Source organism: Lonepinella sp. BR2474, from assembly GCF_051851555.1.
In the GTDB taxonomy this organism is placed as follows: domain Bacteria; phylum Pseudomonadota; class Gammaproteobacteria; order Enterobacterales; family Pasteurellaceae; genus Lonepinella.
This window is the reverse complement of the sequence record NZ_JBPDVH010000001.1, coordinates 1-57,402: the sequence shown is the minus strand read 5'-3', so window position 1 is coordinate 57,402 and position 57,402 is coordinate 1. Positions and strand designations below refer to the sequence as shown.

58 protein-coding genes and 1 riboswitch (1 of these 59 only partly in view) are annotated in these 57,402 nt (G+C 41.7%); of the genes, 25 read left to right on the top strand and 33 right to left on the bottom strand.

The window, feature by feature from the left end; translation table 11 throughout:
- A protein-coding gene (gene bamE / locus ACTG7Q_RS00290) for an outer membrane protein assembly factor BamE (RefSeq protein WP_439239793.1) crosses the window boundary here: on the top strand, positions 1–374 show its 3' portion. The gene continues 40 nt to the left of window position 1, outside the view; the window shows 374 of its 414 coding nt (coding positions 41–414); the start codon falls outside the window, past its left edge; its stop codon occupies positions 372–374.
- A gap of 87 nt (positions 375–461) precedes the next feature.
- On the opposite strand, the gene ACTG7Q_RS00285 is transcribed toward bamE, so the two are convergent.
- The 3 genes from ACTG7Q_RS00285 to ACTG7Q_RS00275 all read right to left on the bottom strand — a co-directional run bounded on the left by ACTG7Q_RS00285 (position 462) and on the right by ACTG7Q_RS00275 (position 3,866).
- A complete protein-coding gene (locus tag ACTG7Q_RS00285; protein ID WP_439239792.1) occupies positions 462–1,823 on the bottom strand; it encodes a sodium-dependent transporter in 1,362 nt (453 codons plus the stop codon).
- 82 nt (positions 1,824–1,905) lie between these two features.
- Positions 1,906–3,018 carry an alanine dehydrogenase gene (ald, locus tag ACTG7Q_RS00280; protein WP_439239791.1) on the bottom strand — a complete coding sequence of 371 codons (1,113 nt, stop codon included), beginning with the start codon at positions 3,016–3,018 and terminating at the stop codon, positions 1,906–1,908.
- Positions 3,019–3,209: 191 nt separating this feature from the next.
- Complete coding sequence (locus tag ACTG7Q_RS00275) at positions 3,210–3,866, bottom strand: YtjB family periplasmic protein (RefSeq protein WP_439239789.1); 657 nt, start codon at positions 3,864–3,866, stop codon at positions 3,210–3,212.
- A gap of 71 nt (positions 3,867–3,937) precedes the next feature.
- On the opposite strand from ACTG7Q_RS00275, the gene serB reads away from it, so the two are divergent.
- Both serB and ACTG7Q_RS00265 read left to right on the top strand, forming a co-directional pair.
- Positions 3,938–4,882 (top strand): phosphoserine phosphatase, encoded by a 945-nt coding sequence (serB, locus tag ACTG7Q_RS00270; RefSeq protein WP_439239788.1) that lies wholly within the window; start codon positions 3,938–3,940, stop codon positions 4,880–4,882.
- Between the two features lie 11 nt (positions 4,883–4,893).
- On the top strand, positions 4,894–5,385 hold the full coding sequence (locus ACTG7Q_RS00265) for a YajQ family cyclic di-GMP-binding protein (protein WP_439239787.1): 492 nt from the start codon (positions 4,894–4,896) through the stop codon (positions 5,383–5,385).
- Positions 5,386–5,507: 122 nt separating this feature from the next.
- Here ACTG7Q_RS00265 and rnt read toward each other — a convergent pair whose 3' ends face one another.
- From rnt to fbp, 3 genes are all read right to left on the bottom strand, one after another.
- On the bottom strand, positions 5,508–6,185 hold the full coding sequence (gene rnt, locus ACTG7Q_RS00260; protein WP_439239786.1) for a ribonuclease T: 678 nt from the start codon (positions 6,183–6,185) through the stop codon (positions 5,508–5,510).
- Between the two features lie 55 nt (positions 6,186–6,240).
- Positions 6,241–6,648, bottom strand: a complete 408-nt coding sequence (gloA, locus tag ACTG7Q_RS00255) for a lactoylglutathione lyase (protein ID WP_439239785.1) — start codon at positions 6,646–6,648, stop codon at positions 6,241–6,243.
- A 77-nt stretch (positions 6,649–6,725) separates the two neighbouring features.
- Complete coding sequence (gene fbp, locus ACTG7Q_RS00250) at positions 6,726–7,736, bottom strand: class 1 fructose-bisphosphatase (RefSeq protein WP_439239784.1); 1,011 nt, start codon at positions 7,734–7,736, stop codon at positions 6,726–6,728.
- Between the two features lie 191 nt (positions 7,737–7,927).
- Here fbp and mpl point away from each other — a divergent pair, with 191 nt between their 5' ends.
- Positions 7,928–9,292 carry a UDP-N-acetylmuramate:L-alanyl-gamma-D-glutamyl-meso-diaminopimelate ligase gene (gene mpl, locus ACTG7Q_RS00245; protein WP_439239783.1) on the top strand — a complete coding sequence of 455 codons (1,365 nt, stop codon included), beginning with the start codon at positions 7,928–7,930 and terminating at the stop codon, positions 9,290–9,292.
- A gap of 79 nt (positions 9,293–9,371) precedes the next feature.
- Here mpl and ACTG7Q_RS00240 read toward each other — a convergent pair whose 3' ends face one another.
- A complete protein-coding gene (locus tag ACTG7Q_RS00240; RefSeq protein ID WP_439239781.1) occupies positions 9,372–10,097 on the bottom strand; it encodes an epoxyqueuosine reductase QueH in 726 nt (241 codons plus the stop codon).
- 1 nt (position 10,098) lies between these two features.
- Positions 10,099–11,070, bottom strand: a complete 972-nt coding sequence (gene ispB / locus ACTG7Q_RS00235) for an octaprenyl diphosphate synthase (RefSeq protein WP_439240612.1) — start codon at positions 11,068–11,070, stop codon at positions 10,099–10,101.
- A gap of 243 nt (positions 11,071–11,313) precedes the next feature.
- On the opposite strand from ispB, the gene rplU reads away from it, so the two are divergent.
- The 5 genes from rplU to nhaA all read left to right on the top strand — a co-directional run bounded on the left by rplU (position 11,314) and on the right by nhaA (position 15,473).
- Positions 11,314–11,625: a 50S ribosomal protein L21 gene (gene rplU / locus ACTG7Q_RS00230; RefSeq protein WP_439239780.1), complete on the top strand. Its 312-nt coding sequence runs from the start codon at positions 11,314–11,316 to the stop codon at positions 11,623–11,625.
- Between the two features lie 20 nt (positions 11,626–11,645).
- Positions 11,646–11,903, top strand: a complete 258-nt coding sequence (rpmA, locus tag ACTG7Q_RS00225; RefSeq protein WP_439239779.1) for a 50S ribosomal protein L27 — start codon at positions 11,646–11,648, stop codon at positions 11,901–11,903.
- Between the two features lie 119 nt (positions 11,904–12,022).
- Entirely contained in the window at positions 12,023–12,943 is a 921-nt protein-coding gene (locus tag ACTG7Q_RS00220) for a DMT family transporter (protein ID WP_439239778.1), read from the top strand.
- Positions 12,944–12,968: 25 nt separating this feature from the next.
- Positions 12,969–14,138, top strand: a complete 1,170-nt coding sequence (gene cgtA, locus ACTG7Q_RS00215) for an Obg family GTPase CgtA (RefSeq protein WP_439239777.1) — start codon at positions 12,969–12,971, stop codon at positions 14,136–14,138.
- Between the two features lie 168 nt (positions 14,139–14,306).
- The gene (gene nhaA / locus ACTG7Q_RS00210) at positions 14,307–15,473 is read left to right on the top strand and encodes a Na+/H+ antiporter NhaA (RefSeq protein WP_439239776.1); all 1,167 of its coding nucleotides are present in this window, start codon (positions 14,307–14,309) and stop codon (positions 15,471–15,473) included.
- A gap of 72 nt (positions 15,474–15,545) precedes the next feature.
- On the opposite strand, the gene manA is transcribed toward nhaA, so the two are convergent.
- The 9 genes from manA to frdA form a co-directional block, all read right to left on the bottom strand.
- Positions 15,546–16,739: a mannose-6-phosphate isomerase, class I gene (gene manA / locus ACTG7Q_RS00205; RefSeq protein WP_439239775.1), complete on the bottom strand. Its 1,194-nt coding sequence runs from the start codon at positions 16,737–16,739 to the stop codon at positions 15,546–15,548.
- Complete coding sequence (locus ACTG7Q_RS00200) at positions 16,736–17,233, bottom strand: DUF986 family protein (RefSeq protein ID WP_439239774.1); 498 nt, start codon at positions 17,231–17,233, stop codon at positions 16,736–16,738. The genes manA and ACTG7Q_RS00200 overlap by 4 nt, the downstream gene beginning before the upstream one ends.
- Before the next feature lie 85 nt (positions 17,234–17,318).
- Complete coding sequence (locus ACTG7Q_RS00195) at positions 17,319–18,155, bottom strand: PTS mannose transporter subunit IID (RefSeq protein ID WP_132302907.1); 837 nt, start codon at positions 18,153–18,155, stop codon at positions 17,319–17,321.
- 14 nt (positions 18,156–18,169) lie between these two features.
- Entirely contained in the window at positions 18,170–18,970 is an 801-nt protein-coding gene (locus ACTG7Q_RS00190; protein ID WP_439239773.1) for a PTS mannose/fructose/sorbose transporter subunit IIC, read from the bottom strand.
- A 10-nt stretch (positions 18,971–18,980) separates the two neighbouring features.
- Positions 18,981–19,964: a PTS mannose transporter subunit IIAB gene (gene manX, locus ACTG7Q_RS00185; RefSeq protein ID WP_439239772.1), complete on the bottom strand. Its 984-nt coding sequence runs from the start codon at positions 19,962–19,964 to the stop codon at positions 18,981–18,983.
- A gap of 187 nt (positions 19,965–20,151) precedes the next feature.
- On the bottom strand, positions 20,152–20,496 hold the full coding sequence (gene frdD / locus ACTG7Q_RS00180; protein WP_439239771.1) for a fumarate reductase subunit FrdD: 345 nt from the start codon (positions 20,494–20,496) through the stop codon (positions 20,152–20,154).
- 12 nt (positions 20,497–20,508) lie between these two features.
- On the bottom strand, positions 20,509–20,901 hold the full coding sequence (gene frdC / locus ACTG7Q_RS00175) for a fumarate reductase subunit FrdC (protein ID WP_439239770.1): 393 nt from the start codon (positions 20,899–20,901) through the stop codon (positions 20,509–20,511).
- Positions 20,902–20,909: 8 nt separating this feature from the next.
- Positions 20,910–21,680 (bottom strand): succinate dehydrogenase/fumarate reductase iron-sulfur subunit, encoded by a 771-nt coding sequence (locus tag ACTG7Q_RS00170; protein WP_439239769.1) that lies wholly within the window; start codon positions 21,678–21,680, stop codon positions 20,910–20,912.
- Positions 21,673–23,481: a fumarate reductase (quinol) flavoprotein subunit gene (gene frdA / locus ACTG7Q_RS00165; protein WP_439239768.1), complete on the bottom strand. Its 1,809-nt coding sequence runs from the start codon at positions 23,479–23,481 to the stop codon at positions 21,673–21,675. Before frdA ends, ACTG7Q_RS00170 begins: the two co-directional genes overlap by 8 nt.
- A gap of 308 nt (positions 23,482–23,789) precedes the next feature.
- On the opposite strand from frdA, the gene epmA reads away from it, so the two are divergent.
- The 5 genes from epmA (at position 23,790) to ACTG7Q_RS00140 (ending at position 28,886) form a co-directional block, all read left to right on the top strand.
- The gene (gene epmA / locus ACTG7Q_RS00160) at positions 23,790–24,761 is read left to right on the top strand and encodes an elongation factor P--(R)-beta-lysine ligase (RefSeq protein WP_439239766.1); all 972 of its coding nucleotides are present in this window, start codon (positions 23,790–23,792) and stop codon (positions 24,759–24,761) included.
- Between the two features lie 88 nt (positions 24,762–24,849).
- Positions 24,850–25,866 (top strand): RodZ domain-containing protein, encoded by a 1,017-nt coding sequence (locus ACTG7Q_RS00155; RefSeq protein WP_439239765.1) that lies wholly within the window; start codon positions 24,850–24,852, stop codon positions 25,864–25,866.
- 11 nt (positions 25,867–25,877) lie between these two features.
- A complete protein-coding gene (gene ispG, locus ACTG7Q_RS00150) occupies positions 25,878–26,984 on the top strand; it encodes a flavodoxin-dependent (E)-4-hydroxy-3-methylbut-2-enyl-diphosphate synthase (protein ID WP_439239764.1) in 1,107 nt (368 codons plus the stop codon).
- A gap of 9 nt (positions 26,985–26,993) precedes the next feature.
- Positions 26,994–28,271 carry a histidine--tRNA ligase gene (hisS, locus tag ACTG7Q_RS00145; RefSeq protein WP_439239763.1) on the top strand — a complete coding sequence of 426 codons (1,278 nt, stop codon included), beginning with the start codon at positions 26,994–26,996 and terminating at the stop codon, positions 28,269–28,271.
- A 3-nt stretch (positions 28,272–28,274) separates the two neighbouring features.
- The gene (locus tag ACTG7Q_RS00140; protein WP_439239762.1) at positions 28,275–28,886 is read left to right on the top strand and encodes a YfgM family protein; all 612 of its coding nucleotides are present in this window, start codon (positions 28,275–28,277) and stop codon (positions 28,884–28,886) included.
- Positions 28,887–28,934: 48 nt separating this feature from the next.
- Here ACTG7Q_RS00140 and ACTG7Q_RS00135 read toward each other — a convergent pair whose 3' ends face one another.
- From ACTG7Q_RS00135 to bcp, 5 genes are all read right to left on the bottom strand, one after another.
- Positions 28,935–29,297 (bottom strand): YgiW/YdeI family stress tolerance OB fold protein, encoded by a 363-nt coding sequence (locus ACTG7Q_RS00135; protein WP_439239761.1) that lies wholly within the window; start codon positions 29,295–29,297, stop codon positions 28,935–28,937.
- Between the two features lie 34 nt (positions 29,298–29,331).
- A complete protein-coding gene (locus tag ACTG7Q_RS00130; RefSeq protein WP_439239760.1) occupies positions 29,332–29,688 on the bottom strand; it encodes a YgiW/YdeI family stress tolerance OB fold protein in 357 nt (118 codons plus the stop codon).
- A gap of 173 nt (positions 29,689–29,861) precedes the next feature.
- Positions 29,862–30,503 carry a superoxide dismutase [Mn] gene (gene sodA, locus ACTG7Q_RS00125; RefSeq protein ID WP_439239759.1) on the bottom strand — a complete coding sequence of 214 codons (642 nt, stop codon included), beginning with the start codon at positions 30,501–30,503 and terminating at the stop codon, positions 29,862–29,864.
- Positions 30,504–30,664: 161 nt separating this feature from the next.
- Entirely contained in the window at positions 30,665–32,938 is a 2,274-nt protein-coding gene (locus ACTG7Q_RS00120) for an NADP-dependent malic enzyme (RefSeq protein WP_439240610.1), read from the bottom strand.
- A 108-nt stretch (positions 32,939–33,046) separates the two neighbouring features.
- Positions 33,047–33,523 carry a thioredoxin-dependent thiol peroxidase gene (gene bcp / locus ACTG7Q_RS00115; protein WP_439239758.1) on the bottom strand — a complete coding sequence of 159 codons (477 nt, stop codon included), beginning with the start codon at positions 33,521–33,523 and terminating at the stop codon, positions 33,047–33,049.
- A 139-nt stretch (positions 33,524–33,662) separates the two neighbouring features.
- Between bcp and dapA the strand changes: the two genes are divergently transcribed.
- A complete protein-coding gene (gene dapA / locus ACTG7Q_RS00110) occupies positions 33,663–34,556 on the top strand; it encodes a 4-hydroxy-tetrahydrodipicolinate synthase (RefSeq protein ID WP_439239757.1) in 894 nt (297 codons plus the stop codon).
- Between the two features lie 104 nt (positions 34,557–34,660).
- Positions 34,661–35,668 carry an outer membrane protein assembly factor BamC gene (bamC, locus tag ACTG7Q_RS00105; RefSeq protein ID WP_439239756.1) on the top strand — a complete coding sequence of 336 codons (1,008 nt, stop codon included), beginning with the start codon at positions 34,661–34,663 and terminating at the stop codon, positions 35,666–35,668.
- A gap of 64 nt (positions 35,669–35,732) precedes the next feature.
- Here the strand turns inward: bamC and ACTG7Q_RS00100 are convergent, their stop codons facing one another.
- Positions 35,733–35,999: a GrxA family glutaredoxin gene (locus ACTG7Q_RS00100; protein WP_439239755.1), complete on the bottom strand. Its 267-nt coding sequence runs from the start codon at positions 35,997–35,999 to the stop codon at positions 35,733–35,735.
- A gap of 96 nt (positions 36,000–36,095) precedes the next feature.
- Between ACTG7Q_RS00100 and ACTG7Q_RS00095 the strand changes: the two genes are divergently transcribed.
- Positions 36,096–37,013, top strand: a complete 918-nt coding sequence (locus ACTG7Q_RS00095) for a RimK family alpha-L-glutamate ligase (protein WP_439239754.1) — start codon at positions 36,096–36,098, stop codon at positions 37,011–37,013.
- Between the two features lie 18 nt (positions 37,014–37,031).
- On the opposite strand, the gene ACTG7Q_RS00090 is transcribed toward ACTG7Q_RS00095, so the two are convergent.
- From ACTG7Q_RS00090 to metE, 5 genes are all read right to left on the bottom strand, one after another.
- Positions 37,032–37,634 (bottom strand): hypothetical protein, encoded by a 603-nt coding sequence (locus ACTG7Q_RS00090; protein WP_439239753.1) that lies wholly within the window; start codon positions 37,632–37,634, stop codon positions 37,032–37,034.
- A gap of 173 nt (positions 37,635–37,807) precedes the next feature.
- Positions 37,808–38,626, bottom strand: a complete 819-nt coding sequence (locus ACTG7Q_RS00085; RefSeq protein WP_439239752.1) for a glycosyltransferase family A protein — start codon at positions 38,624–38,626, stop codon at positions 37,808–37,810.
- 43 nt (positions 38,627–38,669) lie between these two features.
- The gene (locus ACTG7Q_RS00080; RefSeq protein WP_439239751.1) at positions 38,670–39,593 is read right to left on the bottom strand and encodes a glycosyltransferase; all 924 of its coding nucleotides are present in this window, start codon (positions 39,591–39,593) and stop codon (positions 38,670–38,672) included.
- An 89-nt stretch (positions 39,594–39,682) separates the two neighbouring features.
- Positions 39,683–40,348: a thiaminase II gene (tenA, locus tag ACTG7Q_RS00075; RefSeq protein WP_439239750.1), complete on the bottom strand. Its 666-nt coding sequence runs from the start codon at positions 40,346–40,348 to the stop codon at positions 39,683–39,685.
- A riboswitch (TPP riboswitch) is annotated at positions 40,340–40,436 on the bottom strand. It overlaps the preceding gene by 9 nt.
- 69 nt (positions 40,437–40,505) lie before the next feature.
- Positions 40,506–42,776: a 5-methyltetrahydropteroyltriglutamate--homocysteine S-methyltransferase gene (metE, locus tag ACTG7Q_RS00070; RefSeq protein ID WP_439239749.1), complete on the bottom strand. Its 2,271-nt coding sequence runs from the start codon at positions 42,774–42,776 to the stop codon at positions 40,506–40,508.
- Positions 42,777–43,051: 275 nt separating this feature from the next.
- On the opposite strand from metE, the gene ACTG7Q_RS00065 reads away from it, so the two are divergent.
- Complete coding sequence (locus tag ACTG7Q_RS00065) at positions 43,052–43,318, top strand: type B 50S ribosomal protein L31 (protein WP_386687186.1); 267 nt, start codon at positions 43,052–43,054, stop codon at positions 43,316–43,318.
- A gap of 9 nt (positions 43,319–43,327) precedes the next feature.
- A complete protein-coding gene (gene ykgO / locus ACTG7Q_RS00060) occupies positions 43,328–43,471 on the top strand; it encodes a type B 50S ribosomal protein L36 (RefSeq protein ID WP_386690910.1) in 144 nt (47 codons plus the stop codon).
- Positions 43,472–43,515: 44 nt separating this feature from the next.
- Here the strand turns inward: ykgO and ACTG7Q_RS00055 are convergent, their stop codons facing one another.
- Both ACTG7Q_RS00055 and ACTG7Q_RS00050 read right to left on the bottom strand, forming a co-directional pair.
- Positions 43,516–45,765, bottom strand: a complete 2,250-nt coding sequence (locus ACTG7Q_RS00055) for a TonB-dependent receptor (protein ID WP_439239748.1) — start codon at positions 45,763–45,765, stop codon at positions 43,516–43,518.
- Between the two features lie 223 nt (positions 45,766–45,988).
- On the bottom strand, positions 45,989–50,215 hold the full coding sequence (locus ACTG7Q_RS00050; RefSeq protein ID WP_439239746.1) for an autotransporter outer membrane beta-barrel domain-containing protein: 4,227 nt from the start codon (positions 50,213–50,215) through the stop codon (positions 45,989–45,991).
- Positions 50,216–50,420: 205 nt separating this feature from the next.
- Here ACTG7Q_RS00050 and ACTG7Q_RS00045 point away from each other — a divergent pair, with 205 nt between their 5' ends.
- The 3 genes from ACTG7Q_RS00045 to ACTG7Q_RS00035 are packed head-to-tail and all read left to right on the top strand — an operon-like array spanning position 50,421 to position 52,421.
- A complete protein-coding gene (locus tag ACTG7Q_RS00045; protein WP_439239745.1) occupies positions 50,421–51,347 on the top strand; it encodes a LysR family transcriptional regulator in 927 nt (308 codons plus the stop codon).
- A gap of 10 nt (positions 51,348–51,357) precedes the next feature.
- Positions 51,358–52,095 carry an AzlC family ABC transporter permease gene (locus tag ACTG7Q_RS00040; RefSeq protein WP_439239744.1) on the top strand — a complete coding sequence of 246 codons (738 nt, stop codon included), beginning with the start codon at positions 51,358–51,360 and terminating at the stop codon, positions 52,093–52,095.
- Positions 52,092–52,421 carry a branched-chain amino acid transporter permease gene (locus tag ACTG7Q_RS00035; RefSeq protein ID WP_439239743.1) on the top strand — a complete coding sequence of 110 codons (330 nt, stop codon included), beginning with the start codon at positions 52,092–52,094 and terminating at the stop codon, positions 52,419–52,421. The genes ACTG7Q_RS00040 and ACTG7Q_RS00035 overlap by 4 nt, the downstream gene beginning before the upstream one ends.
- A 1-nt stretch (position 52,422) precedes the next feature.
- Here the strand turns inward: ACTG7Q_RS00035 and ACTG7Q_RS00030 are convergent, their stop codons facing one another.
- Genes ACTG7Q_RS00030 through ACTG7Q_RS00020 form a run of 3 tightly spaced genes read right to left on the bottom strand, consistent with a single transcriptional unit; the run spans position 52,423 to position 54,500 of the window.
- Complete coding sequence (locus ACTG7Q_RS00030) at positions 52,423–52,800, bottom strand: SufE family protein (RefSeq protein ID WP_439240608.1); 378 nt, start codon at positions 52,798–52,800, stop codon at positions 52,423–52,425.
- Between the two features lie 9 nt (positions 52,801–52,809).
- A complete protein-coding gene (locus tag ACTG7Q_RS00025; RefSeq protein ID WP_439239742.1) occupies positions 52,810–54,006 on the bottom strand; it encodes a cysteine desulfurase in 1,197 nt (398 codons plus the stop codon).
- Complete coding sequence (locus tag ACTG7Q_RS00020) at positions 54,006–54,500, bottom strand: thermonuclease family protein (RefSeq protein ID WP_439239740.1); 495 nt, start codon at positions 54,498–54,500, stop codon at positions 54,006–54,008. Before ACTG7Q_RS00020 ends, ACTG7Q_RS00025 begins: the two co-directional genes overlap by 1 nt.
- 123 nt (positions 54,501–54,623) lie before the next feature.
- Here ACTG7Q_RS00020 and ACTG7Q_RS00015 point away from each other — a divergent pair, with 123 nt between their 5' ends.
- Genes ACTG7Q_RS00015 through ACTG7Q_RS00005 form a run of 3 tightly spaced genes read left to right on the top strand, consistent with a single transcriptional unit; the run spans position 54,624 to position 57,064 of the window.
- Positions 54,624–55,037, top strand: coding sequence for a CidA/LrgA family protein (locus tag ACTG7Q_RS00015; protein WP_439239739.1), 414 nt, complete (start codon positions 54,624–54,626; stop codon positions 55,035–55,037).
- Positions 55,034–55,717: a CidB/LrgB family autolysis modulator gene (locus ACTG7Q_RS00010; RefSeq protein ID WP_439239738.1), complete on the top strand. Its 684-nt coding sequence runs from the start codon at positions 55,034–55,036 to the stop codon at positions 55,715–55,717. The genes ACTG7Q_RS00015 and ACTG7Q_RS00010 overlap by 4 nt, the downstream gene beginning before the upstream one ends.
- Entirely contained in the window at positions 55,718–57,064 is a 1,347-nt protein-coding gene (locus ACTG7Q_RS00005; protein ID WP_439239737.1) for an anti-phage deoxyguanosine triphosphatase, read from the top strand.
- Positions 57,065–57,402 lie beyond the last annotated feature (338 nt).

Sequence of the window (57,402 nt, the reverse complement as noted above, 5' to 3'; positions counted from 1 at the left end):
TAAGCGTTTCAGCTTGTTCAACTGTCAATAAAATTGTTTATCGCATTGACGTGCCACAAGGTAACTATTTGGAATCCTCCACGGTACAAAAAGTGCAAGCAGGCATGACCAAAGAACAGGTGCAATATTTACTGGGTACCCCTGTGTTAATCGATCCCTTTAGTAATAACACGTGGTACTACGTTTATTTACAACAACATTCTTATGAAGACCCTGTGCAACACAACTTTATTGTGAATTTCGATAGCAAAGGTATTGTCACCAGTACAGATTTAGATAAACCGTTGCCAGATGTGGAGAAACAAGAAGTGAATAACGCCATTATTGAGGCGCCAGAGGGCAGTGCCAAACGTTGGTGGCAGTTCTGGAAATAGGGAAAATCTTGTGTGATTTTCACCGCAGTTTATCAACAAAAAGGCTATTCTTATAAGGGAATAGCCTTTTTCACTCCTCTATAATATCTATAACGAATACACAAAAATCACCAAAATCAAAATTGGAATGACATATTTCACATAGTTAAACCAAATCGTGGTGAGTTTTTCACCGGCATTTAACTCTTGTTTGGCTTCGTCTTTTAACACAAAACCCACAAATAAGGCACAGCCAAGTGCGGTTAAAATAAACAGAATATTGCCACTGATATAATCGAAAGCGTCAAAAATACTGCGTCCGATAATGGTGACATTGCTCCATTCATTATCGCCTAATACAGAGGGAATATTGCCCAATAAGAATGTCCCGCCTAATACTAAGGCAATGGATGTTTTACGTCCTAAGCGGGTTTTTTCTTGTAATGCGGTAATTAACACTTCATAAATGGTTAATGAGGTGGTTAATGCTGCAATGATTAATAAGCCAAAGAAAATCACCGCAAAGATGGAACCGCTCCACATGTGGGAAAAGACGATTGGCAAACTTTGGAATACCAAGGTTGGGCCTGAGTTTGGCGCTACGTTAAAGGTGAATAAGGAGGGGAAAATCATAAAGCCCGCAGCTAACGCAATCAGCGTATTCATTACTGCCGTAATCGAGGCGGTTTTGACCAGATTTTCTTTTTTATCTAAGTAACTGGATAAGGTAATTAGCACACCAAAACCAAGGCTTAAGGCAAAGAAAACTTGCCCTAACACAAACACAAATAATTCTTTGGTGATTTTGGAAAAATCAGGTACCAAATAAAATTCAATCCCTTGTCCGGCGCCCGGTAATGTGATGTTGCGTACAATCATGACCAACAAGAAAATAAACAGAATGGGCATTAAATATTTCACCGAACGTTCAATCCCGTCCATAATCCCTTTGGCTAGAATGATATAGTTCGCCAGTACAAACAGGGCAGTATAACCTAAAATGGTCAACGGGCTGTTGTGAATGTAGGTGGTGAAAAATTGTGCTGTGGTGTCTGGGCTAACGGGGGAGGATAAATCCAAAGAACCGTTAATAATGCTCCCAATGTAAGTGAGCACCCAACCGCCTAATACCATGTAATAGGCCAAAATACCAAAGGAGCCTAATAATCCCATATAACCTAAGATTTTCCAACCCGCATGAATGGGTTTGCCATTCGCGGTGCCACTAAACGCATCCACCGCATTTTTGTGCATGCGGCGACCAATCACATTTTCCACTAAAATCATGGGAATACCAATGACAATCATGGCAATGCAAAACAACAAGACATAAGCACCACCGCCGTTTTCCCCGACTAAATACGGGAAACGCCAAGTCGCCCCAAAGCCCACAGTAGCGCCTGCCACCGTCAGCACATAGGTTAAGCGACTTGACCATGTTTGACGTTTTTCTGTTCCATTTACCGACATAAGATTCCTCTTTCCTAGATAAAGCACACTTTCCACGATGTGATAAACATAGCGGAAAGAGCGGTTAAAATTTAATTAAAAATTAATGGGTTAAAGCTGTTTTTGGATCCACATAGTCTAAATCTAACGCATCCGTCACCCCTTTGAAAGTACAGTGACCGCCGTAAGTATTAAGGCCTTGTAACAAGGCGGGATCGGCAAGACAGGCTTTCGCAACACCGAGTTTGGCAATTTCTAAACCGTATTGTAAGGTGGAATCCGTTAAACCGAGCGTAGAGGTGCGTGCGACGCAACCTGGCATATTGGCCACGCAATAATGGATCACGCCATCTACTTCATAAATCGGATCAACGTGGGTGGTGGCTTTGGATGTTTCAAAACAGCCGCCTTGGTCAATCGCAACGTCGACTAACACAGAACCTTTTTTCATTAATTTCAGATCGTCACGGGTTAATAAGTGCGGTGTTTTTGCTCCTGGAATTAACACCGCACCAATTACCACGTCTGCCTCTGGCAATAAACTAAGAATATTACCACGAGAACTGGTCAATGTTTTAATTTTCATTGAAAAAATTTGATCAATATAGGCTAAACGAGCAGCATTTATATCTAAAATGGTCACATCTGCACCAATGCCCACGGCAATTTGTGCGGCATTTAAGCCCACCACGCCACCACCGAGAATGACCACTTTGGCTTTTGGTGTACCCGCCGTACCGCTTAATAAAATCCCTTTTCCGCCAAAGGTTTTTTGGCTATATTTGGCGGATTCTAAGGTGGCTAAACGGCCTGCAATGGAACTCATTGGCGCCAAACAAGGCAAACCGGTTGGGGTTTTAATGGTTTCATAGGCAATGGCTTGAATTTTTTTCGCAAGCAACATTTCTGTTAGCGGACGATCAGCGGCAAGGTGAAGATAGGTATAAAGAATTTGATTTTCACGGAAATAGTGGAATTCACTTTCAATCGGCTCTTTCACCTTAATGATCATCTCACTTTTGGCAAAGAGCGTGGCTTTATCCGTTAATGTGGCACCGGCAGCTTGATAATCTGCGTCGCTAAAACCAATTTCAGCCCCCGCATTATGTTCAATGTAAACCGTATGACCCGCCTCTACATAGGCTTGTACGTTGGCGGGGGTTAAGCCCACACGGTATTCTTGTACTTTGACTTCTTTTGGACAACCAATAATCATAATTTCCTCCTGAACGGAATGTTACTGACAAATAGTTTAAATAAGGATGTCATATTTTCTTAACATCTGGGTAACATTATAAAACGTCAAAAGAGAAATTAATGTGAAGTAGAACACAAATTCTGAAATTAATTGCTAAATATTGATAAGCTAATAATATATTGTATTGATTATCACAATATAATTAAGAATTAAATTCTCCGGCGACGACGGTGGAAATTCTGGCTTGCCTTGCTTTTGGTCGCTTTTACGGGCAACGTCACCGCAGAATGCTCAAGCCGTTTGACTCGACGAAAATGACCTAAAAAATAATGTACGGAACTGGCGAGAATCACGCCGGCTAAGAAAATAATCAATAATTCGCCATATAATTGGTGAAAAATCTGGTTAATCTTGCTTTGCGTGGTTTGTCTGTATTTCGCATCAAAGGTTACCCGTAAAAAGCCCTCTAAGCCATTGGTGGAATAAATGGGTTCCACGATTTGTTGGGTGAGTTTGTCATCATTCGACTTGTCGGTGAAGGTTGGACCATGGTTACTTTGTGCCAATAATGCGCCATTGGTGGCGTATAATGAGGCATCAAGGACAAAATTTTCTTTGGTGAGATTATCCAAATTTTCACTTAATTTGTCTGTATTCGCATTATTGACTAACAGCATGGAAAAGAAGTTGGTTTGTTGGCGCACCAATAAATGGGACAAATTGGCCACTTGATTAACACTGGCTAATTGTGAGCCGATTTGAAATTGTTTCACGCCAAATAAAATCACCCCCACCACGCCGAGGCACAAGCCAACAATCAGCAAGAGTAAACTTGATTTGACCAGTTTCTGTTTAACGATTTGCAAGTTATTTACCCAAAATAATGTAGAATATTGTATGATTGTAACATTCCAATAAAAAATTAACAGGATTTCTTATGCAAACAGTTCTTGAAAAATTGTCGCCTTTTCCCACCGCACTTTTAAGCGATCAACCGGTGGCAGAAAAAAGCGGTTATTCTATTTTATTTAGCCCGCATTTCACTTTCGAAAAATTACTGGCATGGCAACAAAAGTGCGGTGAAAATTTTCAGATTTTTGACGGTTGGAAAATGGCCGGAAATGTCGTGCTGTTAATTCAAGGCGAATTTAAGCCTGAATTTATTGCTTATGCCCATGAATTACAACTAGATGCGGCGGTGATCAACTTTCATGCCAAATTAAGCCAAGCGGGCTTGTTGGTGATGGATATGGATAGTACGGCGATAAAAATTGAATGTATTGATGAAATTGCCAAACTGGCCGGCACGGGGGAAGAAGTCTCTGCCATTACGGCGGCCGCCATGCGAGGTGAATTAGATTTTGAACAAAGTTTACGCCGTCGAGTAGGCACCTTAAAAGGCGCCAAAGAAAGCATTTTAAGCGAAGTTCGCCGCCATTTACCCTTAATGGAGGGGTTACAAACCACCATCACTGAATTACAAAAACAGGGCTGGAAAACAGCGATTGCCTCTGGTGGCTTTACTTATTTTGCAGATTATTTAAAAGACATGCTCGGTTTAGATTATGCGGTGTCGAATCAATTTGATATTGTGGATGGCGTGCTGACCGGCAAGGTTAAAGGGGATATTGTGCATGCGCAATATAAAGCCAATGTGTTACAACAATTAACCCAACAATTTCAGATTGATCCGCAAAATACCGTGGCCATTGGTGATGGTGCCAACGATCTTGCCATGATGAGCGTTGCGGATCTTGGCGCCGCATTTCATGCCAAACCAAAAGTACAACAACAGGCGCAAGTTGTGGTAAACTTTGCGGATTTAACAGGGTTACTGTGTTTACTCAGTGCCAACGATCATATTGCTAATTTAAATCAATAGGAGAATAAAAAATGCCATCATTTGATATTGTATCTGAACTCACTATGCACGAAGTGCGTAATGCGGTAGAAAATGCCAACCGTGTATTAAGCTCACGCTATGATTTTCGTGGTGTAGAGGCCGTTATTGAACTCAATGAAAAAAACGAAAGTATCAAAATTACCTCAGAATCGGATTTCCAACTGGAACAGTTGTTAGAAATTCTTATCGGTTCTTGCGTGAAACGAGATATTGACAGTACGTCTTTGGACGTTCCGGCGGAAAGCGAACACCACGGCAAATTGTATTCCAAAGAGATTAAATTAAAACAAGGTATCGAAACCGACATGGCGAAGAAACTGGTGAAATTAATCAAAGACAGCAAAATCAAAGTACAAACCCAAATTCAGGGCGAACAAGTGCGTGTTACCGGAAAATCTCGTGATGATTTACAATCTGCCATTCAATTAGTCAAAGGGGCCGAGCTAGGACAACCGTTCCAGTTTAATAATTTCCGAGATTAAGCCGCTTGTTTTTTACTAAACGAGATGAGTAAAAGAAAGTGCGGTGAAAAAATTTGAATTTTTAGGCCACACTTTTTATGTGATATTGAATTTAATATAGGAATATTGGCTATTACTGCTTGTTATTTTGGGTTGTCGGCCATATTGGCGTTGACAATATGCGGAAATCCACCCAGTTGTTTAAGGTGGTTCACCATATAACAAAATAATTCTGCGGTACGTTCAGTATCGTATAAGGCAGAATGGGCTTGTTTGTTATCAAAGGGGATCTTGGCTACTTGACAGGCTTTCACTAACACGGTTTGACCGAACATTAATCCGCTTAAACTGGCCGTATCCATGGTACTAAAAGGATGAAACGGATTACGTTTGACCCCTGTTCTTTCCGCTGCCGCCATGATAAATCCCTGATCAAAGGCCGCATTATGTGCCACGATAATCGAACGCTGACAATCGGCATCTTTTTGTCCACGACGCACAAGTTGGAACAGGCCTGTAATAGCATCTAATTCTGAAACCGCCACCGCCTGACGGAGCGGATTATCTAAATCAATACCATTGATTTTCATGGATTCAGGATTAATATTCGCATTATGAAAAGGCTTAATATGGCAATGATAGGTTTGATCCATTTCGAGCAAACCTTGATCATTCATTTTTAAGGTAATCGCCGCCAATTCTAACAACGCATCCGTCTGACAATTCAGCCCAGCCGTTTCCACGTCAATAATCACTGGGTAATAACCACGAAAACGATTTTTCAGTAAGTGATAATCAGGGATTTTATTTTCTTCTGTCATAAATAATAAGTCACCAAAAGTCCCCTCTCCCTCTGGGAGAGGGCTAGGGTGAGGGTTAATTGCCTAAGGCCGATTTTGCTTGTTTATTTTCGATAAATTCGATTTTGTAACCGTCTGGATCTTCCACAAAAGCAATAACCGTGGTGCCACCTTTGACAGGACCTGGTTCACGAGTGACATTGCCTCCAACGGCTTTCACAGCCTCACAAGTGGCATAAATATCATCAACACCGATAGCAATATGCCCATAAGCGGTGCCGAGTTCGTATTGTTCCACGCCCCAGTTGTAGGTTAATTCAATCACGGCTGATTCGTCCTCGTCTGCATAACCTAAAAAGGCAAGGGAATATTTGTATTCGGGATTTTCGCTGGTGCGTAACAAACGCATGCCTAATACGTCTTGATAAAATTTAATGGAACGCTCTAAGTTACCGACACGTAACATGGTGTGTAAAATTCGCATGATTTTTTCCTTTCTACTAAAAAAAAATTTGTGGCAATTATGCCACAAATTTGCGTAAAAATCAGGTTTTAATCGGCTTATTCTGCGTCTTTATATTCCGCCATAAACTCTTGGGCTTTTTCCACCATGTTTTTTGAACCGATAAATAACGGTACACGTTGGTGCAGTTCATTTGGTTGAATATCTAGGATCCGACCATAACCGTCACTGGCTAATCCGCCGGCTTGTTCGGCTAAGAATGCCATTGGGTTACCCTCATAAAGTAGGCGAAGTTTGCCGTTTGGATAATTGGTTGCACTTGGATAAATATAAATGCCACCTTTTAACATATTACGGTGGAAATCCGATACCAATGAACCGATATAACGTGAGGCATAAGGGCGTTGTGTGGCAGGATCTTCTTCTTGGCAATATTTGATGTATTTTTTCACCCCTTGTGGGAATTTGAGATATTGGCCCTCGTTAATGGAGTAAATTTTGCCTGAATGTGGCATTTGGAAGTTTTCGTGGGATAGGCAGAATTCCCCTAAGGTTGGGTCATAAGTAAAGCCATTTACGCCGTTGCCCGTCGTATAGACTAACATCGTCGAGGAGCCATAGACCACATACCCCGAGGCCACTTGTTTATTCCCTGGTTGCATAAAGTCCTCCAAGGTAACAGGTGTCCCTAGTGGAGTCACACGGCGATAAATAGAGAAAATCGTCCCCACTGACACATTCACATCAATATTAGATGAACCGTCCAGCGGATCGGTTAAAATCACATAACGTGCATTACGCCCACGTTCGGTGTCAAAAGCCACGATTTCATCTTCTTCTTCGGAGGCAAAACCGGCCACATCTTCACGCGCCATTAAGGCATGTTTAAAGGTGTCATTGGCAATCACGTCCAGTTTCATTTGGCTTTCACCTTGCACATTTTGGTTGCCCGCATAACCTAAAATATCATTGGTTAAGCCAGCTCGATTAATGTCACGGTGAATCACTTTGGCCACTAAACGAATGGAAGAAAGAATACCCGATAACGCCCCTTTGGCATTCGGGTATTCGGCTTGTTTTTCAATAATAAACGCATCTAAGGTTTTCATAATTAGCATCTCATTTTAATAGTAGAAAGAAAAGTTAGTGATTTTTCACCGCAGTTTATAGACGAAACCACCCTGTTGGATTATGATAGCAACATTCCAGTTTTATCAACATGACAAATATTCAAATATGTGATCTAACGCACAAATTTTTGTCTTATTTGTCTATTTTCAATCAGATTAAAGAGCAAAAAATGACAAAACAACATATTCATATTTTAGGCGTGTGTGGTACTTTTATGGGCGGTGTCGCCATGATTGCCAAACAAATGGGCTATCATGTCACCGGTTCAGATACCAATGTGTATCCGCCTATGTCCACGTTTTTAGAGCAAAGTGGCATTGACATTATTCCCCATTTTGAGATTTCTCAACTGCAACCGGCTCCCGATATGGTGATTGTGGGCAATGCCATGAAACGTGGCAACCCTTGTGTCGAGTATGTGTTAGAAAATCAACTGCCATTTATGTCAGGACCGCAATGGTTGCATGATCATTTATTGCGTAACCGTTGGGTGTTTGCGGTTTCAGGTACGCACGGCAAAACCACCACCACAGGCATGTTAACTTGGATTTTAGAGCAAAATGGCTTAAATCCAGGTTTTTTAATTGGCGGCATTGCGGGTAATTTTGGTGTTTCTGCACGTTTTACTGATAGCCCTTATTTTGTGATTGAGGCAGATGAATATGATACGGCCTTTTTTGATAAACGTTCTAAATTTGTCCATTACAACCCAAAAACCTTAATTATCAACAATATCGGTTTCGATCATGCGGATATTTTTGATGATTTACAGGCGATTCAACGCCAATTTCACCATATGATTCGTACGATGCCACAATCTGGCTTAGTGCTTTCGGTGGCGGAAGAACAAAGTGTGAAAGAAACTTTAGACATGGGTTGTTGGTCCGCACAACAATTTTTAGGCAAAGATCAAGAATGGCACGCTGAACGCATTAGCCATGACAGTACCCATTTTGCCGTGTTTCATAAAGGCGAAAAAGCGGCCGAAGTGCAATGGAACATTGTGGGTCAACACAATATGCACAACGCCTTAATGGCCATTGCGGCAGCACATCATGCCGGCATTTCAGTGCAAAATGCAGCCCAAGCCTTGAGTTCCTTTGTGAATGCCAAACGCCGTTTAGAAGTGAAAGGCACCGTAAATGGCGTCACGGTTTATGATGATTTTGCCCATCACCCAACAGAAATTCAAGCCACGTTGACCGCACTTCGTGACAAAGTCGGCGGTGGCGTACGAATCTTAGCCGTGCTAGAACCTCGTTCCAACACCATGAAAATGGGACATCATAAAGATGAAATTGCCCCTGCTTTAGTGCGAGCAGATAATGTGTTTTTACTGCAACCGGATAATATTCCTTGGGAAGTGGCCGAAATTGCCGCCGATTGTGTTCAACCTGTTAAATGGGCTGCCAATGTGGATAAACTGGTGGAGTTTGTGGTGGCAGAAGCCCAACCGACTGATCATATTTTAGTGATGTCTAATGGTAGTTTTGGTGGGATTCATCAGAAATTGTTGGATGGGTTGGCGAAGTAAAATCGCTAAATAAAAATAGTACAAAAAGCACCGCAATTTAGGCCTAAACTGCGGTGCTTTTTTAAGACTTTTTGAATTTTTAATCCGCCGAATAATACAACTTCCCAATCTCAATTCGTTCACGGCCTGTTTCTAGTCGCCATTTGTTGCTGTCACGCAAGGAATACACGCAGCCGCAATATTCTTGTTGATAGAAACGTTCACGTTTGCTGATTTCAATCATACGGGCCGAGCCGCCGCCTTTTCGCCAGTTGTAATCCCAATAAACCACGTCATCATAATGACTGGCGGCACGGTGGCCACAGTCGTTGATTTGGTTCATGTCTTTCCAGCGAGAAATGCCTAAGCAACTGGTGAATACAGGAAACCCATTTTCGTGGGCATATTGTGCGGCTTTTTCAAAACGCATGTCAAAGCACATTGTGCAACGAATGCCACGTTCGGGTTCCCATTCCATGCCCTCGGCTTTTTTAAACCACGTTTTACGGTCGTTTTCGTAGTCGTCATCCACGTCAATAAAAGGAATGTTATGTTTTTCTGCAAAGCGAATATTTTCTTCTTTACGGATCATATATTCTTTCAATGGATGAATATTGGGGTTGTAAAAATAAATGGTAAATTCAATGCCCGAGGCTAAAATCGCCTCCATGACTTCGCCTGAACAAGGGGCACAGCAAGAATGTAATAACAATTTATTGTGGCCATTTGGCAAGTCTAATTTCGGGCGAACGAAAGGGGCGTTGGGATCCTTGCGTTCTTTACGTTTTCTTTGTTTCGGTTCAAAGTGAATTTGATTATTTTCCATATTAATAACTTCTGTCCACAGATAAATAAGCCAAGGAAATCAAGGCTTGTTTGTAAATACTATCAGGCAATACGGCAATGGCATCTACGGCATTTTGCGCCTCTTGTTTAGCTCGTGCCATGGCATGATCTAAGGATTTATGTTCCGCCATAATCGCCAATACGTCATCAATAATTTCACGCTGACCGCCTTGTAAAATGGCGTTGCGGATCAGTTCACGTTGGCTTGCTTTGCCTTGTTGCATGGCGTGTAACAATGGCAATGTTGGCTTGCCCTCGGCTAAATCATCACCGACATTTTTGCCCAACGCCACAGCATTCGCACTGTAATCCAACACATCATCTACCAACTGAAATGCGGTGCCAACATAGCGACCGTAAAGCTGTAAGCCTCGTTCAATTTCTTCGTTTGCATTCGCCAATACCGCTGCCGCCTGAGCTGATACTTCAAATAAGCGTGCGGTTTTGCGGTAGATCACTTTCATGTAATCTTCTTCTGAAGTATCCGGATTATGCACATTCATTAATTGTTGCACTTCGCCCTCGGCCAGTACATTGGTGGCATCGGACATGATTCGTAACATTTTTAATGAATTTAATTTTGCCATTAATTGAAAGGCACGAGTATAGATAAAATCGCCCACTAAGACGGCTGCTGCATTGCCAAACTCAGCGTTCGCTGTCGGCTTGCCACGGCGTAGCTCAGATTCATCTACTACATCATCGTGCAACAGACTGGCGGTGTGAATAAATTCAATAAAGGCTGCACTGGTGGGCATTTGATCGCCTTGATAATTCACGGCTTTCGCTGCCAACAGGGCAATGGTCGGACGAATGCGTTTGCCACCGCCTTGAATAATATAAAAGCCGAGCTGATTCACCAAGGGCACGTCAGAATTAAGCTGAGCCAAAATTTCTTCATTGACTTTCTGCATATCCGCTTCAATCAATGCTTGGATAGCTTGTTGATCCATTAAATTGTTTTGCATAATATTGTTTATTTTTAACCAAAAGTGCGGTTGATTTTACCTGATTTTTTGGGATTACTAAAATAAAACCGTCGCAAAATTCGCATAATTTCGACTTTTTTTATTTTATTGCAAATTAACGCTTGCCATTTTGATGAATTTTCCGTAGAATTTGCGACCTATTTATATGATTTTGATGTGCTAAAAATGAACTAAAACATTATTCAGCACAAATTTAGCGGAGTATTTATGTACGCAGTTTTCCAAAGTGGCGGCAAACAACACCGAGTAAGCGAAGGTCAAGTTGTTCGTTTAGAAAAACTTGAACTTGAAGTCGGCTCAAATGTTGAGTTTGATTCAGTGTTAATGGTCGTTAATGGCGAAGATATTAAAATTGGTGCCCCAGTTGTGACTGGAGCGAAAGTAGTGGCTGAAGTTGTAGCGCAAGGTCGTGGCGATAAAATTAAAATCGTTAAGTTCCGTCGTCGTAAACACAGCCGTAAACAACAAGGTCATCGTCAGTGGTTCACCGAAGTGAAAATCACTGGGATTTCAGCATAATTTCAGAGGAGTTATAGAAGATGGCAACTAAAAAAGCTGGTGGTTCAACTCGTAACGGTCGTGATTCTGAAGCTAAACGCCTTGGTGTAAAACGTTTTGGCGGTGAATCTGTATTAGCAGGTAGCATTATCGTTCGTCAACGTGGTACCAAATTCCACGCAGGTTCAAATGTCGGTATGGGTAAAGACCACACTTTATTTGCAACCGCTGATGGTAAAGTGAAATTTGAAGTGAAAGGCGATAAAAGCCGTAAATACGTAAGTATTGTCGCTGAATAATTTACACGATTAACCGAATTGAAACGCCTCACTAAGTTATCTAGTGGGGCGTTTTTGTATTTTTTACCTTATTTCATGTTATAGTAGATTTAACAGATCCTAATCTACAAGGAAAGATGATGCCACAAAATCCCCTTTTGGGCTTTTTTTTAGCACTCACGGCTGCCATTTCATGGGGGGCATTGCCCATTGCCTTGAAAAAAGTGGCGACCATTGTCAGTGTGGAAACCATTGTTTTTTATCGTTTCTTGGTGGCGGCTAGCGTGTTATTGGTGGTGTTGGGCTGGAAAAAGAAATTGCCTAAATTATCTCAATTTAATCCTCAAGTCATCACTTGGTTTGTACTCGGTGTGATCGGGTTGGCGGGGAATTTCTTTTTATATAATTCTTCACTAAAATACGTAGAACCCTTGATTTCACAAGTGTTTAGCCCTGTTTCGTCTTTCGGCATGATGTTAGTGGGTATTTTTCTGTTTAAAGAAAAACTGGGGATACATCAAAAAATTGGGTTGATTTTGTTGATCCTTGGATTAGGATTGTTTTTTAATGATCGCTTTGCCTTGTTTTTACATCTCAATATTTATTCTATCGGGGTGTTGATGAGTTTCGGTGCGGCGGTGATTTGGGTGCTATATGGGTTGGCTCAGAAAATATTGATCCGATTTTTTACCACCCAACAGATTTTATTGTTAATGTACGTGGGCTGTGTTGGCGTGTTTATGCCTATGTCCGTGCCACAGCAAGTGGCAGAATTAACCCCCTTTGCTTGGGGTTGCTTTATTTTTTGCTGTTTAAATACGCCCATTGCCTACGGCGCCTATGCCGAGGCGCTTAATCAATGGGAAGTGTCAAAAGTCAGCGTGGTGGTAACCGTGGGGCCACTTTTTACGTTATTATTTAGTCACGTAATTTATTGGATCGATCCGATAGATTTTGCCCACCCTGAATTTAATACATTGAGTTATATTGGTGCCTTCGTCTCTGTTTTCGGAGCCATGTTGGCCGCCATTGGACATAAGTTATTTCGAAAATCGGCTTAATAGCTGATCGTCATGGAGAAAAAGAATGAAATTTATAGATGAAGCCTTAATTCGAGTCGAGGCCGGTGATGGCGGGAGTGGTTGCGTCAGTTTCCGCCGTGAGAAGTTTATCCCAAAAGGGGGGCCAGACGGTGGTGACGGCGGTGACGGCGGGGATGTGTATTTAATTGCCGACGAAAACCTCAACACCTTGATTGATTACCGCTTTGAAAAACGTTTCGCCGCTGAACGGGGCGAAAATGGACGTAGTTCAGATTGTACGGGAAAACGAGGAAAAGACATTACATTGCGTGTGCCAGTCGGCACTCGAGCGATTGATAATGATACGAAAGAAGTCTTGGGTGACTTAACCAAAAATGGCGCTAAAATGTTGGTGGCAAAAGGCGGTTATCATGGTTTGGGCAATACCCGTTTTAAATCCTCGGTCAACCGTGCGCCTCGCCAAAAAACCTTAGGTACACCAGGGGAAAAAAGGGATTTGCAACTGGAATTAATGTTATTGGCGGATGTGGGTATGCTCGGTTTACCCAATGCGGGGAAATCTACCTTTATCCGTGCGATTTCGGCAGCAAAACCGAAAGTGGCCGACTATCCTTTTACAACGTTAGTGCCCAGTCTAGGGGTGGCTCGTATCGGTTCGGATCGTAGCTTTGTGGTGGCGGATATTCCGGGTTTAATTGAAAATGCCTCAGAGGGGGCGGGTTTAGGTATTCGTTTCTTAAAGCATTTAGAACGTTGCCGAGTGTTGGTGCATTTAGTGGATATTGCCCCGATTGATGAATCGGATCCCGCAGATAATATTGCGATTATTGAAAATGAATTATTTCAATACAGCGAAAAATTAGCTGAAAAACCTCGTTGGTTGGTGTTTAATAAAATTGATACCATGTCGGCAGAGGACGCTCAACAATTAGCCAAGGATATTGTCGAACGTCTGGGTTATGAGGAAGAATATTTCTTGATTTCTGCCGCAACGGGCAAAAATGTGGCCGATCTCACCCGTGAAATCATGGATTTTATTGAGGCGAACCCAAGAGAAGTGGAAGAAGAAAATCCACAAGCCGAGGAAGTGAAATTCAAATGGGATGATTATCATCAACAAGCCTTGGAGACTGCAGAAGAGAGTGATGATGACTTCTGGGACGATTGGTCAGAAGAAGATGATGAGGGCGTCGAAATTATTTACGAACGTTAATTTCTCACAAAAGACAGGCACCGCACTTCATCATAAAAAGTGCGGTGTTTTTTTGGCTAATTTTGACGGAATTTGCTAGACGAGAGGAATTTTCCTTCAGTTTGGGCTGACATAGCCCGAATAATTATGTTAGTATTTTCCCTTTATACTTTTTTGGAAACTTATTTTATGTTAAATCTATTACAACGTTTTTTCAAAATGGAATCCGCCAGTGGCATATTGCTATTAGTGTTTGCCGTGCTTGCCATGGTATTGGCCAATAGCCCTTGGCAAGCGGATTACTTTGATTTTTTAGATATTCCCGTTAGCGTACAATTTGGTTCTTTTGCCATTAATAAAACCTTTATTCATTGGATTAATGATGGCTTTATGGCGGTATTTTTTGTACTTGTTGGGTTGGAAGTCAAACGTGAGATCTTAGAGGGATCCTTATCCAGTTATCAGCAAGCGATTTTCCCCGCCTTTGCGGCAATTGGGGGAATGGTGATTCCCGCTGTGATTTATTGGTTACTCACCCAACACCAACCAGAATTGGGTAATGGTTGGGCGATTCCGATGGCGACGGATATTGCCTTTGCCTTGGGGATTGTGGCCTTATTGGGCAAGCGTGTGCCGTTGCCGTTAAAAGTATTTTTATTGGCTCTGGCGATTATTGACGATCTGGGCGCTATTGTGGTGATTGCGCTGTTCTTTTCCTCTGATTTAAGCGTCCTTGCCTTAACGATTTCGGCCGTGGCAATTCTGGCGTTGGTGGTGTTAAATCGCCTTAAAGTCGGTCATCTCTGTGCCTATATTATGGTGGGTTTAGTCTTGTGGGCAGCCGTGTTAAAGTCGGGTGTTCATGCGACATTGGCAGGGGTGATTATTGGTTTTTGTATTCCTTTAAAAGATAAAAACGGCCACAGTCCGTTGCATACATTGGAGCATATTTTAGCGCCTTGGTGTTCTTTCTTTGTGTTGCCATTGTTTGCTTTTGCCAATGCGGGCGTATTTTTAGGTGGCATTAGTCGTGATATGCTGTTTTCCGCTTTACCGCTCGGCATTACCTTAGGCTTGCTAATTGGCAAACCGCTCGGGGTGTTTGGATTTAGCTATTTCTCCATTAAATTGGGTGTCGCCAAATTGCCAGAGGGCGTTCAACTCAAACATATTTTTGCTATTGCGGTGTTATGTGGTATCGGGTTTACGATGTCAATGTTCTTAGCCAGTCTGGCCTTTGAGGGGGAAGTGGATAATGCAATTAACACCCTATCTCGATTGGGCGTGTTATTAGGATCTTGCTTATCGGCTATTTTAGGTTATGCGTTGTTAAGATTAAGTACCAAAAACACTTAAAAATGCACCGCACTTTCAAGCTAATTAGGTAGAAAGTGCGGTGATTTCATTTCATACATGTTATAAACGTGGTTAAGGCAATTTTGCCAACACACAATATCCTATTTCTAGTCCAACAATTTGGTATTCCGTATCGGCACAAATAAAGGCAGATTCCCCTTGTTTGAGTTCAAGTGCGGTATTTTTATCGCTGATTTTTAGACTGCCTTGCATGACCAATAAGATGGTCGCACTTTCTGCCTTCTCATTGATTTGGACTGCATTATCATAACGTACATTTGCCAAGGCAAAGTCTTTAGCAGGTGTGGTATAGGTAAATGATCCATTATGTTGTGGGGCAGTTGGAATTAATTCAGGAATCACTTCACGGCAATCAATCACTTTTAGTAATTCATCAATATCCACATGTTTAGGCGTTAAACCGCCACGGATCACGTTATCTGAACAGGCCATTAATTCAATATTTTGTCCACGTAAATAAGCGTGCGGAATGCCGGCATCTTGAAAAATCCCTTTGCCTTGTTTGACTTCAACAATATTGAACAGGTAAAAACACATTAAGCCTGCGTCTAGGTTATCCAGTGAAATATTCATGTCTTTTTGGCTATATAAGACCCAATAATCAGGATTTTCTGGACGTAAATCTTCAAGCCGATTATCTTCAAAGATAGGCAATAGCCAATTTGCTAATTGCGTTTGGTTTGCTTGCATAATCTCTGAATAGAAATGGTGTAAATCCTGCGTTTCTAACTGATCGGCTAAGGCTTTCAATGAGGCACGTTCACGTAATGTTTTTAAAATTTCTGTTTTGGGTTTGAAACCATGTAATAACCAGAAATCGGATAAGGCAATCATCATTTCGGGTTTATGGTTATTGTCTTTGTAAGTGCGTTTCGGATCTTTTAAATCAATACCACGTTCATTTTCTGTCGCAAAGCCAATTTCAGCTTGCTGTTTGGTTGGGTGTAGTTGAATAGAAAGCGGTTGTTTAACATCCAAAATTTTGAGTAAATAGGGCAGTTCATCACCGAAAATAGTACGACTTTGTTTACCAAGAACCGTTGGATTTTCACGGATAAAGTGATCTAAAGGTATTTTTTGACCAGCGACTTCAAGCATAGATGGCGAAGAAGTATGTGCACCAAGCCACCATTCGGCATAAGGTTGATTTTTTTGAGCGGTAAAGCCGATTAAATGGGGAATATAGTTTTCGCCACCCCACGCATATTGTTGGGCGGTGCCGGTTAATTTATAAAGTGCGGTCATTTTTGTTCCTGTTTTTCTTGTTTTGGGCGTTGTGATTTTTGCTGTTTGTAACCACCGAAAAATTGTACCACTTGATCGACGTCAGTTTGTTCGGTGAGTTGTGCCACAAGGCGTTTGCCGTTGGTGAGATCAAACACCAGTTTGAACTCATCGGCTAAATTAATTTGGCTTATTTTAGCAAATTCAATGAAAAAGTTCTCAAAGAAAAAGCCGTCTTTTTTTAAGATCAACATGGGTGAGCGGAAAAATGCCATATAAAGACTGAGTAAAATTAAAAAAGCCAGTAAATACAAGGTATTTGGGGCAATATTTCCCTCAGTTTGCCAAATAATAATGCCAATTAAGGCGACAAAGATTAAGCTGTCTAATTTCGTGCGTTTTTTTAACCGCACTTTGAGTTGGGTTGTGCCTTTTCTTTTGTCTAAGCCGAATTGTTCGTAGAATGCGTAGGCAAAAAAGGCAAGAATGCAGAGAATGAGAATAGAATTGGTCATAACGAAAAAATGTAGGGGCGTATTGCATACGCCCTAAATAATGTACAAAGGGCGTATGCAATACGCCCCTACAAAAATAGAAAGATTACGCTAAAATCCCTGTTGCTGCACCAAGGATACCGATAACGAAAATACCGATAATAATCCAAAGGGCATTTACACGGTTACGCAATAACCACATACAAGCAAAGGTAAACAGCAATGGCAATAACCCTGGCATTAAGCTGTCTAAAATGCTTTGTACGGTGGTGATTTCGGTAGTGCCGTCTTGTTTTTGAATGGTAGAAACCACAAGTGGGACGTTAATGCTAGTCCATTTTTGGACTAATGCCCCCATAATAAACAAGCCGAGAATAGAAGCCCCCTCCGTGAGTTTTTGCAATAAGCCACCACTCATATCTTGTACCACGTCCAAACCTTTTTTGTAGCCGTAAGTTACACCATAATAACGTGTACCTAAACGTACAAGGTTGAACAGAATAAAGAATAATAAAGGCCCTAAGATACTGCCGGTTAAGGCTACACCTGCACCTAATGCAGCGAATACTGGACGTGCCGTACCCCAATAAATTGGGTCGCCCACACCGGCTAATGGTCCCATCAGACCCACTTTGATACCATTGATTGCAGCGTCATCAATTTCTTTACCGTTCGCACGTTGTTCTTCCATCGCAATGGTCACACCTAAAACAGGGGCAGCCACGAATGGTTGGGTATTAAAGAATTCAAGGTGACGTTTAATTGCATCTTTACGTTCTTGTGAGTTCGGATCTGGGTATAAACGTTTGATTACAGGCACCATTGAATAGGCGAAACCTAAGGCTTGCATACGCTCAAAGTTCCAAGAACCTTGGAATAGGTTTGAACGTAATACCACGGAATTTAAATCACTTTGGGTGACTTTTTTGATTTCTGTTGTCATTTTTTCTTACCCCATTAATCTAATCTGTTGTCCAGATCGTTGTTGTTTGCGACCACTTGCACCACTTGTTGCGATTTGTTGTATTTCGGGTGAAGTTGAATGTAAAGTGCGGCCATAATGGCACCAAGAATACCAAGGGCAACAAGGTTGAAGTCAGTAAAGGCGGCAACCACGAAACCTGCGTAGAAGAATGGCATTAAGTGACCTGCACGCATCATATTAATCACCATGGCATAACCGACCACGGCAATGATACCACCGGCAATTTTTAAGCCCATGGTGACCACTTCAGGAATGGCACCTAACATGGCTTGAACAGTGTCTGTTCCTGCGGTTAAAGCAACGATTAAGGCTGGGATAGCAATACGCATAGCTTGTAATAACAAGGCAGAGCAGTGGATCCAGTCTAAACGGTTAAGATTACCGTCTTCAATGGATTTATCTGCCGCATGTTGGAATGCCACGGTAATCGCACGTACCACATAGGTTAATACTTGACCGGCTGCTGCTAATGGAATAGCTAAAGCAATCGCCGTTGGGATTTCTTGTCCACCTACGATAACCAAAATGGTTGACACCACAGAGGCAAGAGCGGCATCTGGTGCAAGAGCGGCACCAATGTTCATCCAGCCTAAGGCTAATAATTCTAATGAACCACCAATGATGATCCCGGTTTTCATATCGCCTAGCACTAAACCAATAAGTGTACAGGCAATTAACGGACGGTGAGTTTGGAATTCATCCAAAATCGATCCCATACCAGAGATACAGGAGACTAAAAATACAAGTACGATTTGTAACGTTGTAATTTCCATAATAATTTCCTTAGATTAAGTTATTTTTCTTTAAAAGATCCATCATATATTGACGGCTATCGTTAGAGACTTTACGTACATCCAACTCAATACCTTTGGCATCAAGGGCTTTGAATGCCGCAATATCTTCGTCGTTCACGGCTACCGCACTGGTCACCATTTTCTTACCTTCTTTGTAAGAAATACCGCCGATATTGATAGACTTAAATTCTACGCCTGCGTCAGATAAACGTTGTACATCCGTTGGGTTGGTGAATAACAACATCATACGCTCGCCAGCATATTCAGGGTTGTTATAGACACGGATCATTTTGTCCACCGGCACCACGTGAGCGGTGACACCTGGAGGGGCAACGCTTTTTAACATGGTGGAACGTACGCTGTCTTTGGCAACATCATCATTCACCACCACAATGCGAGTGACTTTGCTTTCTTTGGTCCAACGAGTGGCCACTTGACCGTGAATTAAACGGTCATCAATACGAGCTAAGCCGATAACTAAATGCCCTTCGGCGTTTGGTGTCACTACTGCTGGTTCAGCTGGTTTTGCTGGTGCAACAGGAGCGGCTACTTGAACCGGTTTTTCTTCTGGTTCATCAAAACGCAATGCACGCACGCCAGTACGACCTGTTTCAAGGGCGATGGCGGTGAGTTCTTCAAGGCTTGGATTATCATCACGAGCCATAAAGGTTTCCACTAACATTGGCACGTTCACGCCAGTGACCACATTCATATTGTCCTGATCGTTAGCTACACGGTTGGCCGCATTAAACGGACTACCGCCCCAAGTATCTACCAAGAATAACACTTGATCACAATGAGCAAGCTCATTGGCCAGTTTTTCTTGGTATTTGCCCATAATGGTTTCTGCATTTTCACCTGGCACAAAATCAATTGTGGCCACGTTTTCTTGCTCACCAATCAGCATTTCGGTGGTTTTTAGCAACTGATTCGCTGCCACACCGTGGGTTGCAATAATAATTGCAATAGTCATGGTTGACTCCTTTGGTCTGAAATTAAGGTGAGCTATTTTAATATGAATTAGATTGCTTTGCACGTTTCAGCACCATATTTTCATTAATATGTGATCAAGATCAGTTTTTTTAAACAAAGTGCGGTAAAAATAAACAAAAAAATAGGTATCACAAGGATACCTATTATGTATTTAAGAGAGTTTAGCGTTAGATAGCAATCACTAAAGCAACCACAGCAATAGAATAAATTGCAGCTAAACCATAGAAAATTAATCCACCGTTTGGTACGTGTAATTTCACGTCGTGCATACCATGATGTACACGGTGTAAGCCCATCCACATTGGGAAAATAGCTAACGCTAAGATGACTAATTTTCCTAACCAATGATGGCTAAAGGCAATAATGCCATTCGCTGAAATAATATCAAAAGGTAATAAAATACCTAAAATTAAGATTAATGCAGGGAAAGCTAATGCACTAATGGCACTGCCTGCACTAAACAATAACCAGACAGGTGGCTCTTGCGAACGTTTTGGATTTTGATCTACCATCGTTATTTCTCCTTACATGAACGCTAAAATCAACAGCACAACACTGACCACAGCGAAAACCACATAAAATCCTTTGCGGATTAATTCTGATTTCACGCCTAAGGTACCAGACATTACTTCACCCGACATATGGAAAAATGTCACCGAGTGTAGAATGGAGGCAGCGATTGACACGAGATTTAAAATAACCACGATAGGGTTTTGTAAAAATGGCACAAAGTTTGTGGTAAATCCATTTTCACTGCCTAAGGTGATGATACCGTAAAGCAATACTAAGCAGAACCACACGGCAGCGAAAGCTGTGGCTTCACGCAACATATAGAATTTATAAAAATCCCATTTTTTCCACCAAGTTGCGGTCATTTCACGGCGGTATTTATTACGTTTACTTACTAATTCAGTCATAATTCCCCCTACGCTTTTGGTTTAAGCATGGAAATTAGATAGTCTTTGGCACTTTCTAATTTGCTTTGGTTAATGGCGGCGGCTGGGTTGACGTGTTTTGGACACACTTCAGAACATGCCCCTACGAACGTACAAGACCAAACACCGTTGTCACCGTTGATAATTGGCATACGTTGTGCTTTAGCGTGATCACGGTTATCTAAATTATAACGGTGAGCCAAGGTTAACGCTGCTGGACCGACAAACTCAGGGTTTAAACCAAATTGTGGACAAGCCGCATAGCAAAGACCGCAGTTGATACACATGGAGAATTGACGGTATTTTTCCAATTGTTTTGGTGTTTGTTTGGTACGACTTTTTGCCAATTCTGCTGACGGATGTGGTTGACCATCTAACTCTGGCATTTTGTTGCCAATAATATAAGGTTTGATGGCTTCTAGGCTTTCAATAAAGTGGCTTAAATCTACCACTAAATCACGCTCAATCGGGAAATTCGCTAATGGTTCAATCCGCATGTGACCACTGTAATCACGTAGGAATGTTTTACAAGCGAGTTTAGGTTTATTATTCACCATCATACCGCAAGAACCACAGATCGCCATACGGCAAGACCAACGGTAAGAAAGCTCAGGTTCAAGTTTATCTTTAATATAACCTAACGCATCTAATAAAGAGGTTTGGTTATCGTAAGGCACTTGGTAAGTACATAAGTGCGGTGCTTTATCCACTTCAGGATTGTAGCGTAGCACTTCTACGGTCATCATAGATTCATTAGCCATTTGCATTCTCCCCTTTGTTAGCGGCAGCTTTGGCTGCTTCAGCGGCATCCGCTTCCGCACCGTAAACACGTTTCGCCGGTTGTGATTTCGTAATTTTCACTGGGCTGTATTCAATGCGAGGTGCATTGTCGCCATTGTAATAGGCTAACGTATGTTGCAAGTAATTCACATCATCACGTTCTACAAAGTCTAAACGTTGGTGAGCACCACGTGATTCTTTACGTTCAATCGCTGAGTTGGCAATAGATTGTGCCACGTCTAAAATGTAGCCTAATTCAACGGTATAAAGCACGTTGGTATTGAACACGCTTGAACGGTCTTGAATACGAATACGTTTATAACGTTCTTTCAATTCGGCAATTTTATCCACGGTGGCTTGCATGCTTTGTTGGTCACGATAAATACCACAACCTTCTTCCATGGACATGCCCATTTCTTCACGAATTTCTGCCCAGCTTTCGTTACCTTCTTGGTTGTATAAATCTTCCAAGCGTTTAACAATATCACGAGCTTGGGCATCCACTGCGGCTTGATTGATTTGGACATTTTCAGTGGCACGTTCAGCGGCATATTCACCGGCTACACGACCTAATACCACTAATTCTGCTAAGGAGTTAGAACCTAAACGGTTGGCACCATGTAAACCAGAAGACGCACATTCACCGACTGCAAACAAGCCTTTAATACGAGTTTCACTGTTGAAATCCACTTCAATACCACCCATGGTGTAATGCACCACTGGACGCACTGGAATTGGTTGCTCAACTGGGTTGACACCTTCATAGGCTTGGGCTAATTCACAAATAAACGGTAAACGTTCGTGTAAATATTTTTCACCCAAATGACGTAAGTCCAAACTCACCACATCCACACCTTTAGCGGTTTTGAGTGTGTTGCCTTTACGCCATTCTTGCCAGAACGCTTGGGATACTTTATCACGTGGGCCTAATTCCATATATTTGTTTTCAGGTTTACCCACTGGCGTTTCAGGGCCTAGACCATAGTCTTGTAAGTAACGGTAGCCATTTTTATTTAATAAGATACCACCTTCACCACGACAACCCTCGGTCATCAAGATACCGGTATTTGGTAAGCCAGTTGGGTGATATTGCACAAATTCCATATCACGTAATGGCACACCATGACGATAGGCCATAGAAAGACCATCACCGGTCACGATACCGCCGTTAGTATTAAATTTAAATGCACGGCAACCACCACCAGTGGCAATTACCACGGCTTTGGCGTTAATTTGGATGAGTTTTCCTTCCATCATGTTCATTGCCACTAAACCACAAGCATGACCATTATCGGTTAAAATATCTAACACGAAATGTTCATCAAAGCGTTGGATTTGTGGATATTGAATAGAGGTTTGGAAAAGTGTGTGTAACAAGTGGAAACCGGTTTTATCGGCCGCAAACCACGTCCGTTCGATTTTCATCCCACCGAAACGACGTACGTTTACATCACCATCTTGTTTACGAGACCAAGGACAGCCCCAACGTTCAAGTTGCGTCATTTCCACGGGTGAATGTTTCACAAAATATTCTACCACATCTTGTTCACATAACCAGTCACCGCCCGACACGGTATCGTTAAAGTGTTTATCGTAGCTATCTTCTTCTTTGATAACCGCCGCTGCACCACCTTCGGCGGCCACAGTATGGCTACGCATTGGATAAACTTTTGAAACTAAAGCGATTTTAAGATTCGGATTTTCTTCTGCTGCAGCGATTGCAGAACGCAAACCACCACCACCAGCACCGACTATCGCAATATCTACATTGACTATTTGCACGATAATGTTCCCCCACAGTTGGAATAAAATGATTAAGGATAATGTTACTTAAATTTTAATAAATTACTATCTCTTTTTTCATCTAATGATTAGAAATGTGATCTAGCTCAAATTTCTCATAAAAAACACCGCACTTTAATAAAAATGAGAATTATTATAGGGTTAGATTCAGGGCTTTTATGTTGATTATTTATGGCTAACTGGGCGGAAATGATCTTTTTATGGCAGGATTATTGTATTTCTGGGTTTGGTATTTTAGGTAATTCACGTTAAAATAGCGACACTTTTTATTTATTGATTATCTATTTATGTCAACAGAAACCCAATGGCAGCCCACTGCCCCGATTAAAAACCTCTTGGCGCGCGCCAAAATTATGGCGGAGATCCGCCGCTTTTTTTCTGAACGTGGCGTGTTAGAAGTGGAAACCCCGATTTTAAGCGAATTTGGGGTGACGGATGTGCATTTGTCTACCTTTAGCACGGAATTTACTGCCCCTTTTAATGCACAATCTAAAACCCTCTGGCTCAATACTAGCCCTGAATACCATATGAAACGCTTATTAGCGGCGGGTTCAGGTGCCATTTTTCAGCTTTGCCATGTTTTTCGTAATGAAGAGGCGGGGCAACGGCATAATCCAGAATTTACCATGTTAGAGTGGTATCGTCCGTTCTTCGATATGTATCGTTTAATTAATGAAGTGGATGATTTATTACAGAATATTTTAGATTGCGAACCTGCTGAGAGTTTAAGCTATCAATTTGTTTTTCAAGAATATGTGGGTTTAGATCCGCTGTCTGCCTCTAAAGCGGAATTGGTTAATAAGGCGAAACAACATCATTTTATCTGTGATGAAACGGAAGAACGAGATACATTATTACAATTTCTGTTTAGTGAAGTGGTGGAACCCAAAATTGGCCAAGATCGTCCCGTGGCGATTTACCATTTTCCCGCCAGTCAAGCCGCATTAGCTCAAATTAGCTCAGAAGATCACCGAGTAGCGGAACGTTTTGAGTTTTATTACAAAGGGTTAGAGTTAGCCAATGGTTTCCATGAATTGACGGATGCCCATGAGCAAGCTAATCGCTTTGAGCAAGATAATCAATTGCGCCAAAAATTAGGCTTACCGACTCGAGCGATTGATACACGTTTGTTGGCCGCCCTACAAGCTGGCATGCCGAATACATCAGGGGTTGCATTAGGCGTGGATCGTTTGATCATGATTGCATTGGGGGCAGAACGCATTGAACAAGTGCTGTCCTTTGGGATCACAAACGCCTAGCGCTAAATAACAGTTGCAAAAGCAAGGCGACAACTTTAAACTTAACAGCTTAATTTTATCTTTTATTTTTAGGGAACAAAGGCTATTTATGGATACGCAGAAGCACGTTATCGAAAATTCTACCGCAACCGTCGGTGAGGTTTTTCGTCAGGCGCGTCAGCAATTAAATTTAACGATTGAGCAAGCCGCTGAACAAGTGAATTTACGCCCGTCGGTGATAGAACATATTGAAAACAATGAATTTGTACAGAAAAATATTCCTGCCACCTTTATGAAAGGCTATGTGCGTAATTATGCTGAATTCTTGAAATTACCCGCCACATTATGGACTGATGGCAAGATTGATTTTGGTGGCACCGCAAGAAATGATTTAAATAAGCATGTTAAAGTCAAAAAAGTGGTAAATCCGCATTCCTCGCATAGTCGTTGGATTGGCTGGTTAACAGCCTTGGTGGTGTTGTTTGTTATTGGTATGACCGCACTTTGGTGGTGGGAAAATTACCAACAAACCAATGCGGAACGGGATAATTTAGTGCAAAATTATGTGCCTGCGCAAGAGTCAACTCCGACCGCAAGTCAAGCGACCAACACAGCAGCTCTCGTGGATAATCAGGCAACCTTGGTCCCTCCACCTCAGACGGAAAGTGCGGTGGAAATGGGGATAGAAAATAACAACACGGCCACGAGCAACGATCTTAGCGCAACTTCGGGGCAAACGGATAGCACTGTTACGAGTAATACGGCGCAAGCCATGTTATTACAGCATAGCGCCTCGGATAATACCGTTGAGAATACCACCGCAGACAATGCTGTGACAGAGAATTCAGCGAGCGATAATAATACGTCAAGCACCGCTGATAGCGCATTGACAGGGGATTTACAAATTGAAATAACCGCCGCCACCAGTTGGATTGCGGTGCGTGATAGCAAACGTCATAATTTAGTGACACAAAAAGAATATAAACAAGGTGAAGTGATTACATTAGATGGCAAAGGCCCTTATGCCTTAACCATTGGGGCGCCGTCGAATGTGAAAATTACCTATAAAGGCGAAAATTACCCATTGAAAATTGATGGGCGAGTGGCTCGCATTAAATTACAATAATCACGGAAATTATGTCAGCTTTTAAACCAACCATTAAACGTCGTGAATCGACAAAAATTTATGTAGGCAAGGTGCCCGTGGGCGGTGATGCACCGATTGCGGTGCAATCCATGACCAACACCCGAACCACGGATGTGGATGCCACCGTGGCACAAATTAAAGCGCTTGAACGAGTCGGGGCAGATATTGTACGTGTTTCCGTGCCAACCATGGACGCCGCTGAGGCCTTTAAGTTAATCAAGCAACAAGTGAATGTGCCGTTAGTGGCGGATATTCACTTTGATTATCGCATTGCTTTAAAAGTGGCAGAGTACGGTGTGGATTGTTTACGGATTAACCCTGGTAATATTGGACGTGAAGATCGTATTCGTGCCGTAGTAGATTGTGCGAGAGATAATAATATTCCCATTCGTATTGGCGTGAATGCTGGTTCGTTGGAAAAAGATCTGCAAGAAAAATATGGTGAACCGACCCCCGAGGCCTTGTTAGAAAGTGCATTGCGTCATGTGGAAATTTTAGACCGTTTAAACTTCGATCAGTTTAAGGTGAGTGTCAAAGCCTCTGATGTTTTTTTAGCGGTGGAAAGTTACCGTTTGTTAGCCAAAGCGATTAAACAACCGTTACACCTTGGTATTACCGAGGCAGGTGGCGCCAGAGCGGGGGCGGTCAAAAGTGCGGTGGGTTTAGGCATGCTTTTAGCGGAGGGTATCGGCGATACCTTGCGAGTATCATTAGCCGCCGATCCTGTGGAAGAAATCAAAGTCGGTTTTGATATTTTAAAATCCTTACGTATTCGTTCGCGTGGCATTAACTTTATTGCTTGCCCAACCTGTTCTCGTCAAGAATTTGATGTAATTGGCACCGTGAATGCCTTAGAACAACGTTTGGAAGATATCATCACCCCAATGGATGTGTCGATTATTGGCTGTGTGGTGAATGGACCAGGCGAGGCTTTAGTGTCGGATTTAGGCGTGACCGGTGGTAACAAAAAAAGCGGTTATTATTTAGACGGTGAGCGTCAGAAAGAACGTTTTGATAATGACGCATTGATCGATCAGCTTGAGGCTAAAATTCGAGCTAAAGTGTCTCAACAAGATCCCAAAAACAGAATTATTTAAGGAAATATTGTGGCAAAAACCATTCAAGCGATTCGGGGAATGAATGACTGTTCCCCAACAGAAAGCCCATTATGGCAATGGGTAGAAAGTCAAGTACGCCAAGTGTTAGCGAGCTATGGTTATGCTGAAGTGCGTATGCCGATTGTGGAAAGTACGCCGTTATTTGCACGTGCCATTGGCGAAGTGACCGACGTGGTATCAAAAGAAATGTATACCTTTTGGGACAATGATGAACAGCTCACCTTGCGCCCAGAGGGAACCGCCGGTTGTGTGCGTGCGGCAGTAGAACACGGTTGGATTTATAATAATGAACAACGTTTGTGGTATATTGGCCCGATGTTCCGCCATGAACGTCCACAAAAAGGGCGTTATCGTCAATTCCATCAAGCGGGCGTGGAAATTTTTGGTATAGCGAATCCCGAAATTGATGCGGAATTGATTTTACTCACTGCACGTTTATGGAAAGCCTTAGGGATCGATCAGCATGTAGCGTTACAATTAAATTCCATTGGTTCATTAGAGGCTCGCCAAAATTACCGTTCTGCCTTAGTGGATTTCTTGCAAAATCATTTGGATTTAATGAACGAGGAAGAAAAAGAACGCTTAGTTAAAAATCCATTACGTATTTTAGATACCAAAAATCAGGCGTTACAAGAGGTGTTAAACAATGCACCGAAATTGTTAGATTATCTAGACGAGGAAAGCCGTGAGCATTTTGCTCAACTCTGTGCTTTACTTGATAACATGGGGATTCAGTATGAAATCAACCCGAAACTGGTACGTGGCTTAGATTACTACAATAAAACCGTGTTTGAATGGGTGACTACCGCCTTAGGTGCGCAAGGCACGGTTTGCGGTGGTGGCCGTTATGATGGCTTAGTGGAACAACTAGGCGGACATGCGACGCCAAGTGTGGGTTTCGCCATGGGCTTAGAGCGTTTAGTGTTGTTAGTACAAGAAGTGAACCAAGCTATTCCAGTACAAAGTGCGGTGGATATTTACCTTGTTTTTGCAGGTGAAGGAACCACGTTGGCAGCGTTTAAAATTGCTGAAAAACTCCGCTCAGAATTACCGCACTTACGAGTTATGACTCATTGTAGCGGAGGCAAATTCCAGAAACAATTTAAACGTGCCGACAAAGTCGGGGCAAAATTTGCTATTGTGATTGGTGAAACTGAAGTACAATCTAACCAAGTGGTGGTAAAAGATTTATTAGGCAATGCAGACCAACAAACCGTTGCTGTTGATGAATTAGTGGCTTATTTAACTCAAGCATTTAAGGAATAAATTATGGCTTATAGCAGTTTAGAAGAACAAGAACTGAATGAAATTAAATCTTGGTGGAAAGAAAATTATAAAAGCCTGATTGCTGCCGTGATTATCGGCGCTGGCGGTGTCTTTGGTTGGCGTTTCTGGCAAGATTATCAAGCAAGCAAAGCGCAACAAATGTCTGCACAATATGAGCAAGCGGTGTATAGCAATGTGGATGCTACGACAAAAAATACGCAAATTGATGCGTTTGTGAAAGAACATAGTAAAACAGGTTATGCGACTTTAGCCTTATTGGAAAAAGCCAAAAGTGCGGTGCAGAATCAAGATTTTTCTCAAGCAGAAGTGGCATTAAAAGACGCCATGGCACAAGCACCAGATGAAATTTTGTCCTCTATTGCAGGCATTCGTTTAGCTGAAATTCAGTTACAACAAGACAAATTTGATGAGGTATTAAGCACCTTAAATTTAGTCAAAGACGCAACATGGGAAAGTCGGAAAAATTTACTTACGGCAAAGGTTCAATTAGCTAAAGGCGATAAGGCTACAGCTAAACAAACCCTTGAAAGCGTCTTGAAAAATGGTTCGGCATTGGAACAGCAGGAAGTGAAAGTGTTGTTGAATAATTTGTAATCTTTGCATAAAAAAACGGGCTTTCGCCCGTTTTACTTTTTTCAGACATTAGTCTGCTTTCCGAACACTAAACACTTCAATTTCTGCGGGTTTAAACACTTCTTGATCCACTTTGCCTTGAATGATAATTCGATCATCTGGGGTGATGGTAAAACCATTCCAGGCGTGATCATCTACTTCAATTTTAATTTGGCCTGTGGCATCTTTAAAATAAAATTCATCATCATCAATTTGGCTAGCGATTTGACCCGTTAAGCTGACAATCGTATCATCACTGGCTTTTAATGCTTGAGCAACGGTCATCGTCGTGCCAGCATAGCCACCTGCGAAACCGCCTTTGTGGTTATTATCAAAACCCGCCAATGCGGTACTTGAAATCGCAATCAGTGCGAGAGTGAGTAATTTTTTCATCTGTTGTTCTCCCTTTAATACCTTGATCTATCAATTAATGTTTACGAAGTTCAAAGACTTCAACTTCATTTGCTTTATGTGAATCACGATCTACTTTACCCCGAATGGTAATACGATCACTGCGAGTCACGGTTTGATTATTGAAAACATGGTCATCAATTTCGACTTTGATTTTGCCAGTATTATCTTTGAAATAAAATTCGTCGTTATCTACTTGACTGACAATATAGCCTGTCAAGGTGACAACGCTATTATCACGGGCTTGCAAGGCTTGAGCAACCGTCGTTGTCCCACTAGAAGATGACACAGTATTGGTTGTCGCTGTGTTGCTAAATCCAGCAAAGGCGGTAGTTGATGCTGCGATAAGTGCGATAGCTAATAGTTTTTTCATTTTTTCTCCTTGTTAATATATGTTGCCGTGCGAGTACACTGCTTGGGAAAGCTGTTTGGCTTTCATTGGTGTTAATTAGAACATGTAAATCTTAATTAAATATTAAGAAAGGAAGAATTTTTTGAAAAAAAATCGGCTCATTTGAGCCGATTGCTATTATATCTTAGTAAAAATTACTTCGCATGTTTCTCAAAACGTTCGCTAACAAAATCCCAGTTCACAACATTCCAGAATTCTTTAATGTAGTCTGGACGGCGGTTTTGGAATTTCAAGTAGTAAGCGTGTTCCCAAACGTCTAAGCCTAATAATGGGAAACCTTCGCAACCTGCAATATCTTTACCCATTAATGGGTTATCTTGGTTTGCAGTAGAAACCACCGCTAATTTGTTTTCTGCTGTTACGACTAACCATGCCCAACCTGAACCGAAACGTGTAGCAGCCGCTTTTTCAAATTCTGCTTTAAACGCATCAACTGAACCAAAATCACGTTCAATAGCGACTTTTAATGCACCTTGTAAGGTCGTGCCTTTTTTCAATGATTTCCAAAATAAGCTGTGGTTAGTGTGTCCACCAACATTGTTACGCAATGCCGCAAATTTATCCGCAGGTACATTCGCCAAATGTTTTTTCAAAAATGAACCTGGGCAACTTTGAGCCGCAAGTTCTGCTAATGCAGGATTTGCTTCTAATACCGCATTGGCATTGTTAACATAGGCTTGGTGATGTTTGCTATGGTGAATTTCCATAGTTTGTGCATCAAAATGGGGTTCTAATGCGTCATAGGCGTAGCCTAATTCTGGTAGAGTGTATGCCATGATATTTTCCTTTTTTAATGAGTTATTATGTATTTTTGTAGAATCTCTCTACAAATTCCAACACCATATTAACAAAAAATTTGATTTATATCATTAAAAATGTAAATTTTTTGTTAAAAGGGCGTGATGGATAACTCACGCCCCGAATATTAAGTGTGATATTACTTCTCTTGTTGTGCTTTCACCGCTGCCACGGCCACCATATTGATAATACGGCGAACAGAAGACTTGGACGTCAACACATGTGCTGGTTTTTTCATTCCCATAAGAATTGGGCCAATAGTAATCGGCGTATGGGTACCTTGCAACAAGTTCAAGCTAATCCGTGCAGATTCCATATTTGGCATAATTAATAAATTAGCCGCGCCTTTTAATGGGCTATCCGGCATGATTTCGTTACGTAAACTTTCCGTTAACGCCACGTCACAGTGCATTTCGCCGTCAATAATTAATCTTGGATCTAATTCTTTAACTAATTGTAAAACTTGACGCATTTTCACCGCGCTTGGGTGATCAGAAGAACCATAGTTAGAATGTGAAATTAACGCCACTTGCGGTTCAATACCAAAATGACGAACTTGATCCGCTGCCATCAAGGTAATTTCAGCTAATTCTTCTGCACTTGGATCAGTGTTCACAAAGGTATCGGCTAAGAATAAGTTGCGATCAGAAAGCACCAAACCATTCACTGTGGCTGGCACTTTAACGTTCTCTTTCACACCGATAATCTCGGTTAATAAACTGAGACTTGATGAGAACGTACCGACTAATCCACATAGCATGGCGTCAGCATAACCTAATTCTAATAAGGCAGAACCAATCGCCGCAGAATTATTGATCATACGACGTTTTGCCATAGCGGCAGTCACGCCATTGCGTTTCATTTTGTTGTGATATAAGCCCCAACATTTTTCAAAAATTACTGGATCAGTTGTACTTAACACATCAAAATCTTTACCGGCTTCAATTTTTAAACCGAGTTTTTTGATTTGTTGCTCAATCACTTCATGGCGACCCACCAACACTGGATAAGCAATACCAAGGCTGGTAATTTCTTGTACCGCATGCAAAATACGCGTTTCTTCGCCGTCTGCTAATAAAACCCGTTTTTTGTCTTTTTTCGCCTGATCAAACACCGGTTTCATAAACAAATTGGTTTTGTAAACGAATTGGCTTAATTTTTCTAAATAGGCATCCCAATCAGTTATCGGGCGAGTTGCCACGCCGCTGTCCATTGCTGCTTTCGCTACTGCTGGAGCAATACGCACGATTAAGCGTGGATCGAATGGTTTTGGAATAATATAATCAGGGCCAAAAGATACTTCATTGCCGCCATAAGCTGAGGTTACGACTTCGTTTTGTTCTGCAAGGGCAAGATCCGCAATAGCATGTACCGCCGCCATTTTCATTTCTTCATTAATGGTGGTGGCACTCACATCTAATGCACCACGGAAAATGAATGGGAAACAAAGGACATTGTTGACTTGGTTAGGGTAGTCAGAACGACCGGTACACACAATGGCATCTGGGCGAACCGCTTTGGCCTCTGGTGGGGTAATTTCAGGATCTGGGTTCGCCAGTGCTAAAATCAATGGACTCGCCGCCATGGATCTTACCATTTCAGCCGTTAACACGCCTTTGGCTGAACAGCCTAAGAAAATATCTGCATTTTCAATCACATCACCTAAAGAACGTGTGCCGTTGTCATCAATGGCATACAGTTTTTTGGTGTCATCCATACGGTCATCACGGTTTTTGTAGATCACGCCTTTAGAGTCGCACACCACGATATTTTCTCGTTTCATGCCGAGTGAAACCAATAAATTCAAACACGCAATAGAGGCAGCACCGGCACCAGAGGCCACTAAACGCACATCTTCAATTTTTTTGCCCACAATGCGTAAACCATTGATAACCGCTGCCGAGCTGATAATCGCCGTACCATGTTGGTCATCATGGAATACCGGAATGTGCATGCGTTCACGCAATTTTTGCTCAATATAGAAACATTCAGGGGCTTTAATATCTTCAAGGTTAATCCCACCGAAAGTCGGTTCTAGAGAGGCGATAATCTCGACTAATTTATCAGGATCTTTTTCATCAATCTCAATATCAAACACATCCACGCCAGCGAATTTTTTAAACAACACGCCTTTCCCTTCCATCACCGGCTTACCTGCTAAGGCACCGATATTGCCTAAACCTAACACCGCTGAACCGTTAGAAATCACCGCAACCAAATTGCCTTTCGCTGTATAACGATAGGCATCTGCAGGATTTTTCTCAATATCCAAACAAGGTTCTGCTACACCTGGGGAATAAGCCAAGGCTAAATCACGTTGAGTGGCGAGGGATTTGGTGGGAGTAACCTCAATTTTTCCGGGAACGGGGAATTCGTGGAAATCTAATGCGGCTTGACGTAAATCTGACATAATATACTTCCTTTTGAAATGATGAATTAAAAAACGATTTTTCTATTATAAAACGAATTAAAATAAAAAAATGTGACCTAGCACAAATTTTTAACAAAAATTTTATATTTTTTAGTGTTTGTGATGTGCTAATAAATAATCCAACACCACCTGATGATGTTCCCCCGTTTTGAATTTATCAAACACCTGTTCAATCTTGCCTTGTTCGTCAATTAAAAAGCTAATGCGGTGGATACCGTCATAGGTGCGCCCCATAAATTTTTTCTCGCCCCAAACGCCAAATTGTTCAGCAATGTGATGTTCAGGATCGGCGAGCAGATCAAAATTGAGTGCTTTCTTTTCTACAAATTGCGCCAGTTTTTTGGGGCTGTCAGGGCTAATGCCAAAAATCACCACGCCGAGTTTATCCAATTCCGCTTTGGCATCACGTAAACCGCAGGCTTGCGTGGTACAACCTGGGGTGAGTGCTTTAGGATAAAAATACACCAAGACTTTTTGACCTTTAAAATCGCTCAGGCAAATGGTTTCATCGTGTTGATTTTGTAATGCAAACTGCGGTGCAATGGCACCTATTTTTAAAAAATTCATCAATAAATTCCTACTATCTTGATTCATTTTATTATTTTTGCACAAAAATAATAAAACTTACTTGCAAATTGTGATTATTTTAGCAATGATAAAGGAAATTTATCAAGCAAACATCAACAAAATATCACGAGAGGTTTTTATGTCTTTAACACCTTTATTTCACGGCAGTATTGTTGCACTCATTACCCCCATGAATAGCCACGGCGAAGTCGATTATCCAGAGTTAAAAAAATTAGTGGATTTTCATGTGGCGGCAGGCACCCATGGCATCGTATCGGTGGGCACTACCGGAGAATCTGCCACCTTAACTCCTGATGAACATTTGAAAGCCATCTTGAAAACAGTCGAATTTGCTGCGGGCCGTATTCCTGTGATTGCGGGCGCTGGCGCCAACGCCACAGCAGAAGCCATCACTATGACCAAATTATTGAATAACAGCGGTGTGGCGGGGTGTTTATCCGTGGTGCCTTATTATAATAAACCGACCCAAGAGGGGATGTATCAACATTTTAAAGCCATTGCTGAATGCACGGATTTACCGCAAATTTTGTATAACGTACCGGGCAGAACGGGGAGCGATTTGAAACCAGAAACCGTGGGACGTTTAGCGAAAATTAAAAATATCGTCGGGATTAAAGAGGCCACAGGTGATGTGAGCCGAGTACGTAAAATTAAAGAATTAGCCGGTGAAGAGTTTATTTTCTTGAGTGGTGATGATGCGACCGGTTTAGAAAGTATTAAATTAGGCGGTCAAGGTGTGATTTCCGTGACCAATAACTTGGCGGCTGCCGATATGGCGAAAATGTGCGAACTGGCATTAGCGGGCCAATTTGAGCAAGCGGAGCAAATTAATCAACGTTTAATGGCCTTACATCACGATTTATTTGTGGAGGGCAATCCGATTCCTGTGAAATGGGCTGCCTATAAATTAGGCTTGATTAGTCAACCTGTTTTACGTTTACCATTAACCGTATTGAGTGAAACGGCACAACCAAAAGTATTAGCCGCCTTACAACAAGCAAAATTACTTTAATTTTCACCGCACTTTAGGGCTATCTGATTAGCCCTAAACTTTTTACCGTTTTTGTGGTCTATAAGTGCGGTATATTTTACAAAAACTTTTTAAAGGGATTGATGATGAAAAAATGGCTTTTAGCATTCACCGTGTTAGCCACTGTGACAGCTTGCTCAACCAGTAATGAAAGTAAGCAAACGGCGAATGACAGTTATGAAAAACGTGGCATTATTCCCGTGTTCACCACCTTAGATACGGGGGGCGTCACGATTTTAGGGCAAGAAAACACCTATCAATTACCCACCAATGTGACGGTGAAAACGGATGGAACTGATATTCGTCCGCCATCTACGCCGATGGCGATTATTGGCAATTCCGTGGCACAATTTGATGGTGAGCGTTCTTCTATTGTTTATCCTGCCGAGAAAAAAGCGGTTTATAATATTCAGCAAGTGAAACGTTTGTTAACCGAGCAAGGCATTCCATTCACCACCTCGGGCAATCAGGTGCAAACTGATTGGGCGAAAACGGGGCGTGCTGATGATATCGGTGATGTACAAGCACGTTATATCATTGAGGAAGTCGGCACGAGCGATTCCAATGCGTTAGTAGTGGCATTGGCGCAAATGAAACGTGATGAAGTGATTTTTACGCCAACCGTAAAAGATAAAGAACGTTATACTTCAGATCGTTTAAATCAATTAGTCGGTGAACTGAATGCGGCTTATCGTCAACAGCAGCAACAAGTTGCGACCGCTGATGTGGCCGCCGGTGTAGTACAATCCGCTATTGTGACCGACAGCAATCAACATACAGCTTTGGCAATGAATATTACTTTCCGTCAAGCATGGCAAAAATTACAACAAGCGTTACCGCAACTCGGTTTTGAATATAAAGAATCCACGGCCGGTAAAGGTTATGCGTTGTTAAAATATAAACCGCTTGATGATACCGAATGGGCACGTTTTGGCTTAACGAAACCTGATCTTGAAAAGGGCGAATATTCCATGCAAATCAGTGCTTATGGCAATGAAAGTGCCGTGGTGCTCAGCGATGAAGATAAATTTGCCTTGAGTGGCGAGAAAGCGCAAACCTTGTATCAAGCGCTACAAAAAGTGTTATCTAAATAGTCGCAAATTGTTTAAATAAAAAACCTAGTGCGGTGTTAATGCACTAGGTTTTTTTGTGGAAAAATTACAGGCTAATGGCAAATTTTTGTTGCGCAAAGGCTTGGAAATCTGTGCAACCGCCAATCGGTTGGTTATCCACCACCACTTGTGGAACGGTTTTCACTTCGGCGACACCAATGGCTTTGGCAATATCCTCTTTGCTCATGTCTTTTTCGATAATATCAATAAATTCATAGCTAAATTCCTCAACTTCCGTTGAAAGTTTATCGGCTAAGGTTTTTGCACGCACACAAAATGGGCAAGTCATACGACCATAAATTTTAACAAACATCGTTTTTTCCTTTTTAACTAAATGTGGTGGTATTTTACGTGAAATTAAGTAAAAATATAAATTGTTTTTTTCTAATACTTAAGTCGCCAAAATCTTATGAATATTTTAATGCTATGCCGAGAACCCCGTTTATACAGTTGCCAACGCTTAAAAGAAGTCGCAGAACAGCGTGGACATACCATGGATATTCTCGATCCGAATCGTTGTTTATTAAAACTCAGCGCAAATGCACCGCACTTTGCTATTTACTATCAAGATTCAGCGCAAGCCTCCCCTCGTTTATTGCCTCAATATGAGGCGGTGTTACCTCGTTTTGGTATTGCAAGCACTCAAATGGGTTGTGCCGTGTTACGTCATTTTACCGCACGGGGGGCGGTGTGTTTAAATGAGGATCAGGCCTTTTTACGTGCTAGAGATAAATGGCAAAGTCTGCAATTATTGCAACAAGCGGGCGTGGCAGTACCAAGTAGCGGTTTAGCTGGCTGTGAATTTTCCGCCAAGCAAGCAGTGGCACAAATGGATAGCCCAACGATTTTAAAAACCCTCACTGGCTCACAAGGGATCGGCGTGATGTTGGCGGAAAAAGCACAAAGTGCGGTGAGTATTTTGGAAACATTGAAAGAGGCTAATGTGGTGGCGTTGTTACAAGATTTTGTGGCAGAGGCAGAAAATATGGATATTCGTTGTTTTGTTGTTGGCGAAGCCGTCGTTGCTAGCATGCAACGTCAAGGACAGCAAGGCGAGTTTCGGGCCAACTTCCACCGTGGTGGACTGGCCGAGAAAATCACCCTCACACCACCGCAGCAAAGTATCGCTATTCAAGCGACCAAAGCCTTGGGGTTAGATGTGGCAGGGGTGGATTTAATTCGTTCTGAACAAGGTTTATTGGTGCTAGAAGTCAATGCTAGCCCCGGTCTTGAATTAATTGAAAAAACAAGCGGTGTGGATATTGCGCAGGCCATGATCATGCAGTTAGAACAAAAATATCATCATGCCATGAAAAAGCCCTGTTAAACAGGGCTGATAGCAAAATTAAGACACCACTTCGGGTTGTTCATCTAACGGGTATTCCGGAGGCAACTGCGGATTGATGTTTTCTTCATCTAACGGAATGTTTTCTCGTTCTATTTTGGGTTCTTCGTTGTCGAGATTTTGTTGATTTAACAACATGTCACGCATTTTACTAAAATTCGTTTTATCAGATAGCCAAACTGCGGTTAAAATTGGGGCAAATTCGGGCTCAAATTCATAATCTAACACCGTATCATTTAGCACAAAATAGCTTTTATCCTTTAACGCAATAAAGCTCAGTTGGTCTTGTGGCGAAAAGTCAGGGAAAATACGTTGCAATTCTTTTAACCAAACGGATGTATCCGCTTGCGTCAGTTTCAAACTTTCCATTTCCCGCACCAACGTCACCGCAAAATTTTTCCCTTCAACTTGCTTATCGAAAGTAAATGTCAGCATTAATGGACGTTGATTTTCTTGATATTGCCCCGTTTCGGTTGACAGCGTAATGCTATACACCAAAAACGGCCCCCAGTTATAATCTGCCTTGCCGACAGATTTCCATTGTGCTAACACAACAGAGGGCAATAATCCGCATAATAAGCCTAAAATCAGTTTAAATTTCATTGAATAAACCGTGATGGAATAAAGTATTGTGCGGATTATAGCAATAATTTAACCGATAACATACCGTCTTTCGGTGAAATTTTTCACCGCACTTTGGTTGTTTACCAATTTGAGATAGGTTTGAACGGCATAAACTACGCATCTTTGCCTGTTATGCCGCCCCATAAAAGCGCTTATTTAAGCCGAATTAACTGCTTATCTTTATACAAAGTGGGAATAAGCCAATCTTTTTGGGTTGTCTTTTGTGCATTCATTTCATAAAACAAGCATAATATTCTTTGCATTTTTGTCTCAGGCGTCATTTTTTTGCCTGTGGAGAAGGTAAATGTAAGATGGGGAATATAATTCACGGTTCTTATGGCAGTATTGCAGCCGACTAAATTTGGCGCATGCGATAAGCGTTTGAAAATACCACGATCGTGATCATGCCATGCCTGAGCAATAGCTATGGCGATATTTCGCTTAATCGCATAACAATTCGTATCCACAAAGAAATTGCTATTTAACGTATATGAATTTCCTTCTTCATCAATGTAATTTGGTCGGCCCATTTTCCAAAAGCCAATAGAATCAAAATTATCATCACAGATAAATTCGCCGTTTTCATCATATAAACGTCTTAAATGATAGGCATAATGCAAATCGCTATGTTCGTGAAAGAATGGCACAAAACTTTCAATATGATTTTCATCATACCAGTTATCATCATCAAGATAGCAAATTATATTTTCTTTGACTAAAAAAGGGGCGGTTGCATTAATTCGACTATTGCTGCCACCGTTTGCGCCAGTGTTCATCGGTAAATAAGTAAAAACGACATCAGGATATTTTTCTTCTAACGGTTTTACTTTATCCCAAAACTGTTTGCCATCAACAAAAACATAGTGTTTGCACGGATAAGTTTGATTTTGCACGGAAAGAATCGTCCGCTCTAATGCTGGGCGACCGACAGTGGCAGTAATGACTGCGAAAGTGAGAGGTTGGTTAGACATAAATCAAGATTCAAAATAAAATTCATAGTTCATTATAACAATATTATGCCATGTGTTGAACCAGTGGCATCAATTCATTATTATGAAATAAAGTTGGCGTGAGCCAATGTGGTGTATTATGTTGCAACGTATATTCCTGTATTTTTCTGACTAACTCATTGTGTACGGCGTGATATTCCGTTAGTGCATCAGGGGGTAAGCGGCGTGTAGCAAGCAGATCATACACATAGTTGACGCTATGTTGTGCGGTATTACAGCCCGTTAATCGGTCATTTGCATCAAATAATGCTTGTGTTATGCATCTATCATTGCCATGGCCTCTTTCTATCCAAATATGAGCAAGTGCCATCGCCAACGATCGTTTTAACATCAAACAGTTCACATCAATTAAAAAATAGTCGTCATTATTAAAGACATAGGTAAACGTAGAATACTCAATGTGGGCCAATGGCACTTCTGCTCGCCAGAAACCCAACGCATTAATATCATCATTGCAAATAAATTCCCCTGAGTGATCGTAAAGTTTTCGTAAACTATAAGCATAATCAAGAGAATATTTTTCAAAAAAATACAGCGCACTTGTAATATGATTTGTATCATACCAATTATCATCATCCAAATAACAGACAATGTCTTCTTTTACCAAAAAGGGGGCAATGGCATTGATATAACTGTTATAGAATCCATTTGCTCCCGTATTCATCGGCAAGTAAGTAAAAATGACATCAGGATATTTTTCTTCAAGTGGTTTTACTTTATCCCAAAACTGTTTTCCATCCACAAACACATAATGTTGGCACGGATAAGTTTGATTTTGCACAGAAAGAATAGCACGCTCCAATTCAGGACGGCCAATAGTTGAAGTGACGACAGCAAAGGTTAAACTGCTATTGATTGATTGATTGATTGATTGATTGATTGATTGCCATTCATTACTCGTCAGCTCATAAAATACAAGAATTTCCACTGATTATATAATAAAAAAAGTGGAGATCCTAAAATCTCCGCTTTAAATGCAGGTGGGCTAGCAAAAGTGCGGTGTTTTTTCTGTATTTTTTACGCCCCATTTTCTAACCCCATTTGCCAAAATGCCACTTCCATTCGGGTCGCTGTGGTGAAAATATGCTGAATATTGGCTAATTGTTTTGGGTTTAAATCTTGGCAAAGTGCGGTTAAAAAATCTTGATATTTTTCCACCGCAGTTTGAAAACTTTCATCGGCGTAAGCATCTATCCATTTTTGGTAAGGATTATTGGGCGCGCTATTTTGTTGTTTTAAACGTAAGCCAATTTCCGCATAACCAATAGCACAAGGGGCAATAGCCGCATAAAGTTCAGCAAGTCCACCCGTGATACCACAATCTAGTACATAACGAGTATAGGCCACGCAAGCGGGATCTTCAGAAAGATTCTGTAAGTCTTGTTCAGCAATTCCCCATTCTTGACAGAAATCGATATGTAATTGAATTTCTTCTAATAAAACCGTAATGGCCTGATGAATTTCTCGCATTTGCTCAAAATTTTCCGCTTTAAATATCGCTAAGGCTAAGGCACGATTGTAGTGGAAAAGGTATAAATAATCTTGCTTTAAATAATATTGAAAACGGCTGACTGGTAGCGTGCCTTGCCCGAGCTGTTGCACAAAATCATGTTCAACATAATCATGCCAGTGAGGTTGAGCTTGTTGGATAAGGGTTTGAATAAAATGAGTTTTATAGATCATAATTTAGTTTCCTACGGCAGTATTAGCTGTTTCAGGTTCAACGGGTATCTTCTCAGCTCTTGATGAAAAAGCACCCCGACTAGGGTTTTGAGTGTAACAAAAAATAATCAACAAAAAAAGCCCTGTATTTTTACAGGGCTTTTCATTCAACGAAATCTTACGCTAATTCAGCACGCAATTTTTTCGTCACGTTCATCATCACTTCTAATTGCGCGATAGTTTCTGGCCAGCCACGGGTTTTTAAACCGCAGTCTGGGTTAACCCATAAACGTTCTTTTGGCACTACGTTTAATGCTTTGCGTAACAAGTGTTCCACTTCTGCCTCTGTTGGCACACGTGGGCTGTGAATATCGTATACACCTGGACCAATGTCGTTTGGATAGTGGAAATCGCCAAAGGCGGTTAATAATTCCATATCAGAGCGTGAGGTTTCAATGGTGATTACGTCAGCATCTAAGCCTGCAATGGCAGGTAAGATGTCGTTAAATTCAGAGTAACACATGTGAGTGTGGATTTGCGTATCGTCTGCCACGCCCATGTAGCTCAAGCGGAACGCCTCGCCTGCCCATTGTAAATAGGCATCCCAGTCCGCACGTTTAAGTGGCAAGCCCTCACGAATGGCAGGTTCGTCGATTTGAATCACTTTGATGCCTGCTTTTTCTAAGTCTAATACTTCGTCAGACAAGGCCACACCGATTTGTTTACATACGGTTGAACGTGGAATATCGTTACGCACGAATGACCATTGCAGAATAGTAACAGGACCAGTCAACATCCCTTTCATCACTTTTTGGGTCAGGCTTTGCGCATATTGTGACCAACGTACGGTCATTGGCTCTGGACGGGTGACATCACCGAAAATCACAGGTGGTTTCACACAACGTGAACCGTAGCTTTGCACCCAACCGAATTTAGTGAATGCAAAACCGTCTAATAATTCGCCAAAGTATTCCACCATGTCGTTACGTTCTGCCTCACCGTGCACCAACACATCTAAGTCTAATTCTTCTTGTTTACGCACCACATATTCGATTTCTTTTTTCATTGCTGTTTCATAATCGGCTAACGATAATTCGCCTTTTTTGAAACTGGCACGTGCGTGACGGATTTCGCTGGTTTGTGGGAATGAACCGATGTTGGTGGTCGGCAATAAGGGTAAATTTAACCACGCATTTTGTTTAGCAATACGCTCTGCGAATGGCGATTTACGTTGATCCGCATTGGCTGGAAGATTGGCTAAACGTGCTGCCACTTCCGCTTTGTGGATCACTTTGCTGTTCGCACGAGCATCAGCCGCCGCTTGGCTGGCGCCTAATTGGGCTTGCACTGACGCACGGCCATTGTTTAACGCTTGTTTTAATACGTTTAATTCTTCCACTTTTTGTAAGGTGAACGCTAACCAAGAATAAAGATCAGGGTTGTTCGCTTGTAATTGGGTTTCTACGCTCAAATCATAAGGCGTGTGCAATAATGAACAGCTTGGGGCAATCCATAAACGATCCGCTAATTTTGCTTTTAATGGTTCTAACACATCAAGCACGCTGTTTAAATTCGCACGCCAAATGTTACGACCGTCAATTACGCCCGCAGAAAGCACTTTGTTATAATCGGTGAAAGCGGCTAATTGTTCTGGTGCACGTACTAAATCCAGGTGTAAACCTGCCACTGGCAAGGCTTTCAATAATGGCGCATGTTCTGCCACAGAACCGAAGTAAGTGGCTAATAAAATTTTCGCTTTAACTTGGCTTAATTCCGCATACACAGATTGGAATGCGTTGATCCATGCTTGTGGTAAATCTAAGGCTAATGCTGGTTCATCAATTTGAATCCATTCGGCGCCCTCGTTGGCAAGTGCGGTTAAAATTTGTTGATAAACTGGCACTAAATCTTTCAATAAATCAAAGCGATTAAAGGTTTCGCCTTTTTCTTTCCCTAACCAAAGGAATGTTAATGGGCCAACAATCACAGGTTTGGCTTTATGTCCTTTCGCCACTGCCTCACGATACTGATTCACATAATGAGCGGGGTTAGCTTTAAATTGGGTGTTTTTGGCAAATTCAGGTACTAAATAATGGTAGTTAGTATCAAACCATTTGGTCATTTCAATCGCAAATTGATCTTTGTTACCCCGTGCTAATTCAAAATATTGGCTTAAGGTTAAATTCTGGCTATCAAAGCCGAAACGTGCAGGAATGGCGCCAGTGGCCACTTGTAAATCTAAGATGTGATCGTAGAACGTGAAATCGCCAGTTGCCACGAAATCGGCATTGGCATCCGCTTGGTGTTGCCAATTTTTTTCACGCAAGGCTTTGGCTAAATCTAATAAATCTTGCTCGCTTAATTCTTTACGCCAGTAGCGTTCCTGTGCAAATTTAAGTTCACGTTTTGCACCAACACGAGGGAATCCTAATACATGAAATGTGGTCATATCTTGCTCCTATTATAATGGGAATAATAAATTTCTATTTAGACGGCTAAACGTCCGCTTGATTGAGATAATGCCGAATTCTAGTTTATTAAGCAAACTCATAATTTTCATTTTTTGTATGAATAATTTTAATAATTGAATATTGGATAAAGAATCGATAAACAAAAGTGCGGTGAAAATCTTTTTTGTTTTTGAAAAATAAGTTTTGCGAAATGCGCCTATTTAGGGTAATATTCGCAGTCTAGTTATTTTTCAATAAAAAATAAGGTGTAAATATGAAAAAAGGAATCCATCCCGATAATTATCGTACCGTGTTATTTTATGATAGCAATGCCAAACAAGGCTTTTTAATCCGTTCTTGTGCCAGAACCACCAATACCATGAAATGGGAAGACGGCAAAGAATATCCTGTATTTATGTGTGATACGTCCTCTGCCTCACATCCGTTTTACACGGGTAAAACACGTCAAATTGGTAATGAGGGCCGAGCCAGTGACTTTACCAACCGTTATGGCAAATTCGGCGCATTAAAATCAAAATAAGGAGTCAGCATGCAAGTATTATCCTCATTAAAAAGTGCCAAAACACGTCACCCAGGCTGTAAAGTTGTGCGCCGTCATGGTGTGGTGTATGTGATTTGTAAGGAAAATCCTCGCTTTAAAGCCCGTCAGGGAATGAAGAAAAAAAGAAGATAATAAAAAATGCCCCGTTGTTGAAAACGGGGCATTTTTTTGTCAGCTTAAAATAACACACTGGCGCCCATGGCAACATTTCGTCCCATTAATGGAATATGCGAGAGATACGAGGTACTCGCATACACTTTTTGATTAAGAATATTATTCACATCAAGGGTCAAGCGATAATTAACCCGTTGACCCAAATCGCCGACATAACTCAAGGCTGCATTCAGCATATTATGTCCGCCGACGGGTAATTCATTATGTGCGGTTTTGTGTTGGCTGAACGTATGCGTATATTCAAGGCTAGCGGATAAATTATCGGTTAAATCCGCATTAAAGCGACTGCCTAAACGGGCGGCAGGCATACGAGGCACGTTGCCATTGTCCAATTTCCCTCGCACATAATCACCGAATAAGCTCAGGCGATATTTGGGGTGAAAACGATAACTGATATTGCCCTCGGCGCCATAAAAACGAGCCGGTTGTTGAGCATAACGCAAGAGGCGGAAATGCGCAAAACGATCCATGGTATGGGCGTAAATGTAGTTACTAAAATGCTTATAATAAATGCCCACATAGCTTTGCCATTGGTCATTGTTAAATTGTAGGCTGATATCCAAATTATTGGATTTTTCTTTTTTCAGCCGTTCATGAATGCCAAATTGATCGTAAACTTGGGTATCAATCAGCAAATTATTAATGGTTCGGTCATACTGTTCATCACCAAATTCATAGGAATTGGTGGCCACGTGGGTACCTCGGGCATAGAGTTCTTGTACACTTGGCGCACGTTCTTGGTGTGAAAAGGTCAAGCCACTTTTCCATTCTGAGGTGAGTTGCCAGTCTATTCCCGTAGCAAAAGAATACGTGGTGGTTTCATATTGCATGCTGCGTAACGGATCCATGCGTTTACCTCGGTGTAGCTGTTTATCGTCGGCAAGTTGAATTTTTTGATGATCAATTCGCCCTGATAAGGAAAAGGTGAGATCCCGCCATTGATAACGTTCAACGCCAGATAAGCCGTATAAGTGCGTGGTATTTTTATCTAAAATCCCCTCGTAACCGGCACTGTCGATCAGATCTTTACTGTATTGCAAAGCGATAGTTCCCGACCATTGTGCAGTGGGTTGATGATCCATTTCCATTCGCAAAGATTGACCATTATGGCGGAAACTCGACATGGTGTATTGCCCCTCGATTTCCTTATGTTCATAGCGACTATCATTGGCCATAAAGCGAATTTGCTCAATGCCTTTGATTGGCTGATTTAATGCACCACGCAGATCGACCCGTTTCAAGTGTAATCTAAGTTTGGCATATTGCTCTGGTTGACTTGGATCGTGATTGTGGAAATCTTCATCAATATTGACGCTAGTATGCTCACAATGCAGGTTAATCCCCTCCAAATATTCGTCATTTTCTTCATGGGTGTGAATATGACAAAAATGGGCTTTATGTTCGTGTCCGGTTAATCCATAGCGATCACGTCTGTCGGTGTAAGCGATACCCAAATAGCCTTTTTCACCAATCCAAGATAACCCAATCGCCCCCTGTTTCGATTTGGCCTCAGAGTTATTGATATAACGATAATCTTTTGATTCTTCAATATTTTCTTCATAGTCATCAGCGAAAATAGCCTCAATACATTCTGGTGTATCGGAATTATTACAAGGGTTTTCCACCGTGTATCGTTCCGTATAGCCCGCTGATTTGTAATTTTTAGCCTGACGGTGTAGGCCCTCAAGGTGCAAAACCAGATGGTCAGATAATTTGACATTGGTGGCGAGATTATATAATTGCTCTTGATTATTGGCGTTATAATGCGCATCTAAGCTGCCCTCCACCGTGCGTGTTGGACGTTGTGTAGGAATCTTATCATCTTCCACATTCACCACGGCGCCCGTAATTCCCGAGGCATATAATAGCGTATCCACACCTTGAATAATTTTGATGTCTTTTGCCAGAGTTGGATCCACCATAATCGCATGATCGGGCGACATATTGGCCATATCCACTACATCACCGCCATTTTGCACAATCTTGTTGCGGTAACTTTCTTGTCCCCGAATAACTGGCGTCGAGGCCCCCGAACCAAAGTGATTAGATTGAATGCCCATTTGTTTCGCTAAAGCATTCCCCAACGACGTTGGCCCGTTTTTGAGTTCAGTTTGCTGAACCGTTTTCATGGGGCTTTGGTTTGTTTCAGTAACTTGAATGATCTCTAAAACTTCTGTTTTTTCCACCGCACTGACAGAGGGAATGATTCCCAAACTGAGCATGATCGCCCAACTTATTTTTTTCAATTTCATTATTGTTATTTCCCTATATAAATAATTCGCACAGAAAAATAACTGTATTTGCTGAAATTTGCAAGCATTTTTTTTGATGAAAAATAAGATCGGTGGATTTTTATGCAAGATAGGTAAGATAAGTGAATTAAGGAAGATATTGAATGATAAAAGTAAAGGCATACGTTGATAGGTATGCCTTTGAGTGAGTTTGTCTACAAAAATGGTTGAGTACGACGTCGGATTAGAAACGATAGCTCAAACCAATTTTTGCCGATTTTTGTTGGTATTTATTGGCGCCACTTTGCCATTCCAAGGCCGTGCTTAACTCAATTACTGGGGTGAGATGAATGTTCGCCCCTAATTGTATCTTGACAGCATGGCGTTTACTATCAATGGCAGAATTCACATTCTCAATACGCACTTGACTTGGTTTTGTATCATGTTGATAGAATACGCCTAATTTTCCCTCAATAAAGGCACCATGCGCCACAAACTCTGCACCGGCTAAGGTTTCTACATTGGATTGTTTGGCTCGAATTGTTGCAGCACGATCATTGATACTTTTATCAAACAGATGGCTATATCCCACGGTAACTTTTGGACGAATGGAAACAGCCTCATTCAGCGCTATACTATAACCAACTTCCGCACTGACAGACAGCCCGTTAGTACGGTATTCAGTGCTAATCAATGGTGCATTCACTCGGTTTTGATACCAACCATATTTGGCTGAGCTAGCCACATAGGCGCCCTCATATTCATGGTTTAAGAAATAGGCGCCGTAGGTACCCAAGGTGGTATATTTCACTCGGCTGTTGGCCGTAATGTCAGTCACTTGAGAACGGCTTTCTCCTGTGCCTAATCCTTGGGCGACGTTCATTCCTACATAACCGTTGTTAAGTTTGATATCGGCACCTAATTGAACTTCCGTAGTCTTGGTTTTGGAATGAATTTGCTGATGGGTTTCACCAAATTTATTGTGTTGCACCTTGCCAGTTGTCCACACATTCACTGAACCCGCCGTGCGATTATTTACTGCAAGGTTATCCAACATAGAACGCAGTTGCAAACTTTGCATGGCAATTTCACTGTTAGCTAAATAGCCGTTAAATTCTGCACGTAGATTCCCTTGAGTATGGATTGGGGGCGTCGGTCCTTCCACTTTATTATCAGGTTCGGCCATGAGCACATCTTCAGGGGGGGTAATCATAGGTGCGTGATCTGGTTCATCGGTCACGGTGAATTCTGGTAATTCAAGGGTTGGCACATCTCCTGGTACATGGGTAATCATCAGTTCAGGCAATTCAAGCGTCGGCGTATCTTCTGGTACGTGGGTGACGGTCAGTTCAGGCAATTCAAGCGTCGGTGCATTTTCTGGTACGTGGGTGATGGTCAGTTCAGGCAATTCAAGAGTTGGCGACTCTTCTGGTACCTGAGTAATCCCCCCTTCAGGTAACTCAAGCGTTGGAGCCGGACTCGGGACTGCAGTGCGGTAATTATTGGTTAATACCCAATTTCTATCGTTATTTTGTAATAACAAATAATCATAGGCACCAGCCAAGACACGCCCTGTATTTTTAAGGTTTAGGCTAGATTGTCCATCGACACTCACTATTTGCATGCCCTCAAGAGTTTGATCGCCAGTTCCTACATAGTTAATATTCACATTCGCTTGGCCAGTAGCCTTGCCTTTGATATGCAAGGTATCGGTTGGCGAATGATCATCGCCTAATAGGCTATCAAAATAAATGGTACCCTGCTGTCCAGTGTAGTTGCCGTTGATAGTGATGTTTGCATACTTATAAGCATCACCAGAATCCCGATAATCATTGCCGATAATTAATGCGCCTTTGTGGGTGACATTACCAGTAATATTACCGGCCATTTGCAAAGCACTATCGGTGTCAATGAATACTTCTTTGGCCACAATTTCCGTTGGTGTCAGTAAACCACCAGTAATATTCACATTATCAGCAGTTAAAACATGCGTATCTAGGTAACCGGAACCCATTTTGGTAAAGTTTTCAATATTTGTTAATGTTGCATAAAGTGTCGAGGTATCCGTATTATTAACGGTAAAATGGTTAACACCCACTCCTTTAATCACGGAACCCGATTCAGCATTGATATTAGAAACTGAGCCATTGATATTATTCGCAAAGTTAAGTGTCGCACCATTTTTCAAATTAAATTGATTTAATGTATCTGTTAATGCAGCATTATTGGTTACATTTAATATGCCTTTGTCCAAATTGATTGTACCTGCAAATTTAGTATTATTACCGCCGAGTTCAACTGTACCCAAATTAGTCAGATTTAATACACCATTGCCAGAAATATCAGAATTTAAGTTAGCCCTAAAGTTCTCTGCAATATTCGTATTGATCAGTGCATTTTGTGCCAAAGAAATTGTGCCAGAAATCACCGCACTTTCGTCTGTATATTGGCTTGAATTCGTCACATTCCCTGCGGTATTTAAGCTAATCGTTGCATTATCCGCCACCGAAATATTACTGGCTAACCCCGTATTACGGTTAACCGTTAAATTGGTATTTTCCGCCAACGTAACATGACCAAACTTAAAGCTACTTTGCTCATATTCTGTATCATCTACATAATTATTAGCATGTAACACAAAAGGTGCGGTTAAATTAACAGTACCTTTTGTGACATTTAATGTACCTGTTGTATCTGCCCCACCTTTTAGATTCCAAACGTGATTATCTGCATTCGGTGTATAATTGACATTAAGTACGCCATCATTTTGGCTGGTGAAATTACCCAAATAGGTCAATGTGGGTGTAAAAGCATTGCCAGTAAAAGTGAAATTTGCTGTACCATGGCTATTGGTTATCACAGGGCTACTATCCATATGGATAATATTATCCCAAGTGAGATCATGTTCATTCATATCTAATGCGCCACCTTTGGTACCAAAGGCAAAACCAATTTCACCATTTTCTTGGCGAATTTGATTGTCTTGCATCAATTGCACCGTGGCTCGTCCAGACGCCAAACGAATATGATGAGCCGCATAACCATTATCACGGTTTAATTGTACTAAGCCGTCCCCCACATTAAGTTCTGCGAGTTGATTGCCGTTACCGTTTACCACTAATGTGCCTTTGCCAATTTTACGCCAAGTGTCGCCCGTTGCTCCTGTGAGTTCGCTAGTCACGGTTGAGCCTTCGTTAATGATATAACCGGCAGAATTAAGACGATGTTCACCGCTTAGGGTAAAGTTACTATTAAATGTTATGGAACTTGCCCCTAAATTGACATCTCCTTGACTCATGCTCACTGTGCCACCTGCACCACCTAGCACAAGATCTTTATTTTCATGCCAGTTATCTTCGGCTTGATTTAATCCAACCAATTGTCTTGATGAACTTGCCGTGGTAAGCGTCACATTACCATCGCTAGCTTGTGGACCAAAGGTAATTGACTCTTGAGCGGAATTGGTTTGGATCTCTGGTAATACGTAGGTTGCCATGACGCTATTAGCATGTGTGGTAGCATGTCGCCCTACAGAAAATTTACCATAGCCATAAGAGCCACCACCAGCAGATTGGAAACCGATGACTTCCCATTGATTGGTTTCATCATTAAAAACATAAATCGGGCTACCGCTATCACCTCCAAAGGTAATGGTATCAAGTGGGGTTTTGGGATCAAGGGTACTAACATAATGGAAGTAACGATGAGAAGATTCAGCCGCATCGACGTTGACTTGCGTCACAATATTTAAACCACCGTTTAACCAACCATAACCAACAGATTTCGTCCCACTTGGATTAAGCAGTTGTTCATGTGTCCCGCCGCCCGTCCTGGCAATTAAGGTGCCCACTTTGAGCAGAGATTCGTCCGCTAAAGTGGCCGGTTCAGCCTCCCAAATAATATTACGAGTGCGAGTAATTTTATAATCACCTTTTAAATCATGATCGGCTGTGGTGTCAGCATCGGAGGTGTGTCGGATTTTTTGAACGCCATTTTCATCAAGATACATTACATCGACTGCCGCTTTTTTCGTCCATTCTCCGAGTAATGCATAACTTGATGTCGTAGGTGGTTTAGGTTCACCGTAGTCTGGCTGTTTAAAATCACCGGAGACTTGTTTTCCGTTAACGTTAAATAGTGTGCTGTCATCGGTGTAATGACGTCCACCAAAGGTCATATTTTCGGTGTAACCTACATGATTGGCAGAACCGATAAAAGAGGGGTGAATTATAGTGGCATAACCGCCATCTGAGACAGAAGAAAAGTTGGGTAAAGAGTCTATCACACCTGATAAACTACCATCCGATTTGTAGACAGAAATATGTTGTGCATCGGCAGTAAAAGCGCCTTTATTATCACCAAAATCACGATAGGTTTGTACATCAATATCATGGCGAATTCCACCGGCCAAGACAACGTTTGAAATACTGGCCAAAATAGCCAAACTAATAAGGGACTTTTTTGCTTTCATAGTTCGTTTCTCCTGAGCGGATAGGGCGTCATTCTATTACGCTATTCATAAGCTATTGCGTTAATCATAACGCATATTTTTGCAATAGGCAAACGTTTGCGCTGTGAGGGATATTTTGTAGTAACAAGAATTTTTTAATGAAACTGCGGTACATTTTAATGTAGAATGTAATTCATTCTTTTGTTGCTTTGTATGAATTACGCTCATGAAACCCATTTTCCTTGAACTACGACATCTCAAAACCTTATTAGCCTTAAAAGAAACGGGGTCGGTTTCTTTAGCCGCAAAACGGGTCTATCTCACGCAATCCGCCTTATCGCATCAGATTAAATTATTGGAAGATCAATATGGTTTGCCGTTATTTGAACGCAAAACCACCCCTTTACATTTTACGCCCGCAGGGGAACGATTAATTAAATTAGCCAACGATGTGCTACCTAAAGTCATTGAGGCGGAAAGGGATCTTTCTCGCGTCAAACAGGGCGAAGCGGGGGAATTACGGATTGCGGTGGAATGTCATACTTGCTTTGACTGGCTTATGCCGGCGATGGACAGTTTCCGTACCCATTGGCCGTTGGTGGAATTGGATATTGTATCGGGTTTTCATACGGATACCGTCGGATTATTGCTTACTCACCGTGCGGACTGGGCGATTGTGTCGGAAATTGAACCTACTGACGGGATTATTTATAAGCCCTTGTTTTCCTACGAAATGGTGGGGCTGTGTGCCAAAGATCATCCCTTAGCTCAAAAAGAAATCTGGCAAGCGGAAGATTTTGCTGATCAAACGTGGATTACTTATCCTGTACCTGATGATATGTTGGATTTACTCCGCAAAGTCTTGCGTCCGGCGGGGATTAATCCCACACGCCGTACCAGTGAATTGACCATTGCGATTATTCAATTAGTCGCCAGTAAACGAGGCATTGCAGCGTTACCATTTTGGGCAGTGAAACCCTATTTAGATCGGGGGTATGTGGTGGCTCGCCAAATTACCGAGCAACGTTTATACAGCAATCTTTATTGTGCCTATCGTGAAATTGACGGCGACAGCGCCTTTATTGATGATTTTTACGACACGGTGAAGTCACAAAGTTTTTCTACTTTGCCGGGGTTGTCTGTTTTGGAATAGGGGAGTAATCATGAAAAATCAGCCAAAAAGCACCGCAATTTGGGCGGCTGCCAAAGCTGCTTTTCCTTATTCTGTCCCCATGATTATTGGCTATCTTTTCCTCGGCGTGGCTTACGGTATTTATATGAAAGTGCTCGGCTTTGGCGTATGGTTTCCGTTTTTTATGGCAGCCTTGATTTATGCGGGATCTGTGGAATTTATTGTTGCCACCTCCTTGACCGCTATTTTTTCGCCACTTTCTGTGCTGTTGGTCACGTTAATGGTGAGTGGGCGCCAAGTGTTTTACAGCATTTCCATGTTAGAAAAATACGGCAAACAGTTGGGTAAAAAACGTTGGTATTTAATTTCAACCATGTCAGACGAAGCCTTTTCATTAAATTATATGGCCAACGTGCCAGAACATTTAGATAAGGGTTGGTATTACTTCTTTGTTAGCCTTTATTTGCAAATCTACTGGGTGATTGGTGCCGTGGTTGGGAATCTGGCCACGGACATTGTGCCTTTTAGTTTAAAAGGCATTGAATTTGCCATGACCGCATTATTTATCGTGATTTTTGCGGAAAACTGGCTGAAAGAAAAATCCCACGAAAGCAGTTTATTAGGCTTAGGCATTACCTTATTTTTCCTCGTCACCGTTGGCAAAGAACATTTTCTAGTTCCGACTTTGTTCACCATTTGGGGCCTATTAACCTTACGCCGTGCGAAATTAGAAAGCAAAATTATTCGTTTAACGGGAGAAAATCCATGACCTTAACCGAACAAATTATCACCATTGCTATGGGCGTGTTAGGCGTGCAATTTTGCCGATTACTGCCGTTTTGGATCTTCCCCGCCAACCGCCCAATTCCTGAATATATTCGTTATTTAGGCAAAGTGTTGCCTGCGGCTATGTTCGGTATGTTGGTGGTGTATTGCTATAAAAACGTCGAGATTTTGCAAGGTTATCATGGCATTCCTGATTTTATTGCGGGCATGGTGACGTTAGCTTTGCACCTTTGGAAGAAAAATATGTTTTTGTCCATGGCAGTGGGGACGGCTTTATATATGGGGTTGGTGCAAGGCGTGTTTGTGTAGTTTAAGACTGCGCCTTAATACTTTGCTCAATTTGTTTCAAACCATTTAATCTTGTGGCACTTAATCGTTGTGCAATTCCCAAGTCGGTGAAAAATCTCGTTAAATCAAATTGTTGTAGTTCTTCTATTGATTTGTTATTCACATGGTTAATCAACACATACAGCAAACCATTCATAATCCGTGCCTCACTATAAGCCTGTAATTGTAAACTGCGGTCTAAATTTGGTGAGATTTTACACCATAATCTGACTTCGCAACCTTGAATTTCTTGCCATTGGGCCAATTCTTCGTCACTGGGTTTGGTGAGGTTTTTACCAGCATGAATTAGCAAGCGATAGCGTTCTTCCCAGTTGTTAGCTTGTTGAATTTGTTCGATAATGTCCATTTTTCAGTCCAATAATTCCAGTGCTTTATCTAAGGCGGTAAAAAAGGCTTGTACATCTTGCTCGGTGTTGTAAGGAGCAAAACTGAGGCGTAATGTGCTAGGCACACCTAAACGAGCGAGATAAGGCATGGCACAATGTACGCCTGTACGTAAAGCGATATGTTGTTCGGCAAGCAAGGTAGCGAGATCAGAACAGGCGATATTGTCAAAGACAAAGCTGATCACGGTGCTCGGTTGTGGGGCAGAAAATAAACGACAATTTGGGTAAGTTTTTAACCGCACTTTTGTTTGTTCGGCGAGATGTAAAGCGTACTGTTCTGCTTTTTCAATATCCCATTTTTCTAACCATGCTAACACGGCGTTAAATCCGATCACGGCGGCAATATTCGGTGTGCCTGCCTCTAAACGATAGGGGAGTTCTGCATAGCGAATTTCTTGTTTTGAGGCAAAGGCCACCATTTTTCCGCCGTATTGTAGCGGTTGCAGTTTTTCTAAGGCGGACAGTTTGCCGCTTAACACGCCTAAGCCGTTTGGGCCGTAAATTTTGTGAGCGGAGAACGCAATAAAATCCGTATCCAATTTTTGCAGATCGATTTTGATATGGCTAATGGCTTGAGCGGCATCCACTAAAATAAGTGCGGTGGAAAATTGGCGAATTTTTTCAATCAGTTGTTGGATGGGCTGTTGTGTGCCTGTGACGTTAGACACGAAATTTAAGGCGACCAATTTTGTGCGTGCGTTTAAGGCAGAAACTAGGGCTTGTTCGTCAATTAAAAAGTTATCTAAGATCGGTAAAATATGTAATTTTGCACCGCACTTTTCGGCGATAGCGTGCCACGTGACAAAATTGGCGTGGTGCTCGGCCTCGCTGATGATAATCTCATCATCAGGTTGAAAATGGGGAAGTAAGCCGTTGGCCACGGTGTTAATGGCTTGGGTGGTGCCGGATGTCCAAACCACCGCTTGTTCACTTTCCGCATTAATGAGCTGTTTCACTCGGCTGCGAGCTTGTTCATAAAGTGCGGTGTTTTTTTCGTCATATTGGCTACGATGCACGGAGCCTGCAGATTGGTAAAACGCCACGGTGGCATCAATCAACGCTTGCGGTTTTAAAGCGGTGGCGGCGTTATCCAAATAGACGACGGCATCTGTTTGGTTAAAATAAGGGAAATCTTGACGAAATGGGATCGCATTAAACATTATTTTTTACCTTGTCGTTTGAGTTTGCGAAATTCACTGGGTGGCATGGGATTGGGATCACGCCATAAGCCGATACGTTGTTGTTGTGCGATTTGTTGCATTTGGAGATATTCTGGGTGACGCATATATTTTGTATAAGCCCAAGCCATGCCTAATTGTACCATTTTGAGATTGATATTTGCCCGATCTTTGTAGATCGTTGCCACCGTGCGACCGTAACGATCATAGTCAGAAATTTGCAAGGTGACTTGGGTTTTATGGATAAGTTGTGCTAGCATTTGTTTAGCACGATTGCCAAAGGCTTGGGCCTTTTCGGGGGCGTCAATTTCGGCCAAACGTACTTTGAGTTGCTTATTATTGGTTAATAAACAGGTGATGGTGTCGCCGTCACTAATGCCAACCACACGACAGTTGACCCAACGTTCTGCACTTAAGGCGTTGTGACTGAATAGAAAAAAGACAAGTGCGGTGAATAAAAAGGTTATTTTTTTCATTATTTTTTGGTATAAATCAAAGGTGAATGACATTTTACCGAAAAAATCACAAAAGTGAAAAAAATAAGCGTAAAATAAATTGATAAAATTTATCAAAAAAGTTGAATAAAAACGAGAGAGAAGATGAAACAAAAACTAATTGATTTAGTTCGCTCTTTAGCGATTTTATATGCCTTTCTTTGGCTCGGAAATGGGATTGTCTATTGGGTTCCACTTGGCATTCCGGGGAGTATTGTGGGATTATTGTTACTTTTTTTGGGATTAACCACGCAAGTGATTAAAGTAGAATGGATTTTTTTCGGGGCCAATTTACTTATTCGGTATATGATGGTGCTGTTTGTGCCGATTAGCGTGGGGATTATGCAACATTTTGATATGCTTATTTCACAAGCAAAAGCCTTGTTAATTCCGAATATTTTGAGTTCATTAATTACTTTGATTATTGTGGGAACCTTGACGGATTATTTATTTATGCGACGTTCTTTTACTCGCTTACGCAAAAAAGTATTACAGCGTCGAATTAAGGAGCAAGCATGATTTACGCCTATTCTTTGTTAACCATTGCCAGCTTTTTTTTGGCGGTGCAAATTAATAAACGCTTAAAATCGGTGTTGTTAAATACCTTTGTGTTGACGGCGTCCATTTTGATTGGTACTTTGTTACTTGCCAACGTGCCTTATGAAAATTATATGGCCGGCAATGCCCCTTTAAACAATTTAATGGCCGTCAGTATTGTGGCGTTAGCCTTGCCGTTATATGAACAATTACGACGCATTGCGGCGTTTTGGAAAAGCATTTTATTTGTGACCACATTGGCCTCATTAATTGCCATGTTGACGGCAGGTGGGTTTGCGTTGTGGTTAGGTGCTAACCCAGAAATCGTGGCAACCGTGATGTCTAAATCGGTCACCATGCCGATTGCCATGGCGATTTCTGGCCATTTAGGTGGCATTCCGTCCATGGCCTCGGTGGGCGTAGTCGTGGCTGGGGTGCAAGGTGCCGTGGTGGGGTATGTCATTTTGCGTAAACTTCGCCTGACCAGTTCCGAGGGTATTGGTATTGCGGTGGGAGCCACTTCCCATGCGATTGGTACGGCCGCTTTAATGGAACATGATGTGACCGCCTCGACGTATAGCTCCATTGCGTTGGTGCTATGCGGTATTTTGAGTTCTGTGCTTGCACCTTTGGTTTTTCACTTATTGTATATGGTGGCATAAATGTTAAAAAATACGTTAGATCCCATTTGGCTTGAACGCTTTATTAATGATAAACCCAGAGAGAAAGATCATCGTCCACCTTTTCGACGTGATCGTGCGAGAATTTTGCACAGTGCGGCATTTCGTTGTTTACAGGCGAAAACACAAATTCATGCCGTGGGTGAAAATGATTTTTTCCGTACAAGATTAACCCATTCTTTAGAGGTGGCGCAAATTGGCAGTAGCCTTGTTTCTCAATTAAAACTAATTGATACTTACAAAGCCTTGGCGGACCAATTACAGCTAGACAAAGCCTTGTTACAACAAGAAATCAAGCCACTTTTGCCTACGGCGGATTTGATTGAAAGTCTGTGTTTTGCTCATGATATTGGCCACCCACCTTTTGGTCATGGTGGCGAAACGGCTTTAAATTCAATGATGTATGATGTGGGGGGCTTTGAGGGCAATGCACAAACGTTCCGTTTATTAACCAAATTAGAGCCTTATACGCAAAATGCGGGAATGAACTTGACTCGCCGGACGCTGTTGGGGATCGTGAAATATCCGGCGATTTTAGATGAAACTTCACCAAAATACACCGCACTTTCTTCTTCGGAGCAAGATTTTCGGGCCTTTGATTGGCGACCTGGGAAAGGTATTTTTCGTGATGATTTGCCAGTGTTTGATTGGCTATTGCAACCTTTATCTACGCAAGATAAACAGTTATTTACTTCATTAAAAAAAGTGCGGTCAGAACCGAGCGAATTTTTGAAAACACGCTTTAAATCCTTAGATTGCAGCATTATGGAGTTGGCGGATGACATTGCTTATGGCGTACATGATTTTGAAGATGCCATCGTGGTGGGCATGATTGATCAAAATCTGTGGCAAATTGCGTTACGAGAATTAAAGGCCTGTTCATCAGAATGGATTGTCAAAAATATTGATGCCTTAACGACCAAATTATTTTCGGAATACCATTATGAACGTAAAAATGCCATTGGGGCATTGGTGAATTTCTTTATTACCAATGTGCGGTGGAAATTAACGGCAGATTTTGCCGAACCGTTGTTACGTTATAATGCCGAATTGCCCACCGAAGTGGAAGACGTGTTAAACGTGTTTAAAGCCTTTGTGTTTAAATATGTGATTCGTGATGTGGAAACCCAACGCATTGAATATAAAGGGCAACGTATTTTAACCGAAATGTTCCAAATTTTTGCCAGTGATCCAGAACGTTTATTGCCACGCAATACAGTAAATCGTTGGTTAAATGCCGAACCGCAAGGCAAAAAACGGATTATTTGTGATTATATGGCGGGCATGTCAGATGCTTATGCGTTAAAAGTATATCGGCAGTTGACGTAAAAATAATCGGTAAAGTTGGAAAAATAAACAGTCAGTTAAAATTTTAGATTTTTTTGCAAAAAATACTTGCAAAGGATTTTCAGATCACTATAATACGCTCCACACAACGACGCACTGTTGTGAAACCTTAAACTTTCTAACGTGCGTCGTTTTATTTTCGCTTTAAAACAGCGATTTGTTCTTTAACAATTTATCAGACAATCTGTGTGGGCACTTGTTGATTGACTTGTTTTAAAAAATTAAATAAAACTTAAAGTCTTAATAGGTGCTTAACTTAGAAATTCATTAACTTCTATTCTTTAATAAGAATGGAAAGTACGATTTAAAAGCAAGCAGTT

Excerpts from the sequence above, each read along its gene's own strand:
- ACTG7Q_RS00200 (WP_439239774.1), bottom strand. The coding sequence starts at position 17,233 with ATGACCAATTCTATTCTCATTCTCTGCATTCTTGCCTTTTTTGCCTAC.
- ACTG7Q_RS00035 (WP_439239743.1), top strand. The coding sequence starts at position 52,092 with ATGACCTTAACCGAACAAATTATCACCATTGCTATGGGCGTGTTAGGC.
- ACTG7Q_RS00240 (WP_439239781.1), bottom strand. The coding sequence starts at position 10,097 with ATGGAAAATAATCAAATTCACTTTGAACCGAAACAAAGAAAACGTAAA.
- ACTG7Q_RS00155 (WP_439239765.1), top strand. The coding sequence starts at position 24,850 with ATGGATACGCAGAAGCACGTTATCGAAAATTCTACCGCAACCGTCGGT.
- ACTG7Q_RS00090 (WP_439239753.1), bottom strand. The coding sequence starts at position 37,634 with ATGAAATTTAAACTGATTTTAGGCTTATTATGCGGATTATTGCCCTCT.
- ACTG7Q_RS00095 (WP_439239754.1), top strand. The coding sequence starts at position 36,096 with ATGAATATTTTAATGCTATGCCGAGAACCCCGTTTATACAGTTGCCAA.
- bcp (WP_439239758.1), bottom strand. The coding sequence starts at position 33,523 with ATGAATTTTTTAAAAATAGGTGCCATTGCACCGCAGTTTGCATTACAA.
- ACTG7Q_RS00010 (WP_439239738.1), top strand. The coding sequence starts at position 55,034 with ATGATTTACGCCTATTCTTTGTTAACCATTGCCAGCTTTTTTTTGGCG.
- epmA (WP_439239766.1), top strand. The coding sequence starts at position 23,790 with ATGTCAACAGAAACCCAATGGCAGCCCACTGCCCCGATTAAAAACCTC.
- ald (WP_439239791.1), bottom strand. The coding sequence starts at position 3,018 with ATGATTATTGGTTGTCCAAAAGAAGTCAAAGTACAAGAATACCGTGTG.
- manA (WP_439239775.1), bottom strand. The coding sequence starts at position 16,739 with ATGACCGCACTTTATAAATTAACCGGCACCGCCCAACAATATGCGTGG.
- serB (WP_439239788.1), top strand. The coding sequence starts at position 3,938 with ATGCAAACAGTTCTTGAAAAATTGTCGCCTTTTCCCACCGCACTTTTA.
- metE (WP_439239749.1), bottom strand. The coding sequence starts at position 42,776 with ATGACCACATTTCATGTATTAGGATTCCCTCGTGTTGGTGCAAAACGT.
- ACTG7Q_RS00190 (WP_439239773.1), bottom strand. The coding sequence starts at position 18,970 with ATGGAAATTACAACGTTACAAATCGTACTTGTATTTTTAGTCTCCTGT.
- ACTG7Q_RS00015 (WP_439239739.1), top strand. The coding sequence starts at position 54,624 with ATGAAACAAAAACTAATTGATTTAGTTCGCTCTTTAGCGATTTTATAT.
- ACTG7Q_RS00045 (WP_439239745.1), top strand. The coding sequence starts at position 50,421 with ATGAAACCCATTTTCCTTGAACTACGACATCTCAAAACCTTATTAGCC.
- ACTG7Q_RS00055 (WP_439239748.1), bottom strand. The coding sequence starts at position 45,765 with ATGAAATTGAAAAAAATAAGTTGGGCGATCATGCTCAGTTTGGGAATC.
- ACTG7Q_RS00170 (WP_439239769.1), bottom strand. The coding sequence starts at position 21,680 with ATGGCTAATGAATCTATGATGACCGTAGAAGTGCTACGCTACAATCCT.
- ispB (WP_439240612.1), bottom strand. The coding sequence starts at position 11,070 with ATGGATCAACAAGCTATCCAAGCATTGATTGAAGCGGATATGCAGAAA.
- ykgO (WP_386690910.1), top strand. The coding sequence starts at position 43,328 with ATGCAAGTATTATCCTCATTAAAAAGTGCCAAAACACGTCACCCAGGC.
- rnt (WP_439239786.1), bottom strand. The coding sequence starts at position 6,185 with ATGACAGAAGAAAATAAAATCCCTGATTATCACTTACTGAAAAATCGT.
- ACTG7Q_RS00135 (WP_439239761.1), bottom strand. The coding sequence starts at position 29,297 with ATGAAAAAATTACTCACTCTCGCACTGATTGCGATTTCAAGTACCGCA.
- ACTG7Q_RS00050 (WP_439239746.1), bottom strand. The coding sequence starts at position 50,215 with ATGAAAGCAAAAAAGTCCCTTATTAGTTTGGCTATTTTGGCCAGTATT.
- ACTG7Q_RS00140 (WP_439239762.1), top strand. The coding sequence starts at position 28,275 with ATGGCTTATAGCAGTTTAGAAGAACAAGAACTGAATGAAATTAAATCT.
- fbp (WP_439239784.1), bottom strand. The coding sequence starts at position 7,736 with ATGAAAACCTTAGATGCGTTTATTATTGAAAAACAAGCCGAATACCCG.
- ACTG7Q_RS00195 (WP_132302907.1), bottom strand. The coding sequence starts at position 18,155 with ATGACAACAGAAATCAAAAAAGTCACCCAAAGTGATTTAAATTCCGTG.
- ACTG7Q_RS00020 (WP_439239740.1), bottom strand. The coding sequence starts at position 54,500 with ATGAAAAAAATAACCTTTTTATTCACCGCACTTGTCTTTTTTCTATTC.
- tenA (WP_439239750.1), bottom strand. The coding sequence starts at position 40,348 with ATGATCTATAAAACTCATTTTATTCAAACCCTTATCCAACAAGCTCAA.
- ACTG7Q_RS00040 (WP_439239744.1), top strand. The coding sequence starts at position 51,358 with ATGAAAAATCAGCCAAAAAGCACCGCAATTTGGGCGGCTGCCAAAGCT.
- gloA (WP_439239785.1), bottom strand. The coding sequence starts at position 6,648 with ATGCGAATTTTACACACCATGTTACGTGTCGGTAACTTAGAGCGTTCC.
- sodA (WP_439239759.1), bottom strand. The coding sequence starts at position 30,503 with ATGGCATACACTCTACCAGAATTAGGCTACGCCTATGACGCATTAGAA.
- mpl (WP_439239783.1), top strand. The coding sequence starts at position 7,928 with ATGACAAAACAACATATTCATATTTTAGGCGTGTGTGGTACTTTTATG.
- nhaA (WP_439239776.1), top strand. The coding sequence starts at position 14,307 with ATGTTAAATCTATTACAACGTTTTTTCAAAATGGAATCCGCCAGTGGC.
- dapA (WP_439239757.1), top strand. The coding sequence starts at position 33,663 with ATGTCTTTAACACCTTTATTTCACGGCAGTATTGTTGCACTCATTACC.
- bamC (WP_439239756.1), top strand. The coding sequence starts at position 34,661 with ATGAAAAAATGGCTTTTAGCATTCACCGTGTTAGCCACTGTGACAGCT.
- ACTG7Q_RS00220 (WP_439239778.1), top strand. The coding sequence starts at position 12,023 with ATGCCACAAAATCCCCTTTTGGGCTTTTTTTTAGCACTCACGGCTGCC.
- rpmA (WP_439239779.1), top strand. The coding sequence starts at position 11,646 with ATGGCAACTAAAAAAGCTGGTGGTTCAACTCGTAACGGTCGTGATTCT.
- manX (WP_439239772.1), bottom strand. The coding sequence starts at position 19,964 with ATGACTATTGCAATTATTATTGCAACCCACGGTGTGGCAGCGAATCAG.
- frdD (WP_439239771.1), bottom strand. The coding sequence starts at position 20,496 with ATGGTAGATCAAAATCCAAAACGTTCGCAAGAGCCACCTGTCTGGTTA.
- ACTG7Q_RS00100 (WP_439239755.1), bottom strand. The coding sequence starts at position 35,999 with ATGTTTGTTAAAATTTATGGTCGTATGACTTGCCCATTTTGTGTGCGT.
- ACTG7Q_RS00085 (WP_439239752.1), bottom strand. The coding sequence starts at position 38,626 with ATGTCTAACCAACCTCTCACTTTCGCAGTCATTACTGCCACTGTCGGT.
- ACTG7Q_RS00065 (WP_386687186.1), top strand. The coding sequence starts at position 43,052 with ATGAAAAAAGGAATCCATCCCGATAATTATCGTACCGTGTTATTTTAT.
- ACTG7Q_RS00265 (WP_439239787.1), top strand. The coding sequence starts at position 4,894 with ATGCCATCATTTGATATTGTATCTGAACTCACTATGCACGAAGTGCGT.
- ACTG7Q_RS00285 (WP_439239792.1), bottom strand. The coding sequence starts at position 1,823 with ATGTCGGTAAATGGAACAGAAAAACGTCAAACATGGTCAAGTCGCTTA.
- ACTG7Q_RS00025 (WP_439239742.1), bottom strand. The coding sequence starts at position 54,006 with ATGTTTAATGCGATCCCATTTCGTCAAGATTTCCCTTATTTTAACCAA.
- frdC (WP_439239770.1), bottom strand. The coding sequence starts at position 20,901 with ATGACTGAATTAGTAAGTAAACGTAATAAATACCGCCGTGAAATGACC.
- ACTG7Q_RS00005 (WP_439239737.1), top strand. The coding sequence starts at position 55,718 with ATGTTAAAAAATACGTTAGATCCCATTTGGCTTGAACGCTTTATTAAT.
- rplU (WP_439239780.1), top strand. The coding sequence starts at position 11,314 with ATGTACGCAGTTTTCCAAAGTGGCGGCAAACAACACCGAGTAAGCGAA.
- ACTG7Q_RS00130 (WP_439239760.1), bottom strand. The coding sequence starts at position 29,688 with ATGAAAAAACTATTAGCTATCGCACTTATCGCAGCATCAACTACCGCC.
- ispG (WP_439239764.1), top strand. The coding sequence starts at position 25,878 with ATGTCAGCTTTTAAACCAACCATTAAACGTCGTGAATCGACAAAAATT.
- cgtA (WP_439239777.1), top strand. The coding sequence starts at position 12,969 with ATGAAATTTATAGATGAAGCCTTAATTCGAGTCGAGGCCGGTGATGGC.